This window comes from Aeromicrobium sp., assembly GCF_032084975.1.
Taxonomy (GTDB): domain Bacteria; phylum Actinomycetota; class Actinomycetes; order Propionibacteriales; family Nocardioidaceae; genus Aeromicrobium.
Genome location: NZ_DAMDLR010000023.1, coordinates 1 through 48,846 on the forward strand (window position 1 = coordinate 1; position 48,846 = coordinate 48,846).

General features: G+C 71.0%; 48 protein-coding genes. 10 read left to right on the forward strand and 38 right to left on the reverse strand.

What is annotated here, in order from left to right; all coding sequences use genetic code 11:
• The 11 genes from RT323_RS07890 to RT323_RS07940 all read right to left on the reverse strand — a co-directional run.
• Positions 1-672 (reverse strand): NADH-quinone oxidoreductase subunit J (locus RT323_RS07890; protein WP_396172150.1); only part of this gene is annotated, 672 nt, incomplete at its 3' end.
• Positions 669-1,223 (reverse strand): NADH-quinone oxidoreductase subunit NuoI, encoded by a 555-nt coding sequence (nuoI, locus tag RT323_RS07895; RefSeq protein ID WP_313406759.1) that lies wholly within the window; start codon positions 1,221-1,223, stop codon positions 669-671. The genes nuoI and RT323_RS07890, both read right to left, overlap by 4 nt.
• Positions 1,220-2,497, reverse strand: coding sequence for an NADH-quinone oxidoreductase subunit NuoH (gene nuoH, locus RT323_RS07900; protein WP_313406760.1), 1,278 nt, complete (start codon positions 2,495-2,497; stop codon positions 1,220-1,222). The genes nuoI and nuoH overlap by 4 nt, the downstream gene beginning before the upstream one ends.
• A complete protein-coding gene (locus tag RT323_RS07905) occupies positions 2,497-4,887 on the reverse strand; it encodes an NADH-quinone oxidoreductase subunit G (protein WP_313406762.1) in 2,391 nt (796 codons plus the stop codon). Before RT323_RS07905 ends, nuoH begins: the two co-directional genes overlap by 1 nt.
• A complete protein-coding gene (nuoF, locus tag RT323_RS07910) occupies positions 4,884-6,194 on the reverse strand; it encodes an NADH-quinone oxidoreductase subunit NuoF (RefSeq protein WP_313406765.1) in 1,311 nt (436 codons plus the stop codon). The genes RT323_RS07905 and nuoF overlap by 4 nt, the downstream gene beginning before the upstream one ends.
• Positions 6,187-6,987, reverse strand: coding sequence for an NADH-quinone oxidoreductase subunit NuoE (gene nuoE / locus RT323_RS07915; protein ID WP_313406768.1), 801 nt, complete (start codon positions 6,985-6,987; stop codon positions 6,187-6,189). Before nuoE ends, nuoF begins: the two co-directional genes overlap by 8 nt.
• 82 nt (positions 6,988-7,069) lie before the next feature.
• Positions 7,070-8,401, reverse strand: coding sequence for an NADH-quinone oxidoreductase subunit D (locus RT323_RS07920; protein WP_313406771.1), 1,332 nt, complete (start codon positions 8,399-8,401; stop codon positions 7,070-7,072).
• Positions 8,402-8,483: 82 nt separating this feature from the next.
• Positions 8,484-9,197 (reverse strand): NADH-quinone oxidoreductase subunit C, encoded by a 714-nt coding sequence (locus RT323_RS07925; RefSeq protein WP_313406774.1) that lies wholly within the window; start codon positions 9,195-9,197, stop codon positions 8,484-8,486.
• Positions 9,198-9,276: 79 nt separating this feature from the next.
• Complete coding sequence (locus RT323_RS07930) at positions 9,277-9,831, reverse strand: NADH-quinone oxidoreductase subunit B family protein (protein WP_313406777.1); 555 nt, start codon at positions 9,829-9,831, stop codon at positions 9,277-9,279.
• The gene (locus RT323_RS07935; RefSeq protein WP_313406780.1) at positions 9,831-10,190 is read right to left on the reverse strand and encodes an NADH-quinone oxidoreductase subunit A; all 360 of its coding nucleotides are present in this window, start codon (positions 10,188-10,190) and stop codon (positions 9,831-9,833) included. Before RT323_RS07935 ends, RT323_RS07930 begins: the two co-directional genes overlap by 1 nt.
• Before the next feature lie 141 nt (positions 10,191-10,331).
• Positions 10,332-11,024 carry a demethylmenaquinone methyltransferase gene (locus tag RT323_RS07940; protein ID WP_313406782.1) on the reverse strand — a complete coding sequence of 231 codons (693 nt, stop codon included), beginning with the start codon at positions 11,022-11,024 and terminating at the stop codon, positions 10,332-10,334.
• Between the two features lie 183 nt (positions 11,025-11,207).
• Between RT323_RS07940 and RT323_RS07945 the strand changes: the two genes are divergently transcribed.
• A complete protein-coding gene (locus RT323_RS07945; protein ID WP_313406784.1) occupies positions 11,208-12,455 on the forward strand; it encodes an isochorismate synthase in 1,248 nt (415 codons plus the stop codon).
• Positions 12,456-12,479: 24 nt separating this feature from the next.
• On the opposite strand, the gene RT323_RS07950 is transcribed toward RT323_RS07945, so the two are convergent.
• Positions 12,480-12,860 (reverse strand): DUF3037 domain-containing protein, encoded by a 381-nt coding sequence (locus RT323_RS07950; RefSeq protein WP_313406787.1) that lies wholly within the window; start codon positions 12,858-12,860, stop codon positions 12,480-12,482.
• Positions 12,857-13,618, reverse strand: coding sequence for a HipA family kinase (locus RT323_RS07955; protein ID WP_313406790.1), 762 nt, complete (start codon positions 13,616-13,618; stop codon positions 12,857-12,859). Before RT323_RS07955 ends, RT323_RS07950 begins: the two co-directional genes overlap by 4 nt.
• A 132-nt stretch (positions 13,619-13,750) precedes the next feature.
• Here RT323_RS07955 and RT323_RS07960 point away from each other — a divergent pair, with 132 nt between their 5' ends.
• The gene (locus tag RT323_RS07960; protein ID WP_313406793.1) at positions 13,751-14,920 is read left to right on the forward strand and encodes a winged helix DNA-binding domain-containing protein; all 1,170 of its coding nucleotides are present in this window, start codon (positions 13,751-13,753) and stop codon (positions 14,918-14,920) included.
• Here RT323_RS07960 and RT323_RS07965 read toward each other — a convergent pair.
• Positions 14,909-15,685: an SGNH/GDSL hydrolase family protein gene (locus tag RT323_RS07965; protein WP_313406795.1), complete on the reverse strand. Its 777-nt coding sequence runs from the start codon at positions 15,683-15,685 to the stop codon at positions 14,909-14,911. The two genes, RT323_RS07960 and RT323_RS07965, sit on opposite strands and share 12 nt — an antisense overlap.
• A 93-nt stretch (positions 15,686-15,778) precedes the next feature.
• Between RT323_RS07965 and RT323_RS07970 the strand changes: the two genes are divergently transcribed.
• Positions 15,779-17,002: a hypothetical protein gene (locus RT323_RS07970; RefSeq protein WP_313406798.1), complete on the forward strand. Its 1,224-nt coding sequence runs from the start codon at positions 15,779-15,781 to the stop codon at positions 17,000-17,002.
• A gap of 63 nt (positions 17,003-17,065) precedes the next feature.
• On the opposite strand, the gene RT323_RS07975 is transcribed toward RT323_RS07970, so the two are convergent.
• Genes RT323_RS07975 through RT323_RS07990 form a run of 4 tightly spaced genes read right to left on the reverse strand, consistent with a single transcriptional unit; the run spans position 17,066 to position 22,735 of the window.
• Positions 17,066-18,604 carry an aldehyde dehydrogenase family protein gene (locus tag RT323_RS07975; protein WP_313406801.1) on the reverse strand — a complete coding sequence of 513 codons (1,539 nt, stop codon included), beginning with the start codon at positions 18,602-18,604 and terminating at the stop codon, positions 17,066-17,068.
• A gap of 1 nt (position 18,605) precedes the next feature.
• Positions 18,606-20,186 carry a GMC family oxidoreductase N-terminal domain-containing protein gene (locus tag RT323_RS07980; protein WP_313406804.1) on the reverse strand — a complete coding sequence of 527 codons (1,581 nt, stop codon included), beginning with the start codon at positions 20,184-20,186 and terminating at the stop codon, positions 18,606-18,608.
• Between the two features lie 41 nt (positions 20,187-20,227).
• Positions 20,228-21,775 (reverse strand): thiamine pyrophosphate-binding protein, encoded by a 1,548-nt coding sequence (gene menD, locus RT323_RS07985; RefSeq protein ID WP_313406807.1) that lies wholly within the window; start codon positions 21,773-21,775, stop codon positions 20,228-20,230.
• A gap of 18 nt (positions 21,776-21,793) precedes the next feature.
• Positions 21,794-22,735, reverse strand: coding sequence for an o-succinylbenzoate synthase (locus tag RT323_RS07990; RefSeq protein WP_313406809.1), 942 nt, complete (start codon positions 22,733-22,735; stop codon positions 21,794-21,796).
• A gap of 100 nt (positions 22,736-22,835) precedes the next feature.
• On the opposite strand from RT323_RS07990, the gene RT323_RS07995 reads away from it, so the two are divergent.
• On the forward strand, positions 22,836-23,483 hold the full coding sequence (locus RT323_RS07995) for an SDR family oxidoreductase (RefSeq protein ID WP_313406811.1): 648 nt from the start codon (positions 22,836-22,838) through the stop codon (positions 23,481-23,483).
• Positions 23,484-23,557: 74 nt separating this feature from the next.
• Here the strand turns inward: RT323_RS07995 and RT323_RS08000 are convergent, their stop codons facing one another.
• Complete coding sequence (locus RT323_RS08000) at positions 23,558-24,550, reverse strand: AMP-binding protein (RefSeq protein ID WP_313406813.1); 993 nt, start codon at positions 24,548-24,550, stop codon at positions 23,558-23,560.
• A 70-nt stretch (positions 24,551-24,620) separates the two neighbouring features.
• Here RT323_RS08000 and RT323_RS08005 point away from each other — a divergent pair, with 70 nt between their 5' ends.
• A complete protein-coding gene (locus RT323_RS08005; RefSeq protein WP_313406816.1) occupies positions 24,621-25,508 on the forward strand; it encodes a 1,4-dihydroxy-2-naphthoate polyprenyltransferase in 888 nt (295 codons plus the stop codon).
• Here the strand turns inward: RT323_RS08005 and RT323_RS08010 are convergent.
• Both RT323_RS08010 and RT323_RS08015 read right to left on the reverse strand, forming a co-directional pair.
• Positions 25,492-26,577 (reverse strand): PLP-dependent cysteine synthase family protein, encoded by a 1,086-nt coding sequence (locus RT323_RS08010; RefSeq protein WP_313406818.1) that lies wholly within the window; start codon positions 26,575-26,577, stop codon positions 25,492-25,494. The genes RT323_RS08005 and RT323_RS08010 overlap by 17 nt on opposite strands.
• Complete coding sequence (locus RT323_RS08015) at positions 26,558-26,824, reverse strand: DUF4229 domain-containing protein (protein WP_313406821.1); 267 nt, start codon at positions 26,822-26,824, stop codon at positions 26,558-26,560. Before RT323_RS08015 ends, RT323_RS08010 begins: the two co-directional genes overlap by 20 nt.
• A 96-nt stretch (positions 26,825-26,920) precedes the next feature.
• On the opposite strand from RT323_RS08015, the gene RT323_RS08020 reads away from it, so the two are divergent.
• Positions 26,921-27,187, forward strand: a complete 267-nt coding sequence (locus tag RT323_RS08020) for a PLD nuclease N-terminal domain-containing protein (RefSeq protein WP_313406824.1) — start codon at positions 26,921-26,923, stop codon at positions 27,185-27,187.
• Positions 27,188-27,215: 28 nt separating this feature from the next.
• Here the strand turns inward: RT323_RS08020 and RT323_RS08025 are convergent, their stop codons facing one another.
• From RT323_RS08025 to hemL, 8 genes are read right to left on the reverse strand one after another with little or no spacing between them, the layout of a single operon-like run.
• Positions 27,216-28,271 carry an ABC transporter permease gene (locus RT323_RS08025; protein WP_313406873.1) on the reverse strand — a complete coding sequence of 352 codons (1,056 nt, stop codon included), beginning with the start codon at positions 28,269-28,271 and terminating at the stop codon, positions 27,216-27,218.
• Complete coding sequence (locus RT323_RS08030; protein WP_313406827.1) at positions 28,271-29,173, reverse strand: ABC transporter ATP-binding protein; 903 nt, start codon at positions 29,171-29,173, stop codon at positions 28,271-28,273. The genes RT323_RS08025 and RT323_RS08030 overlap by 1 nt, the downstream gene beginning before the upstream one ends.
• 22 nt (positions 29,174-29,195) lie before the next feature.
• On the reverse strand, positions 29,196-30,122 hold the full coding sequence (ccsB, locus tag RT323_RS08035) for a c-type cytochrome biogenesis protein CcsB (RefSeq protein ID WP_313406830.1): 927 nt from the start codon (positions 30,120-30,122) through the stop codon (positions 29,196-29,198).
• Positions 30,119-31,699 (reverse strand): cytochrome c biogenesis protein ResB, encoded by a 1,581-nt coding sequence (locus tag RT323_RS08040; RefSeq protein ID WP_313406832.1) that lies wholly within the window; start codon positions 31,697-31,699, stop codon positions 30,119-30,121. The genes ccsB and RT323_RS08040 overlap by 4 nt, the downstream gene beginning before the upstream one ends.
• Positions 31,696-32,457 carry a cytochrome c biogenesis protein CcdA gene (locus RT323_RS08045; RefSeq protein ID WP_313406835.1) on the reverse strand — a complete coding sequence of 254 codons (762 nt, stop codon included), beginning with the start codon at positions 32,455-32,457 and terminating at the stop codon, positions 31,696-31,698. Before RT323_RS08045 ends, RT323_RS08040 begins: the two co-directional genes overlap by 4 nt.
• Positions 32,454-33,041: a TlpA disulfide reductase family protein gene (locus tag RT323_RS08050; RefSeq protein ID WP_313406836.1), complete on the reverse strand. Its 588-nt coding sequence runs from the start codon at positions 33,039-33,041 to the stop codon at positions 32,454-32,456. Before RT323_RS08050 ends, RT323_RS08045 begins: the two co-directional genes overlap by 4 nt.
• Positions 33,038-33,688, reverse strand: a complete 651-nt coding sequence (locus tag RT323_RS08055) for a histidine phosphatase family protein (protein ID WP_313406839.1) — start codon at positions 33,686-33,688, stop codon at positions 33,038-33,040. Before RT323_RS08055 ends, RT323_RS08050 begins: the two co-directional genes overlap by 4 nt.
• Positions 33,689-33,706: 18 nt before the next feature.
• On the reverse strand, positions 33,707-35,035 hold the full coding sequence (hemL, locus tag RT323_RS08060; RefSeq protein ID WP_396172155.1) for a glutamate-1-semialdehyde 2,1-aminomutase: 1,329 nt from the start codon (positions 35,033-35,035) through the stop codon (positions 33,707-33,709).
• A gap of 83 nt (positions 35,036-35,118) precedes the next feature.
• On the opposite strand from hemL, the gene RT323_RS08065 reads away from it, so the two are divergent.
• Positions 35,119-36,360: a hypothetical protein gene (locus tag RT323_RS08065; protein ID WP_313406844.1), complete on the forward strand. Its 1,242-nt coding sequence runs from the start codon at positions 35,119-35,121 to the stop codon at positions 36,358-36,360.
• Between the two features lie 3 nt (positions 36,361-36,363).
• Here the strand turns inward: RT323_RS08065 and hemB are convergent, their stop codons facing one another.
• The 7 genes from hemB to RT323_RS08100 all read right to left on the reverse strand — a co-directional run bounded on the left by hemB (position 36,364) and on the right by RT323_RS08100 (position 44,022).
• Positions 36,364-37,326 (reverse strand): porphobilinogen synthase, encoded by a 963-nt coding sequence (hemB, locus tag RT323_RS08070; RefSeq protein WP_313406847.1) that lies wholly within the window; start codon positions 37,324-37,326, stop codon positions 36,364-36,366.
• A 126-nt stretch (positions 37,327-37,452) separates the two neighbouring features.
• Positions 37,453-39,096 (reverse strand): uroporphyrinogen-III synthase, encoded by a 1,644-nt coding sequence (locus RT323_RS08075; protein WP_396172158.1) that lies wholly within the window; start codon positions 39,094-39,096, stop codon positions 37,453-37,455.
• A gap of 29 nt (positions 39,097-39,125) precedes the next feature.
• On the reverse strand, positions 39,126-40,049 hold the full coding sequence (gene hemC / locus RT323_RS08080; protein ID WP_313406850.1) for a hydroxymethylbilane synthase: 924 nt from the start codon (positions 40,047-40,049) through the stop codon (positions 39,126-39,128).
• Positions 40,046-41,344 carry a glutamyl-tRNA reductase gene (locus tag RT323_RS08085; protein ID WP_313406852.1) on the reverse strand — a complete coding sequence of 433 codons (1,299 nt, stop codon included), beginning with the start codon at positions 41,342-41,344 and terminating at the stop codon, positions 40,046-40,048. The genes hemC and RT323_RS08085 overlap by 4 nt, the downstream gene beginning before the upstream one ends.
• A 55-nt stretch (positions 41,345-41,399) precedes the next feature.
• Positions 41,400-42,074 (reverse strand): redox-sensing transcriptional repressor Rex, encoded by a 675-nt coding sequence (locus RT323_RS08090; protein WP_313406855.1) that lies wholly within the window; start codon positions 42,072-42,074, stop codon positions 41,400-41,402.
• A gap of 126 nt (positions 42,075-42,200) precedes the next feature.
• Positions 42,201-42,461, reverse strand: coding sequence for a glutaredoxin family protein (locus RT323_RS08095; RefSeq protein ID WP_313406856.1), 261 nt, complete (start codon positions 42,459-42,461; stop codon positions 42,201-42,203).
• A gap of 10 nt (positions 42,462-42,471) precedes the next feature.
• The gene (locus RT323_RS08100) at positions 42,472-44,022 is read right to left on the reverse strand and encodes an AMP-binding protein (RefSeq protein ID WP_313406859.1); all 1,551 of its coding nucleotides are present in this window, start codon (positions 44,020-44,022) and stop codon (positions 42,472-42,474) included.
• Between the two features lie 53 nt (positions 44,023-44,075).
• On the opposite strand from RT323_RS08100, the gene RT323_RS08105 reads away from it, so the two are divergent.
• Positions 44,076-44,963, forward strand: a complete 888-nt coding sequence (locus RT323_RS08105; RefSeq protein ID WP_313406862.1) for an HAD-IB family hydrolase — start codon at positions 44,076-44,078, stop codon at positions 44,961-44,963.
• Here RT323_RS08105 and RT323_RS08110 read toward each other — a convergent pair.
• Positions 44,955-45,569 (reverse strand): TetR/AcrR family transcriptional regulator, encoded by a 615-nt coding sequence (locus RT323_RS08110; protein ID WP_313406865.1) that lies wholly within the window; start codon positions 45,567-45,569, stop codon positions 44,955-44,957. The two genes, RT323_RS08105 and RT323_RS08110, sit on opposite strands and share 9 nt — an antisense overlap.
• Positions 45,570-45,650: 81 nt before the next feature.
• Here RT323_RS08110 and RT323_RS08115 point away from each other — a divergent pair, with 81 nt between their 5' ends.
• Both RT323_RS08115 and RT323_RS08120 read left to right on the forward strand, forming a co-directional pair.
• Positions 45,651-47,981, forward strand: coding sequence for an MMPL family transporter (locus RT323_RS08115; RefSeq protein WP_313406867.1), 2,331 nt, complete (start codon positions 45,651-45,653; stop codon positions 47,979-47,981).
• 71 nt (positions 47,982-48,052) lie between these two features.
• On the forward strand, positions 48,053-48,424 hold the full coding sequence (locus tag RT323_RS08120) for a hypothetical protein (protein WP_313406869.1): 372 nt from the start codon (positions 48,053-48,055) through the stop codon (positions 48,422-48,424).
• Between the two features lie 81 nt (positions 48,425-48,505).
• Here RT323_RS08120 and RT323_RS08125 read toward each other — a convergent pair.
• On the reverse strand, positions 48,506-48,846 hold a 341-nt coding region (locus RT323_RS08125), incomplete at its 5' end, for a sigma factor-like helix-turn-helix DNA-binding protein (protein WP_313406871.1).

Below are 48,846 nucleotides of genomic sequence, written 5' to 3' on the forward strand. Positions count from 1 at the left end.
GACGGCTCCGGGGACCGAGGCGGGCAACGGCGTGCCGTCGGGCAGCAGGGCAGGGACGTCGACGGCGTTGTGGCGCGCGAAGACGCCGGGCGTCGGGGCGTTGCCCGGGTGGCGGCCGGACTCGGCGTAGTCCTGCATGCGGCGCGCCTGCAGGTCGGCCTGCGTCGGCAGGTCGACGAGCCGCTCGCGGTGCGCCAGCACCATGGCGCCCAGGACCGCGACGATCATCAGGGCGGCGGTGAACTCGAAGGCCAGGACGTACTCGGTGAACAGCAGCTCGGCCAGGCCGTGGATGTTGCCGTTCTCATTGGCCGCGCCGAGGCCGACGACCGCGGTCGAGACCGACTGCGCGACCGCCAGGGCCAGCACGCAGGCGAAAAGCAGGCCCACGATCGCGGCGGCGACGCGCTGGCCCTTGATCGTCTCGACGATGGACTCGGACGTCTCGACACCGACCATCATCACGACGAAAAGGAACAGCATCATGATCGCGCCGGTGTAGACGATGATCTGCACCGCGAACAGGAACGGAGCACCCTGCGCCGCGTACAGCATCGCGAGGCAGATCATCACGACGACGAGGCTGAGGGCCGCGTGCACCGCCTTGCGGGCGAGGATGAGCCCCATCGCCGCCACCACCATGATGGGAGCGAGGATCCAGAAGGCGGTCACGCTGTCGCCTCCGGGCCGCTCGTGGTCTCGACGATCGGCAGCGACTTGCCGCGGTAGTAGTCATGGTGGTCGTCGCTGATCATCTGCTCGTGCGGCGGCTCGACCATGCCGGGCAGCAGCGGCGCCAGCAGGTCGGACTTCTCGTAGATCAGGTCGGCGCGGTTGTCGTCGGCCAGCTCGTACTCGTTGGTCATCGTGAGCGCGCGCGTCGGGCACGCCTCGATGCACAGGCCGCACAGGATGCAGCGCAGGTAGTTGATCTGGTAGACGCGTCCGTAGCGCTCGCCGGGACTGAAGCGCTCGTCCTCGGTGTTGCTGGCACCCTCGACGTAGATCGCGTCGGCCGGGCAGGCCCACGCGCACAGCTCGCAGCCGACGCACTTCTCGAGGCCGTCGGGCCAGCGGTTGAGCTGGTGCCGGCCGTGGAAGCGCGGAGCCGTGGGCAGCTTCTCGAACGGGTACTTCTCGGTGACCGGCTTGCGGAACATCGTCCGGAACGTCACGCCGAATCCGGCGATCGGGTCCCAGAGGGTCTCCTTGATCGTGCTCATCGCTCTCCCCCATCCGTGGGCTGCGAGGTGGTGGTCGTGGTGGTGGCGGCCGCGGCCTCGCGCTGCGACGGCAGCGGCGGGACCGGGTAGCCGCCGGCGAACGCGTCGAACTCCAGGGGCTCGTCGGGCTCGATCTCGTCCTCGTCGTCCTTCGTGGGCAGCAGGAAGGTGACGATCAGGAAGATGCCCGCGATGCCCGCGGCGACGATCATCGCCGTCTGGTCGAGCATCCCCTCGAGCTGCGCCTTGCGGATGAACGCCAGGGCGACGATCCACCCCAGCGCGACCGGGATCAGCCACTTCCAGCCAAAGTGCATGAACTGGTCGTAGCGCATGCGCGGCAGCGTGCCGCGGAGCCAGACGAACAGGAAGATGAACGCGAGCGTCTTGCCGAAGAACCACAGGACGGGCCAGTAGCCCTCGTTCGCGCCCTCCCAGACCTGCGCGATCCCGAAGGGAGCGCGCCAGCCGCCGAGGAACATCGTGGTGGCCAGCGCCGAGACGGTGACCATGTTGATGTACTCGGCCAGGAAGAACATCGCGAACTTGAACGACGAGTACTCGGTGTGGAAGCCGCCGACCAGCTCGCCCTCGGCCTCGGGGAGGTCGAACGGCGCACGGTTGGTCTCGCCGACCATCGCGATGACGTAGATGATGAACGACGGCAACAGCGGGATGAAGAACCAGACGTCCTCCTGCGCCGCGACGATCTCGGACGTGGACATCGAGCCGGCGTAGATGAAGACCGCGATGAGCGACAGGCCCATGGCGACCTCGTAGCTGATCACCTGGGCGCTGGAGCGCAGGCCGCCGAGCAGGGCGTAGATCGAGCCGGAGGACCAGCCCGCCAACACGAGGCCGTACACGCCGATCGACGTCACCGCGAGGATGTAGAGAACCGCGACGGGCAGGTCGGTCAGCTGCAGCGGCGTCTCGTGGCCGAAGAAGTTGACGACGGGGCCGAACGGGATGACCGCCCACGCCAGGAACGCCGGGACCACCGCGATGATCGGCGCGACGTAGTAGACGATCTTGTCGGCGGCCTTGGGGAAGATCTCCTCCTTGAGGCCCAGCTTCACGCCGTCGGCGAGGCTCTGCAGCAGGCCGAACGGTCCGTTGACGTTGGGACCGATGCGGTGCTGCATCCGGGCCACGACACGGCGCTCGAACCAGATGTTGAACAGCGTGTAGAGCACCAGGAAGACGAAGATCAGCAGTGCCTTGACGGCGACCACCCACCCGGGATCGTTGCCGAACAGCTCGTCGAGACTCATCAGGCCTCCCCTCCCGACAGACTCACCCGGGCACCGAAGCCGACGCCGAGCGCGGCACCCAGGTGGACGCCGGAGTTCGTGGGGGCCCAGACGACGCCGTCGGGCATGAACGCCGCCTCGGCCACGAAGCTCGCCGAGCCCGAGGGGCCGGTGAGCGTGGCGCGGTGCCCCGGCTGGACGCCGAAGGCGGTCAGCGTCGCCTCGCTGGCGCGCAGGACGGGCTCGCGCGCGGTGAGTCGGTAGGCCTCGGCGCCGTCCTGCAGCCGGCCGTCGTCGACGAGCAGCTTCCAGGTGTCGAGGACGACCTCCTGGGCGACGGCCTTCGCCGCGACCGGCTTGCGGGGGCGGAACGAGGTCCGCTTGCCGTCCCACGGACCCAGGTCGTGCCACTCCGCGCGGGCCTCGTCGGTGGTGCGGACGTCGATCGGGCGGCCGAGCTCCTCGGCGATGCCGGCCAGGACGCGCACGTCGGTCAGCGCCGGCGACTCGAACAGGACCTTGTCGAAGGGACGCAGGCGACCCTCCCAGTTGATGAAGGTGCCGGCCTTCTCGACCGGGGGCGCCACGGGCAGGACCACGTCGGCCATCGCCGTGACGGCCGACTCGCGCACCTCGAGGCTGACCAGGAAGTCGACCGAGCGCAGCGCATCGCGCGCAGCGGCCGGATCGGCCAGGTCGTCGAGGTCGACGCCGCCGACCACGAGGGCACCGAGCTCGCCGCTGGCGGCCGCCGCGATGATCGCGTCCGTGTCGAGACCGGCGGTGTCGGGCAGGCTGGAGACCCCCCACGCCGCCGCGACGTCGGCCCTGGCCTCGGCCGAGGCCACCGGACGGCCGCCGGGCAGAAGCGAGGGCAGGCAACCGGCATCGAGCGCGCTGCGGTCGCCCGCGCGACGCGGCACCCAGGCCCACCGGGCTCCGGACTCGGTGGCCTTGGCCGCGACCGCGGACAGGGCGCCCGGGACCGTGGCGAGGCGCTCGCCGGCGAGGATCACCGTGTTCGGCCCGAGCTCCAGCTCGGCGAGCGCCGCGGCCTCCTGACCGGGAACCGTGGGCACCAGGGTGCCGTTCATCTTGGTGAGGCCTCGCGTCGTGTGGGTGCCGATCGCCATGAGCTGCACCCCCTGACGGCTGGCCTTGCGCAGGCGCAGGAAGAGCGTGCCGGCCTCGTCCTCGGGCTCGAGGCCCACGAGCACGACCGAGGCCGCGCGCTCGAGGTCCGCGAAGCTGACGTCGACCGGCGTGCCGGCGACCTTGGCCGCGAGGAACTCCGTCTCCTCCTGGGAGGTGGCGCGGGCGCGGAAGTCGATGTTGTTCGTGCCGAGCGCGATCCGGGCGAACTTCGCGTAGGCGTAGGCGTCCTCGACCGTGAGTCGACCGCCGGTCAGGACGGCCTTGCCCGCGGCGGCGGCCAGGCCGCGCGCCGCGACGGCGAGCGCGCCGGGCCACGACGTGGGCTCGAGCTCACCGGTCTGCGGGTTGCGCACCATGGGGACCGTGAGGCGGTCCTCCTGACGCGACCACGTGAACGCGAAGCGGTCCTTGTCGGTGATCCACTCCTCGTTGACCTCGGGGTCGTCGCCGGCGAGGCGGCGCATGACCTTGCCGCGGCGGTGGTCGACGCGGATCGCCGCGCCCGACGCGTCGTGCTCGGTGATCGAGGGGACGCTGATCAGGTCGAACGGACGCGAGCGGAACCGGTACTCGGCGCTCGTGAGCGCGCCCACCGGGCAGATCTGGATCGTGTTGCCGCTGAAGTACGAGCCGAACGGCGCGTTCTCGGCGATGCCGATCTGCTGGGAGGCGCCGCGCTCGAGCAGCGCGATGAACGGATCGCCGGCGATCTCGGACTGGAAGCGAGTGCAGCGCTGGCACAGGACGCACCGCTCGCGATCGAGCAGCACCTCCGAGGACAGCGGGACCGGCTTGGGGAACAGGCGCTTCGTCTCGATGAAACGCGACTCGGCCGCGCCGTGCGAGAGGGCCTGGTTCTGCAGCGGGCACTCGCCGCCCTTGTCGCAGACGGGGCAGTCGAGCGGGTGGTTGGCCAGCAGGAACTCGAGGATGCCCTCCTGGGCCTTCTCGGCGACCGGCGACGTGACCTGCGTCTTCACGACCATGCCGGCGCCGACCTCGAGCGTGCACGAGGCCTGCGGCTTGGGCATCGGGCGTCCGTTGCCGGCGTCCGGGACCTCGACGAGGCACTGGCGGCAGGCGCCCACCGGGGCCAGCAACGGGTGGTCGCAGAAGCGCGGGATGTCAGTGCCGATCAGCTCGGCGGCGCGGATCACCAACGTGCCCTTGGGCACGCTGACCTCGACGTCGTCGATCGTCAGGGTGACGAGCTCGACGGGCGTCGTGTCGGTGGCGTTCGGCTCGGTGACCGTCATCGGGCACCCTCCTTCGCGAACAGGGTGGACGCCGAGGGCGGGAACATCTCGCTGCTCGGCGTGGTCATGCCCGCCTCGAACTCCTCGCGGAAGTACTGGATGGCCGACGTGATGGGGCTGGTGGCACCGTCGCCGAGGGCGCAGAAGGCACGGCCCAGGATGTTGTCGCACAGGTCGAGCAGCAGCTCGATGTCACCGGGCTGGCCCTGTCCCGCGTCGAGGCGGCGCAGCGTCTGGGCGAGCCACCACGTGCCCTCTCGGCACGGGGTGCACTTGCCGCAGGACTCGTGCTTGTAGAACTCGGTCCAGCGCAGGACGCAGCGCACGACCGACGTGGTCTGGTCGAAGATCTGCAGGGCGCGCGTGCCCAGCATGGAGCCGACGCCGCTGACGCCCTCGAAGTCCAGGGGCACGTCGAGGTGCTCGGCGGTGAGCAGCGGGGTGGACGAGCCGCCCGGGGTCCAGAACTTGAGCTCGGAGCCGGGACGCATGCCGCCGCCCAGGTCGAGCAGCTCTCGCAGCGTGATGCCGAGCGGGGTCTCGTACTGGCCCGGCCGGGCGACGTGGCCCGAGAGGCTGAAGATGCCGTGGCCCTTGGACTTCTCGGTGCCCATCGAGGCGAACCAGTCCGCGCCACCGGCGATGATGCCCGGGACGGACGCGACCGACTCGACGTTGTTGACGACGGTGGGCGAGGCGTACAGGCCCGCGACGGCCGGGAACGGCGGTCGCAGCCGCGGCTGCCCGCGGCGACCCTCGAGGGAGTCGAGCAGCGCCGTCTCCTCGCCGCAGATGTACGCGCCGGCTCCGGCGTGGACGACCAGGTCGAGGTCGTAGCCGCTGCCGTGGATGTCGCGGCCCAGGTGGCCCGCCTCGTACGCCTCGCGCACGGCTGCGCGCAGGCGGCGGATGACGTGCAGGACCTCGCCGCGGACGTAGATGAACGCGGTGTGCGCGCGGATGGCGCGCGACGCGATGATGACGCCCTCGACCAGCACGTGCGGGTTGGCCATCATGAGCGGGATGTCCTTGCAGGTGCCCGGCTCGGACTCGTCGGCGTTGACCACGAGGTACTTCGGGTTCGGGTTGTCCTGCGGGATGAATCCCCACTTCATGCCCGTGGGGAAGCCGGCGCCGCCGCGACCGCGCAGGCCGGCGTCCTTGACCTCCTCGATGATCGCGTCGGGATCCATCGTGAGCGCCTTGTCGAGCCCGCGGTAGCCGCCGCGCGCCGTGTAGGCGTCGAGCGTCCAGGCGCGGTCGTCGGCCCAGTTGGCCGTGAGGACCGGGGTGAGCACGTCAGTCATCGGTGGCCTCCGTCTCCTCGCTGCGCACGTCCGTGGGGGACTGCTCGATCACGGTCTCGGACTCGGCCCGGCGGGTGTCGGCCTCGGCCGCCGCCTGTCCCTCGGACTCGCGCCCGGCCTCGGGGCCGGACGCGTCCAGCGGGGGCGCCTTCCAGCCACGCTCGTTGGCGATCTCGAGACCGGCCAGCGACGCTCCGGCCGCCGCGGGACCCTCGTCGACGAGGCCGTCCTCGAAGCCGCCGATGACCCGCTCGGCCTCGCGCCAGGACGTGATCGTCGCGCCGCGGGTGGACTGCACGGTCTCGCCGGCGCGGAGCTGGTCCACGACCTCGATGGCCGATTCGGGCGTCTGGTTGTCGAAGAACTCCCAGTTGACCATCATCACCGGCGCGAAGTCGCAGGCGGCGTTGCACTCGACCCGCTCGAGGGTGACCTGTCCGTCCTCGCTGGTCTCGTCGTTGCCGACGTCCAGGTGGCCGCTGAGCCGCTCGAAGATCTCGTCGCCGCCCATGACGGCGCACAGGGTGTTCGTGCAGACGCCGACGTGGTGCTTGCCCATCGGGCGGCGCTTGTACATCGTGTAGAAGGTCGCGACGGCGCTCACCTCGGCCTCGGTGAGGCCCAGGATGCGCCCGCAGACCTCGATCCCCTCGGCCGTGACGCGCCCCTGCTCGGACTGCACGAGGTGCAGCATCGGCAGCAGCGCACTGCGCGACTGCGGGTATCGCCCCGCCAGCTCGTGCAGCTCGGCGATCGTCGTCTCGGAAAGCCCCTCAGAGATTTGCTCGGTCACGATCGACCACTCCCGTCACCACTCGCAGCAACCATGGTTCTTGAACGGCGACCATGGTCGACGTTCGTGTCATCAGCAGGCATCAGCGATCCACTCCACCCATGACCGGGTCGATGGAGGCGACCGCGACGATGACGTCCGAGAGCATGCCGCCCTCGCTCATCGCCGAGACGCCCTGCAGGTTCACGAAGGACGGGTCACGGAAGTGCGCGCGGTAGGGGCGCGTGCCGCCGTCGGAGACCAGGTGGCACGCGATCTCGCCCTTGGGCGACTCGATCGCGAAGTACGCCTGGCCCGACGGGACGCGGAAGCCCTCGGTCACCAGCTTGAAGTGGTGGATCAGCGCCTCCATGGACTCGCCCATGATGTGCTTGATGTGCTCGGGCGAGTTGCCCTGGCCGTCGGCCCCGATCGACAGCTGCGCCGGCCACGCGATCTTCTTGTCCTCGATCATGACCGGCTGGCCGGCAGTGGACCCGAGTCGGTCGATGCACTGCTCGACGATGCGCAACGACTGCCACATCTCGTCCTGGCGGATCATGAAGCGGCCGTAGGCGTCGGGCTCGTCGCGCGTGACGACGTCGAAGTCGTACGTGTCGTAGCCCCAGTAGGGCTGCTTCACGCGCAGGTCCCAGTCCATGCCGGTCGAGCGCAGGATCGGTCCGGTGATGCCCAGCGCCATGACGCCGGACAGGTCGAGCCGGCCGACCTTCTGCAGCCGGCCCTTGAAGATCGGGTTGGCGTTGCAGAGCGCGGCGTACTCGGGGAGCCGCTTCTTCAGCAGGGCCACCAGGTCGCGCAGCTGCTCGACGGCACCGTCGGGCAGGTCCTGAGCCAGGCCGCCCGGCCGGAAGTACGCGTGGTTCATGCGCAGGCCCGTGATGAGCTCGAACGCCTTGAGGATCTCCTCGCGGTCGCGGAACCCGCAGGTCATGACGGTCAGCGCGCCGATCTCCATGCCGCCGGTCGCGATCGCGATCAGGTGGCTGGAGATGCGGTTGAGCTCGAGCATCAGGACGCGGATGACCTGCGTGCGCTCGGAGATCTGGTCCTCGATGTCCAGCAGGCGCTCGATCGCGCCCACGTAGACCGCCTCGTTGGAGAACGGGGCGACGTAGTCCATGCGGGTGCAGAACGTGACGCCCTGGGTCCAGTTGCGGAACTCCATGTTCTTCTCGATGCCGGTGTGCAGGTAGCCGATGCCGGCGCGGGCATCGTGGACCTGCTCGCCGTCGATCTCGAGGATCAGGCGCAGCACGCCGTGCGTGGACGGGTGTTGCGGGCCCATGTTGATGACGAGGCGATCGCCCTCGAGCGAGTCGGCCTGGATCGTGTCCCAGTCGCCGCCGGTGACGTTGAAGACCTGGCCCGAGGTCGACTCGGAGGTGCCTGCATACGGGTCGGTGGTCACCATCAGGAGTAGCTCCTTCCCCGCGAGCGGAGCGAGCCAGAAGGCAGAGTGTCCCTGACGATCGCTTGGGTCGTTGTCGTGCGCATCATGAGTAGCTCCGGCGGTTGTCAGGCGCGGGGATGAATCCGCCCTTGAACTCGACGTCGACGCCGCCCAGCGGGTGGTCCTTGCGCTGGGGGTGGCCGGCCCAGTCGTCGGGCATCAGGATGCGCGTGAGGTGCGGGTGGCCGTCGAAGACCAGGCCGAACATGTCCCACGTCTCGCGCTCGTGCCAGTCGGCCGTCGGGTAGACGCTGACGACGCTGGGAACGTGCGGGTCGGTGTCGGGACACGTGACCTCGAGGCGGATCCGGCGGTTGTGCGTCATCGACAGCAGGTGGTAGACGGCGTGCAGCTCGCGGCCGGCGTCGCCGGGGTAGTGCACGCCGCTGACGCCGCTGAAGAACTCGAAGCGCAGGCCGGCGTCGTCACGCAGGTGCCGTGCCGCCTGCAGCAGCAGCTCGCGGCGGATGAAGAACGTGATCTCGCCGCGATGGACGACGACCTTCTCGATCGCGTCGGCCAGGCCCTCGCCCGCGGCGAGCCGCTCGGCGACTTCGTCGAACCAGCCGCCGTACGGAGCTGTGCTGGCTCCGGGCATGACGACCGGGCGGCGCAGGCCGCCGAAGCCGCTGGTGTCACCCGTGCCGTGCACGCCGAAGGAGCCCTCGCGGACCTCGACGACCTCGAGCTCGGTGGCGTCGCCCTTGAGCAGGTCCACCCGCGTCTCGTGCGAGCCGTCCTGGGTCTCGTCGCTCATCGCGGCACCGCCTTGAAAAAAGAACCGTAGGACGATGCCGCGATTCGGGGCATCGAATCGTTCGCTCGCTGGCGCTCGCTCATCGCAGGAGTCCCGTCTGTGCGGCGGTGGGCAGGGCGGCCAGTGCGGCCGCCTCCTGCTCCTTGATCTCGGCGTTGCGATCGGCACCCAGCTGCGTGTGCTGGATCTGGTCGCGCAGCTTGAAGATCGCGTCGATCAGCATCTCGGGACGCGGCGGGCAGCCCGGCAGGTACATGTCGACCGGCACGACGTGGTCGACGCCCTGGACGATCGCGTAGTTGTTGAACATGCCACCCGAGCTGGCGCACACGCCCATCGCGAGCACCCACTTGGGACCGGGCATCTGGTCGTAGATCTGGCGCAGGACGGGAGCCATCTTTTGGCTCACACGACCGGCGACGATCATCAGGTCGGCCTGGCGCGGGGAAGGCCGGAAGACCTCCATGCCGAAGCGACCCGAGTCGTAGCGCGGTGCGCCGAACGTCATCATCTCGATGGCGCAGCAGGCGAGGCCGAACGTGGCCGGCCAGAACGACGCCTTGCGGAAGTAGCCGGCCAAGCCCTCGACCGTCGAGAGCAGGACGCCACTGGGGAGTTTTTCCTCGAGGCCCATCAGGTCCAGTCCATTCCCCCGCGCCGCCACTCATAGACGTACGCGATCGTGATGTTGAGCAGGAAGAGCATGACCGCGAAGAACGCGAACCAGCTGAGCTCGTCGAAAGCGACGGCGAACGGGAGCAGGAACACGATCTCGATGTCGAAGACGATGAACATCATCGCCGTGAAGAAGTACTTGATCGTCACCTTGCCGCCGCCCTCGGGCAGCGGGCTGGGCTCGATGCCCGACTCGTAGCGGTCGAGCTTGGCGCGGTTGTAGCGCGATGGTCCCGTGAAGGGCGCGATGCCGACGCTGAACAGTGCGAACGCGAACGCCAGCCCACCCAGCACCAGAATCGGGATGTACTCGTTCACGGCACCTCCAGCCACCCTCGAGAGAACTTTGTGAAGATCTTCACACGCACAACTGACATCACTCTAAAACCCCCACGGGGAACTGTGTGAGTAAGGGCACACTAAGTGTCGGCGCGGCCGGGACCGCCGAGAAACGAGCCGTCAGGCGGGGCGTTCGGCGCTGTGCAGCGCCACGATCCCGCCGGTGAGGTTGTGCCACGAGACGGGGCCCCAGCCGGCCTCGGTCATCCGCACGGCCAGCCCACGCTGATCGGGCCACGAGCGGATCGACTCGGCGAGGTACACGTACGACTCGGGGTTGGACGACGTGCGGCGCGCGATCGACGGCAGCGCGCGCATCAGGTAGTTGGAGTAGACGGTCTCGAACGGCTTCCACGTCGGGGTCGAGAACTCGCACACGACGATCCTGCCTCCTGGGCGGGTCACGCGGAGCAGTTCGCGCAGGCCCTGGAGCGGATCGTGGATGTTGCGCAGCCCGAACGAGATCGTGACGGCGTCGAAGACCCCGTCCGCGAACGGCAGGTGCATGCCGTCGCCCGCGGTGAAGCTCAGCCCCGGGAACTGGCGCTTGCCGACCTCGAGCATCCCGATCGAGAAGTCGCACGGGACGACGAAGGCGCCCGCGTCGGCGAACGGCGCGCTCGACGTGCCCGTGCCGGCCGCGAGGTCGAGGATGCGCTCGCCACGCTGCGGAGCGATCGTCTCGACGACCTTCGTGCGCCAACGGCGGTCCTGGCCCATCGAGAGGATGTCGTTCGTCAGGTCGTACCGCTCGGCCACCGTGTCGAACATCCGCGCGACGTCACGGGGGTCCTTGTCCAGCCCTGCTCTCATCTGGCCACCTTCTCACGGCACCTCCGACACGGGGCTCGCGTGGTCTGGCAGTTTCCCCGGTTAAGTGGGTTTCCTGGCACTTCTCGAGGATCGCAACCCTCGAGAAGTGCCAGCTTTCCTACTTAACCGGGGAAACCGACAGCCCGCCCAGCCCCTTGATGACCGCCCAGTAAGGTGGATCGGGTGAGCACGCTGGCGACCGATGGGCAGGCCGAACCCCTCGTCGTTCGCTCCCGCGAGATCCCCGATCCGGGCGACCTGCTGGCGCTGCTGCCCGCCACACCCGACGCCGTTGCGTGGGTCCACGGCGGCGACGGACTCGTCGGCTGGGGTCGCGCCGCGACGTTCAACCCCGACGGCGGCGACCGGTTCGACGGCGCCGACGACTGGTGGGCCGGGATCGTCGACTCGGCCGTCGTGCGCGACGAGCCGGGCCTGCCGGGTAGCGGCCTGGTCGCCTTCGGCAGCTTCACGTTCGCCGACGCCCCCGGCTCGACGCTCGTCGTGCCCGAGGTCGTGGTGGGACGCCGCGACGGCCGCAGCTGGGTCACCACGATTGGTCGATCACTGAGCCCCTCCCCCGCCCTGTCCCCGTCCACGCCCGAGTCGCCCGCCGGCTCCCGCTTCGTCGACGACGCCACCCGCCGCTCGACCTGGTCGGACACCGTCGACCGCGCCGTGCGGCGGATCCAGTCCGGCGACCTCGACAAGGTCGTCCTGGCCCGCTCGGTCGAGGCCGAGTTCGACGCGCCCCTGGACGTCCGCTCCCCGCTGGGCCGGCTCGCCGCGGGCTATCCCAGCTGCTGGACCTTCCACGTCGACGGCTTCTTCGGGTCCACCCCCGAGATGCTCGTGCGCCTGCAGGGCGGACTGGTCACCTCGCGCGTGCTGGCCGGCACGATCCGCCGGACCGGTGACGACGCACGCGACCTGGGACTCGCCGCGTCGCTCGCGCGCTCCAGCAAGGACCTCGAGGAGCACGAGTACGCGGTGCGGTCGGTGGCCGACGCGCTGGCTCCGCACTGCACCGGCATGAACGTGCCCGAATCGCCGTTCGTGCTGCACCTGCCCAACGTGATGCACCTGGCCACGGACGTGACGGGCGTGCTGAGCGAGGACGCCGGCGTCCTGTCACTCGTCGCCTCGCTGCACCCGTCCGCCGCCGTCGGAGGCACGCCGACCGCCGAGGCCGTCCGCCTCATCGCCGAGATCGAGGACCTCGACCGTGGGCGCTACGCCGGCCCGGTCGGTTGGATCGGCGCCTCGGGCGACGGCGAGTGGGGCATCGGCCTGCGGTCGGCCCAGCTGTGCGCCGACGGCCGCACGGCGCGCATGTACGCCGGCTGCGGCATCGTGGCGGACTCCTCCCCCGCCGACGAGCTGGCCGAGGCCGACGCCAAGCTCATCCCGGTTCGCGACGCCCTGCGCTGAGGGCGCGTCCGCCTTCTCGCGGACTCAGCCCACGAGCTGCGACCTCAGCCGCGCCAGCGCCGCCGCGGGGTCCTCGGCGACTCCGCCGTGGACCGGTCCGGGCTGGACGACGGTCGACTTGGGCGCCTTGAGGAAGCCAAACCGCTGGGTCAGCGAGCGGGTCGAGGCCGTGCCGCCGCGCTCGTCACCGGCGCACACGCCACTCACGAACTCCAGCGCGGCACAGACGCGGTCCAGGTCCAGACCCGGCGCGAACGCCGCGAGCCGCTGACGGTCGACGTCCCACTCGACGGCCAGGAACTCGGCCTCCTGGCAGTAGAGGAGGACGCCGACATTGACGAACTCCTCGCGGTCGGGTCGAGGCACGCATCGCAGGACGACGTACTGGTAGGCCAGGGCACTCATGCGTCCACCTCCGGGAGCCACGTCGTACTGCCCAACCGTGCGTCGAGGAAGTCGACGTACGCCTCGCGCAGGGCCTGTGGCGTCGTGTCGGGCGTCGAGGCCAGCCACTCGTCGGGAACCTCGGCCACGACCTCCTCGAAGACCCCTCGCGTGAGGACCCGGCGCGCCCGGGCGTCCGCGTCCGCCACCTGGGCGAGGTGCGGGCGGAGCACGTGGTCGGAGGGGTCCCAGGGCTGGACCGCGAAGCGGGCGGGATCGGTGACCGCGTTGCTCCACGCGTGGTGGAAGTAGAGCGACGCTCCGTGGTCGATGACCCAGACGTCGCCGTGCCACACCAGCAGGTTCGGGTTGCGCCAGCTGCGGTCCACGTTCGCGGTGAAGGCGTCGAGCCACAGGATCATGCCGTGGTCGGTGGCGCCGGCTGCGACGTCACCGTCGAACCCGAAGGACCCGGGCAGGAAGTCGACCCCGAGGTTGAGCCCGATGCTGGCGACCAGCAGGTCCTGCACCTCCTCGTCGGCCTCGTAGCGGGCGATGTCGCGGTCGAGCTCGAGGGCCACGAGGCGCGGCGTGCGCAGCCCCAGTCGCGTGGCGAGGCCGCTCACGATGACCTCGGCGACCAGGACGCGCACGCCTTGGCCGGCTCCGGAGAACTTGCAGACGTACGTGCCCAGGTCGTCGGCCTCCACCACGCCGGGCAGGCTGCCGCCCTCGCGCAACGGGGTGACGTACCTGATCACCTTCGTCCGGTCGATCACTCGACCTCCCCCAGCATCGCCGGGTCGACCATCGTCTCGTCAGCCATGCGCCCATCATGGCGGACGGCACCGACGTGCTCCGCCATGGCGACCGACACGGGTTCCGTCCGTGCCGGTCGCTAGCGTCGGCACATGCGCATGGACGTGGAGGAGCGACGACGCAGGCTCGGGGTCCGGCACGCGCTGGCGGTGCCCGTGCCCACGACGGAGGAGGTCACCCGCTCGCTCGTCGCGCTGCACAGCACCGATCCCGCCTCGATGGTGCTCAGCGCACTCGCCCGGCTCGAGCACCCCAGCATCGAGGCGGTCGAGGACGCGCTCTACGCCGAGCGGTCGATCGTGCGGGTCCTGGCCATGCGCCGCACGGTGTTCGCGGTGCCGTCCGACGAGGCAGCCGACTTCCTGGCGACCGTCCAGCACTCCGTCGCCGGGCCCGAGTACCGCAAGCTGCTCGCCATGGTGGCCGCCTCGGGGATCGAGGACGCGGATGCGTGGCTGGCCGCGGCCCACGCCGCTGCGCTGGCGGCCTTCGAGCGACTCGAGGACTTCAGCAGCGCCGAGCTCCAGGCCATCGACCCACTGCTCGCGACGCGGATCGAGATCGGCGCCGGCACGAAGTACGCCACGCGCCAGTCGATCGCCAGCCGGTTGCTCACGGTGATGTCGGTCGAGGGCAGTGCCGTGCGGACCCGCCCCGAAGGAAGCTGGACCTCCACCCGGTTCCGGTGGTCGTCGATGCGGCGCTGGTTGCCCGACTCGGCCGACCTGCCCGACGCCGCCGAGGCACGAACGGCCGTCGCGCGACGGTGGCTCGCGCGGTTCGGCCCGGCGCGTGCCGAGGACCTCCAGTGGTGGACCGGCTGGACCAAAGGACACACGGCCGCGGCGCTCGCCCCGCTCGCCACCGTCGAGGTCGAGCTCGAGCCGGGCGCCGGCCTGGTCCTGGCGGACGACCTCGAGCCGACCCCCGAGCCCGCGCCGTGGGTGGCACTCCTGCCGGCGCTCGACCCGACGACGATGGGCTGGAAGCACCGCGACTGGTACCTCGGCCTCCACGGCGACCGTCTCTTCGACACCACCGGAAACGCCGGTCCGACGATCTGGCACGACGGGCGCATCGTGGGCGGCTGGGCGATCCGAGACGATGGCACGGTCGCCGTCCGGGTGCTCGCGGACGTCGGCCGGGCGGCCCTCGAGGCGATCGAGGCCCGGGCGGACCACGTCGAGAAGCTCCTGGGCGGGGCCGTCGTCAAGGCGCGTGGCCGCCGCTGGACTCCCCTCGAGAAGGAGCTACGTGCGTGAGCTCCCCAGCGTCGTCAGCTCGCGGTAGCGCGGGTCCAGCCCATCGCCGCTCGAGCGGCCCGTCACGCGGCGCTTGATCCACGGGCCGAGGTACTCGACGGCCCACTGGACCTGCGCACGGACCTTCTCGACGAACGTCATCGGCGCCGGGTCGGCCAGGACGAGTGGCTCGAGGTCGTGCTGCACGCCCAGCGCGTCGAGCACGGCGATCGCCATGCGCTGGTGACCGGCCGGCGACATGTGCATCCGGTCGGTGTCCCACAGGCGGGGGTCGCGGTAGTCGGTGATGTGCCAGTAGTCGACGAGCGTCGCGCCGTGACGGGCGGCGATCTCGCGCACGGCCAGGCTGTAGCGCTCGAAGCGCGCCCGCACGAGCGAGTAGATCCGCGCGCCCCCGGGGTCGGCGGGTGTGAACGTCACGACCCGGGCGCCCGAGGCGACGAGCCGCCCGATCACGCGGTCGTACTCGGCCAGGATCGCGTCGAGGTCGACCTTCGGCCGCATGATGTCGTTCGCGCCGGCGTAGATCGTGACGAGATCCGGCTCGAGCGCGAGCGCGGGCTCGACCTGCTCCGCGACGATCGGTCCCAGCTTGCGTCCGCGGATCGCGAGGTTCGCGTACGTCAGGCCACCGCCCTGGGAGCGGTCGAGAGCCGCCGCGAAGCGGTCGGCCCAGCCACGGACCCCGTTGGGCAGGCTCGGATCGTCGTCGCCGACGCCCTCGGTGAAGGAGTCTCCCAAGGCCACATAACGCTGGTAGGTCACCGGACGAGATTACGCCCGCGTCTCAAACCGGACGCGACCCGGCTCACCACCGGCGTGGGGCACTCAAGGCTCCCGCACGGATTGGAGAATCCCATGAAATCCCCCAGCACCACCCTCACCCGATCACTCGCCCTCGGGACGACGGCCGTCCTGGTCGCGGGCCTCGTGTCGGCCAGCCCGGCGGCGGCCGACAACGTCGACGTCAGTCCCCAGCGCACCGTCAAGGGAGAACTGTCCGGACCCGTCGGCCTCGAGGACGACGCGGCCGGCAACATCTACGTCGCCTCGCAGAACAACAACGCGATCGTCGTCCACGCGAAGAACGCCTCGGGCCCCTCGTCCCCGCTGCGGCGCATCAGTGGCGCCGCGACCATGCTGTCGACTCCCCGTGACGTCGCACTCGACGGCAACGGCTTCCTGTACGTCGCCCAGTCCGACGGCACGGTCCGGGTGTTCGCGCCCGGCGCCAACGGGAACGTCGCCCCGATCAAGTCGTTCGGCACGGGTCCCGGCGCGGCCTACGGCATCGACGTCAGCGGTGGCGAGATCTACGTCCGGAAGAACACGGCCTACCACGTCTACGCACCGTCCGCCACGGGCACGCCGGCGCCGACCGAGCGAACCGTCGGCGGCCTCGGCGCCGGCATGTCGATCGCCGTCTCCGGCTCGAAGGTCTGGACGACCAGCGCGACGCAGCTGCGCGCCTACTCGACCTCGGCGGACGGCGTGGCGACACCGTTGCAGGTCGTGACGGGGGCGGTGCCTGCGACCGAGATCAACGGCATCGACACCGACGCCAACGGGCGGGTGCACGTCACGAGCCTGATCCCGGGGACGGTGCGGGTGTTCGCACCCAACGCCGACGGCGCTGCGGCGCCCCTGAAAGTGCTCGGCGGCCCCGCCACCGGGTTCGGCTGGCCGACCGGCATCGCGGTCCTGAACTCGGGTGCGTTCGCCGTCGCCGACTACCTGGGCGCTTCGTACTCGGTCTTCGGCAGCCTCTTCTCGAAGCCGGCCACCGCCAAGAAGCCCGGCAAGGTGCGGGCGCTGAAGGTCGGTGGTGCGGCTCGTGCGAAGAACCGCAAGGTGCGCTGGGTGGCGCCGAAGTCCAACGGCGGTGCGGGGATCAAGTCCTACCGGCTCGTCGTGCGGAAGGGCAACCGCACGCTGGTGGTGCGCAACCTCGGCCCCAACCGGCGCTCGCTCGTGCTGAAGCGCTCGCAGCTGCGCAACGGCATCAACACCGTCCGCGTCCAGGCCAAGAACGCCAAGGGCTTCGGACCGGTCGCGAAGAAGAGCTTTCGCGTCCGGAAGTGAGCCAGACGCCACGGGCCCAGCGAGGTGATCCCTCGCCGGGCCCGTGGCCTGTCCTGCGGCTGACTACCTGCGTTTGGGCAGCTTCGGCAGCGTGGCCGATCCGCCGTGCATCACCGTGAGAAGCTGCTGGAACCGGCTCTCGGTCGTGCCGTCGCGCTTCAGCGACTGCAGCATCAGCGGGGCCTTCATCCGCTGGCGCGTGATCGCCTTGGAATAGGTGAACTCGCGCAGTCCGTCCGGACCGTGGATGCGGCCGAAGCCGGAGTCGCCGACGCCACCGAAGGGCAGGCCGGGGATCGCCGCGAACGAGATGACCGAGTTGATCGAGGTCATGCCCGACCGGACCCGGCTGGCCACGGACATGGCGTTCTTCTTGCCGAAGAAGGCGCCCGCCAGGCCGTACTTCGTGGCGTTGGTCAGCTCGACCGCCTCCTCCATGTCCCTGACCGGGTTGACGACCAGCGTGGGACCGAACGTCTCCTCGGTCACCGCGAGGGAGTCCTCGGGCACGTGCGTGATGATCGTGGGCTGCACGTACTGGTCGCCCACCGAGTCGAGGCCGCCGAGCACGGCCTTGCCGCCCTTGGCGATCGCGTCCTCGATGTGGCTGCGGATGATCGGCAGCTGCTTGGGCATCGTCGAGGGCCCGTAGACGCCGCCGTCGTCGTACCCGGGACGGATGCCCTCGGCCTGCTTGAGCAGCTCGGCCATGAACGGGTCGAAGACGCGCTCGTGCACGTAGACGCGCTCGGTGCCGATGCAGGTCTGGCCCGCGTTCGACATGCCCGCCCACAGCGCCGCCTCGGCCGCGTCCTTCAGGTCGGCGTCCTCGTCGACGATCAACGAGTCCTTGCCGCCGGCCTCGATCACGACGGGAGTGAGCCGCTCGGCGCACGCGGCCATGACCTTCTTGCCGGTCGCGGACGAGCCGGTGAACGCGATCTTGTCGACCTCGGCCGTGCACAGGTGGTTGCCGGTCTCGCCCAGGCCCGTCACGAGGTTGAGGACGGGACGGCCGTGGACGACCTCGGTGAACGTGTCGACCAGGAAGCGCCCGACCCCCGGCGTGTACTCGCTGGGCTTGAACACGACGGTGTTGCCGGCCGCGAGCGAGTAGGCGATCGAGCCGACCGGCGTGAAGACCGGGTAGTTCCACGGACCGATGACGCCGACGACGCCGAGCGGGTGGTACTCGACATAGGCCGCCTGGTTGGACATGAGCAGGCCCGGGCCCACCTTCTGGCGGCCCAGGATCTTGCCGGCGTGCTTGGCGGCCCACGCGATGTGATCGATCGCCAGGCCGGCCTCGAGCATCGCGTCACCGTGCGGCTTGCCGCCCTCGCGGTGCATCAGGTCCGCGAGCTGCTGCAGCCGGCGCGTCAGGACGCTGCGCCACTGCAGCAGGTACTCCTTGCGGCCGTCGAAGCCCAGCTCCTGCCACCAGCGCGAGGCCTCGCGCGCGGCGGCGACCGCGGCGTCGACCTGGGCCTTGTCGTCGATGGGGTGCGTGCCCACGACGTCGCCCGTCGCGGGGTTGATCGAGTCGAACGACGGCTGGGGGCCCTCGGGCGACTGGACGTCGGGTTCGATCGTGGCGGTCATGTCAGGCTCCTCGGATGAGATCGGCGGCCTTCTCGGCGATCATGATGGTGGGCGCGTTGGTGTTGCCGCGCGGAACCCGCGGCATGACGGAGGCATCGACCACGCGCAGCCCCTCGACCCCGTGGACCCTCAGCTCGGGATCGACGACGCTGCCCTCCACGGTACCCATGGCACACGTCGAGGTGGGGTGGTAGAGCGTCTGGCCCAGGCGCGAGATCACGTCGAGGATCTGGTCGTCGGTGGGGTTGCGGACCGCGGGCTCCCACGGCTCGTCGAGGAGCCGCGCGAGCGGGCCCTGCCAGATCATGTCCAGCATGCGGCGGTAGCCGCCGAGCATCGCGTCGAGGTCGGCCCGGTCGTCGAAGTACGCGGGATCGATCTCGGGGTGCCACGTGGGATCGGTCGAGCGCAGCCGGATCTGGCCGCGGCTCTGCACGTTCACGAGCGTGGGCGCGATCGTGACGGAGCGGCGCACGGGCTCGTGCAGCCCGTTGTCGTAGAACCCGCTGGGTGCCGCGTGGATCTGGATGTCCGGCAGGTCGAGGTCGTCGCGCGACGTGTAGAAGGCGCCGCCCTCACCGATGTTGGAGACCAGGGGGCCCGTGCGGGTGGCCTGCCAGCGCAGCATGTTCTTGACCGTGACGGCGTCCGCCAGGTCGGTCGTGTTGCGCGTGTAGACGAGGGTGCCCGCGACCGGGTGGTCCTGCAGGTTCTGGCCCACGCCGGGCGAGTCGACCAGGACGTCGATGCCGACCTCGCGCAGGTGCGCGCCCGGTCCGACGCCCGAGAGCATGAGCAGCTGAGGGCTGTTGATCGATCCGCCGGACAGCAGGACCTCGGCCCCGGCGCGCGCGATGTGCTCCTGGCCGTGGCGGCGGTAGGCGACGCCCGTGGCGCGTCCATCCTTGATCAGGATCCGGGTGACCAGCGAGTCCGTGCGCACGGTCAGGTTGGGTCGCTGCATCGCCGGGCGGATGTAGGCGTCGGCCACGGACCAGCGCTCTCCTCGGCGGTTCGTGACCTGGTAGATGCCCGCGCCCTCCTGCTGGGCGCCGTTGAAGTCGTCGTTGCGCTTGAGTCCCGCGGCGACGGCCGACTCGACGAAGGCCTCGGTCAGCTCGTGGGTGAACCGGCGGTCCTCGACCAGGAGCGGACCCTGTGTGCCGTGGTACGGGCCGCCCAGTCTGCGGTTGGCCTCCGACTTGATGAAGTACGGCAGGACGTCGTCGTACCCCCACCCCATCGCCCCGTACGCGTCGCGCCACTCGTCGTAGTCGGCGGCATTGCCGCGGATGTAGATCATCGCGTTGATCGAGGAGCTGCCGCCCAGGGTCTTGCCCCGCGGCCAGTAGGCGCGGCGGCCCCCGAGGTGCTTCTGCGCGCTGGTCTCGTAATTCCAGTCCCAGCGCGTCTTGAACAGCTGGCTGAAGCCGGCCGGGATCTTGATCATCTCGTCGTCGTCGGGTGCACCCGCCTCGAGCAGCAGGACCTTCCGGTCACGATCCTCGGTCAGCCGGGCCGCCAACACACCGCCCGCGCTCCCGCCCCCGATGACGATGTAGTCGAACGCCTCGTCGGCCATGTGAACTCCTGCCCGCGCGCCCCTGTGACGCTGGCCACACACTAGACGGCGGCGAGTCCCGAGACAACCGATTGCAGTGCACGCCGCCCCGCACGCTGGACCCGCACCTCGAGCACCTCGATGCCGACGGGCGACCGCGACAGGTAGGCGCTCAGCTGGTCGACCTCGACGAGCCGGTGGCGCACGCCGTGGGCGGCGCACAGCGCGTCGATCGCCGTGCGGGTGGGCGTGCCGAACACCCGCTCGAACGCGTTGGAGTACTCGGGCGCACCCTGCTCGAGGGTGTGGAAGATGCCGCCGCCGTCGTCGTTGAGCACGACGATCGACAGGTCGGGGCGCGGCTCGATCGGGCCGATCAGCAGGCCGTTCGCGCCGTGCAGGAAGGTCAGGTCGCCCATCAGCGCGATCGCTCGGCCGTAGTGGCCCAGCGCCGCGCCGATCGCGGTCGACACGGTGCCGTCGATGCCCGCCAGTCCGCGGTTGGCCAGGACTCGCGGACCGGGCTGGCGCACCGGGGCGACCAGGTCGACGTCGCGGATGGTGTTGGAGGAGCCGAGCACGAGCAGGCCTCGGCCCGCCGCTTCCCAGACGTCCTTCGCGATCGTCAGCTGCTCGGCGTCGAGCAGGGCGTTCTGGATGCGGTCGCCGGCCTGGATCCAGCTGCGGACCCAGTCCTGGTCCGGCGTGCCGCCACGCACCGCGAGGTGGTCGGCGAGCGTGACGTTGGCGCCCGGGACGCCCGGGAAGGTCGAGGCGTCGCCGACGTGGATGATCGGCAGGTTCGTGCGCGTGAGCAGGTTCGTGACCGGGCGCGAGAGTGTCGGATGCCCGGCCGAGACGATGCGGTCGATGCGCTCGATCATCCGGCTGGCGAGCACGACCCGGCCACACGCCACGGACGTCGGCGCACCACGCAGGCCGGACGACGGCTCGGCGATGATCGGCCAGCCCGCCTGGTTCGCGACGGCCGCGAGCGCCGGGTCGGCCCCGTCGCCGGCCACCACGATCGTGCGAGAGCCGCCCTCGACGGTGTGGAAGCGACCCGCGGCCGGCTTGCTCATCGACCAGGAGTTCTGCGGGAAGTCCCACACGGTCGACTCGACGAGCGGCTCGTCGAGCTCGATGTTCAGGTGGATCGGACCGGTCCCCTCGCGGACCGCCCCGGCCAGCCCGGTGATCCGGTCGGTCTGCACGATCCCGGGGAAGATGCCCGGCTGCACCGTCGTCTGGTTGGCGCCCGTGCCCCGCAGTCGCGCCGGCCGGTCGGCCGTGACGGCGAGCACCGGGATGTCGGAGTGCAGCGCCTCGAGCAGCGCGGGATGCAGGTTCGCGACCGCCGTGCCCGAGGTGGTGACGACGGGGGTGAGGCGGCCGGACGCCTTCGCCAGGCCGAGCGCGAGGAACCCGGCCTCGCGCTCGTCGACGCGCACGTGCAGGCGGATGAGCCCCTGCTCGTCGGCCGCGTGCAGGGCCAGCGCGATCGGGCCCGACCGGGAGCCGGGCGACAGGACGGCCTCGGTGACCTCCTGGGCGAGCAGCGCCGTCACGAGCCGTCGGGCGATGTCGACGGCTCGCAACGGCTCACTCATGGTGCCCCCCGGCGTCGTTCACAAGCTCTCCTGGACGTGCTTCAGGCGCGCCTGCCAGCGCTCGTCGACCTCGTCGGACGCGGCGACCTTGGCGTAGGCCTGCTCGTCGAGCTCGGGCCGGGTGACCGGCAGGCAGCCACCCACGGGCTTGAGCGGGTGCACGACGACGTCGGCGGTGAGCAGGTGGGCCGTGCCGATGCCGCACGCGTACTGCAGCTCGGGCAGCGCGGCGGCGAGTGCGACGCTGGCGGCGAGCCCGATCGAGGTCTCGACCGCGCTGGAGACGGTGACCGGCATGCCGATCTGCTCGGCGATGCGCAGGCACGCGCGGACGCCACCGAGGGGCTGGACCTTGAGGATCGCGATGTCGGCGGCGTCGAGGTCGCGGACGCGAAACGGGTCGGCAGCCCGCCGGATCGACTCGTCCGCCGCGATGGGCACGTCGACCTTGCGGCGGACGAGGGCGAGGTCCTCGACCGTCGCGCACGGCTGCTCGACGTACTCGAGTCCACCGGCGACCTGGTCGAGCTTCTTGATCGCCTTGATCGCGTCCTTGACGCTCCAGGCGCCGTTCGCGTCGATGCGGATCAGGACGTGCGGCAGGGCGTCGCGGATCGCGGCGACGCGCTCGACGTCGTGCTCGAGCGTCTCGCCCGCTTCGGCGACCTTGAGCTTGATCGTGGCGCAGCCGCTCTCGGCGGCGATGCGGACCGCGTCGGCGCCGCCACCGACGGCCGGCACGATGCCGTTGATCGGGACGCGGTCGCGCACCGGCTCGGGCCACGGCTTGGTGGCCGCCTCCATCGCGGCCTGCAGCCACGGCAGGGACGCGACGTGGTCGTACTCCGGGAACGGGCTGAACTCAGCCCAGCCCGCCGGCCCCTCGGCCAGCATCCCTTGACGATTCTCCAGACCGCGGAAGCGCGTGCGCATGGGAATCGAATACGTGCGGAAGTCCACGCCACGAGAGTATCCATGGTCTGCGGCACACGTTCCACTTCCTCCTGTCTCGTGACGCACGAGACGAGCGGGGCTCAGGGATCGTGCCTACGGTGGACGCATGTCCGACATCGCCATCGTCGGCGGCCACGGAAAGGTCGCCCGACTCCTCATTCCCCTGCTCACCGAACGCGGCGACCTGCCGGTCGCGCTGATCCGTGACCCCGACCAGGCGGCGGACCTGCCCGGCGCGGCCACCCGGCCCCTCGACATCGAGGCGGCATCGGTCGACGACTTCGCGACCGCGTTCACCGACTGCGACGCCGTCGTGTTCGCGGCGGGCGGCGGCGCGGACGGCAACGTCGAGCGCAAGCGCACCGTCGACCTCGAGGGCTCGCTGAAGTCGATCGAGGCCGCGCAGCAGCTGGGCATCCGCCGTTTCGTCCAGGTCTCCGCCATGGGCATCGACGAGGACCCCGACCCCGACGCGGGTGAGTCGTGGGTCGCCTACGTGAAGGCCAAGCGGGAAGCTGACGAGGCCCTGCGCGCGAGCTCGCTCGACTGGACGATCATCCGGCCCGGCGCCCTCACCGACGAGGACGGGACCGGCCGGGTCAAGGCGGCCGAGGACACCGGCTACGGCGAGATCCCCCGCGCCGACGTCGCCGCGGTCCTAGCCGCCGTGCTCGCCGACGACTCCACCATCGGTCGCACGATCGAGGTCATCGGCGGCGACACCCCCGTCGCCGACGCGCTCGGCTCGCAGTGACGGTTTCCCCGGTTAAGTAGGTTCTCTCGCACTTCTCGAGTGTTGCGATCCTCGAGAAGTGACAGGAAACCCACTTAACCGGGGAAACTTCCACCCGCCAGCGCGACGCGGTCCGGCTTGCCGTTGGGCAGCAGCGGCAGAGCCTCGAGGACGTGGACGGCGCGCGGGGTCCACGCGCGCGGATGGCCCGCCGCCTCGATCGCGGCGGCAGCGCCCTCGCGGTCGAGGTCACCGACCACGAAGGCCACTACTCGCTCACCCCACTCCGGGTCGGGCTGGGCCACGACCACCAGGTCGAGGACGCCGGGCTCGTCGCGCAGCGTCGACTCGACCGCGGCGAGCGGGACGTTCACACCGCCGCTGACGGCCACCTGGTCGGCCCGGCCGAGGACGCTCAGGGTGCCGCCGTCGATCCGGCCCAGGTCGTTCGTGACCAGCCAGTCCCCCATCCCGTCGGCCAGCACGGCTCCCGAGATGGCCACCCGCCCGTCGTCCTCGATCCGCACCCGCACGCCGTCGAGGGGCACACCGTCGTAGACGCATCCGCCGCACGTCTCGGTCATCCCGTACGTCCGCACGATGTGGACGCCCGCGTCGGCCGCGCGCCGGAGGACTGCTCGCGGCGCGGCCGCTCCCCCGAGCAGCACGGCATCGAGCGACGCCAGCACGTCGGCCCGCCCTGCCTCCACCAGCCGGAAGAGCTGCGTCGGCACGAGCGAGGCGTACCGCCGCGGCGACGTCATCGCGGTGACGGCCGACGCGAGGTCGGGATGGTCGTCGAGGAAGACCGGCTCGGTGCCCGCCACGATCGACCGCACCAGCACCTGCAGGCCGCCGACTCCCGTCGCGGGCAGGGCCGACAGCCACTGGGCCGGCCCGCCGAGGCGCGCGAGGGCGGCGTGCGCCGAAGCCAGCACCGCCGCGTGGGACAGGCGGATCGACTTCGGCTCGCCCGTGCTGCCCGAGGTCCGCATGACGAGGGGATCGCCACCGTCGAGCACCCACGGCCTCAGCAGCTCCATGACCTCACGGGGCGAGCCGGCGACGGGGGCGAGCGAGGCGGTCATCCGTCCACGGTAGACGGGCTCGGCGGGAACCAGACGCACCGCCTCGCAGCGCCACTCCTAGACTCGCGGGGTGGACAACCCGACCGGCCTGCGCCTGTGGATCGAGGGCGCGCGGTTGCGCACCCTGCCCGCCGCCATCGCTCCCGTCGCGGTCGGCACCGGTGCCGCCGCGTTCGACGACGGCGCCATCTGGTGGAAGGCGCTGCTGGCCCTGGGGGTCTCGTTGGCGCTGCAGGTCGGCGTCAACTACGCCAACGACTACTCCGACGGCATCAAGGGCACCGACGAGGACCGGGTCGGGCCACTGCGGCTGGTCGGCTCCGGTCTCGTGGCACCGGCCAGGGTCAAGGCGGCAGCGTTGGCCTTCCTCGGCCTCGGCGCGCTCTTCGGACTCGCCCTGGCAGCCACGTCCAGCTGGTGGCTCGTGCTGGTCGGGGCCGTCGCGATCCTCGCCGCGTGGGGCTACACCGGCGGCTCCAGGCCGTACGGCTACCGAGCCCTGGGCGAGGTGAGCGTCTTCGTGTTCTTCGGCCTCGTCGCGGTGCTCGGCACGACCTTCACCCAGCTGGGCGGGATCAACGGGGTGAGCGTCGCCGGAGCGATCGGCGTCGGCTCCCTGGCCTGCGCGATCCTCGTGGCCAACAACCTGCGCGACATCCCCACCGACTCCGTCACGGGCAAGCGCACGCTGGCAGTCGTCATGGGGGATGCGCGGACGCGCCTGCTCTACGTCGTGCTCATGGTCGTGGCGTTCGTGCTGGTGGTCGCGTGGTGCGTCACGCAGACGCCGTGGGCGGTGCTGGCGCTGATCGGTCTTCCGCCGGCGCTGCGCGCCACCGCGGTCGTGCGCGGGGGCGGCGCCGGCCCCCAGCTGATCCCGGTCCTGAAGGACACGGGCGTGGCCGAGCTGCTCTACGCCATCGGCCTGACGGCAGCGTTCGTCATCGCGACGGTGTGAACGTCCCCGTCCGCGTGAAGTCGGCCAGCCGCGCCAGGTACGGCGTCGGGTCGAGGTCGTGCTCGGCCACCCAGCGGTCGTCGAAGTAGGTGTGCGCGTAGCGGTCGCCACCGTCGCACAGGAGCGTCACGATCGAGCCGGTCTCGCCGCGCTCGACCATCTGCGCCGCCAGCGCGAGGACCGCCCACATGTTCGTGCCCGTCGAGCCGCCGACCGGTCGCCCGATGAGGTCCGACGTCCAGCGCATCGCCGCGATGGACGCGGCGTCGGGGACCCGCACCATGTCGTCGACCACGCCGCCCACGAAGGACGGCTCGACGCGCGGCCGGCCGATGCCCTCGATCCGGGGCGCGTGCTCGGTCGTGACGTCGGAGCTGTCCTGGTCCCAGCCGTCCAGGAACGCCGAGCCTTCCGGGTCGGCCACCAGCACGCGCGTGGCGAAGCGCCGGTAGCGGACGAAGCGGCCGATCGTGGCCGACGTGCCGCCCGTGCCGGCGCTGACGACGACCCACGCGGGCACGGGGTGCCGCTCGGCGGACAGCTGGGCGAAGATCGACTCGGCGATGTTGTTGTTGCCACGCCAGTCCGTGGCGCGCTCGGCGAAGGTGAACTGGTCCATGTAGTGGCCGTCGCACTCGTCGGCCAGGCGCTGCGCCTCGGAGTACATCCGGCGCGGCTCGTCCACGAAGTGACAGCGACCGCCGTACCACTGGATCAGCGCGATCTTCTCCGCGCTCGTGCTGCGGGGCATCACCGCGACGAACGGCAGGCCCAGCAACCGCGCGAAGTAGGCCTCGGACACGGCGGTCGAGCCACTGGACGCCTCGACGATCGTGGATCCCTGGTGGATCCAGCCGTTGCACAGCGCGTACAGGAACAGCGAGCGCGCCAGCCGGTGCTTGAGGCTGCCCGTGGGGTGGACGGACTCGTCCTTGAGGTAGATGTCGACGCCCGGGAACGGCAGCTCGAGGGCGTGCAGGTGGGTGTCCGCGCTGCGGTTCGCGTCTGCCTCGACCCGGCGGACCGCCTCGGCCAGCCAGTCGCGATCGTCAATCGACGTCTTCGGCACGCCGCGACTCCTCGATCCGGTCGTTCAGGGACCGCGCGCGGTCCTGCAGGCTGAGCGCGACCCGATCGCGCAGGCGCCCCAGGGCGAAGACGGAGATGACGCCCGAGACCAGGAGCGCGACGAGCAGTACCCACAGGTCGACCACGGACGTGCCCTCGAAGACCAGGCGGGAAGCGCCCCACAGCACCGCCCACGTGACCACGAAGACACCGAGCCGAGCGAGCGTGTACGTCCAGAAGGCCTTCATGCGGCCATTTTAGGGGCTCGATCCCGCCTGTCGTCCGCCCGGTGACGCCGCGGGCTTCACCGCTCGCGACTGGCCCGGGGTCGGTACGCTCTGCCCATGGGCAAGGTCTTCTTGGTGCTGGTCGCTGTGGTCCTCGTGGTCTACAGCCTCTACGACCTGCTCGCCACACCGCGCGAGCGCGTGCAGCACCTTCCCAAGTGGGGCTGGGCGCTGCTCATCGTGCTGGCCCCGTACGCCGGCGCCCTGCTGTGGATCGTCTTCGGCATCGCCAAGGGCCGTCCCGCCGGCGGTCCGCCGCCGCCGCGCCGTCCGCGCGGCCCCCTCGGCCCCGACGACGACCCGGACTTCCTGCGCGGACTCTGAGCGCCGGGGACCGCGAGGCGTCAGCGCCTCACGCGTCCCAGCGGAACAGGCGTGCCGCCACGAGTGAGCACACGGCCGCGAAGCCGAGCAGGATCGCCATGGGCTGCCACACGGCCTCAAGGCCCTGACCACGCACCATCACGTCCATCATCCCGTCGTTGAGGTGCCGCAGCGGCAGCAGCCGGCTGATGCCCTGCAACCAGCCGGGTGCCCCGTCGAGCGGGAAGAACGACCCCGACAGGAACGCCATCGGCAGGACGATGAAGTTGGCCAGCCCGACCGCGCCCTCCTCCGTGCGACAGATCGATCCGGCCAGCAGGCCGATGGACAAGAACGCGAGCGTGCCAGTCAGGACGAGCACGATCGCGAGCGGCCACGCCCCGGTCAGCTGGAGCCCGAAGGCGCCGACGGCGAGCCCGATGAAGATCGCCGTCTGGCCGAGCGCCACCGAGAGGCTGACGCCGACCCGCGCCAGGACGACCGACGACGTGGGCACCGGCGCGAGTCGCAGTCGGCGCAGCAGCCCGGTGCGTCGCCAGTTGACGAGGTTCACCGCGGCCCCGAATGTCGCGCTCATCGCGATGGCCCAGCCGAGCAGGCCGGGCGTCACGTACTGGATCGTCTTCAGGGACTCGTCCTCGACCCGCTGCGACGCGAGGCTGTAGGTGGGCTCGGTTCCCGTGACCGCGAGATTCGCCGAGTCGACGATGCCCTGGAACGTGGCGAAGACCCGGGCCGCCGTCACCTGGTCGGCCTGCGAGTAGTGGACGACCAGCCGGTCGCCGTCCTCGACGACGACCGCCGCGAGGTCGCCGTCGCGCACCTGCTGGATCGCTCCCGCCTCGTCGGTCACCTTCTCGATCTCCAGGCTCTGCTCGAGCGCCTCCCGCGCTGGAGCGGGCATCCGGTCGAGTGCCGCGACGTCGCCGACCTGGGCGATGTCGATCTTCGAGGCGCCCTGGTCGGTCAGCAGGCCACCGAACAGCACGAGGAACATGAGCGGGAACAGCACGGCCCAGAACAGCGTCATCCGGTCGCGCAGGAACCCCAGGAACATGGCGCGCGACAGCGAGCGCAGCGGCATCACGAGCGGTACTCCCGTCCGGTGAGCTGCAGGAAGACGTCCTCCAGCGAGGCGCCCGAGGCGCTCAGTCCATGCAGGGCGTCACGGCGGGCCAGCTCGGCGAGCACCTCGGCGGGACGCCGGGTCGAGAGCTCGATGCGGTCCGGATACACCGTGACCTCGTCGACGCCGCCCACCTCACGGGCAGCACCCTCGTCGATCGCCTCCGGCGCCAGCGTGATCCGTGTGGGGGCGTCCAGCCCGCGCACCAGCGCCGCGGGCGAGTCGAGCTCGAGCAGCCGGCCGTGGTCGATGATCGCGACCCGGTCACAGAGCACCTCGGCCTCCTCCATGTAGTGCGTCGTCAGCACGACCGTGCGTCCCGAGCCGCTGAGGCCCTGCAGGAAGTCCCACAGGTTGCGCCGGGCCTGCGGGTCGAGCGCCGAGGACGGCTCGTCGAGGAACACGATCTCGGGGTCGTGCACGAGCGCGCAGGCGATCGAGAGGCGCTGCGCCTGGCCGCCCGAGAGCTTCTCCACCCGCGAGTCGGCCTTGTCCTCGAGTCCGACCTCGGCCAGCAGGGCGTCGGCGCGCTCGGCGGGCGCGTCGTACAGCGACGCGAACGTGACGAGCTGCTCACGCGCCGTCAGCCGCTCGAAGAACGCCGAGGACTGCAGCTGCACGCCGATGCGTCGTTGCAGCCGCGGGTCACGCCGCCACGGGTCGTGGCCGTCGATCGAGACCGAGCCCGCGTCGGGCTTGCGCAGCCCCTCGATCATCTCGAGGGCGGTGGTCTTGCCCGCGCCGTTGGGACCCAACAGCCCGAAGAACTCCCCCGGCTCGATCGTGAAGGTCAGGTCGTCGACGGCGCGCAGGTCGCCGTAGGACTTGGTGAGGCCGACGACCTCGATGCGTGCACCCATGGGTGCGACGCTAGCGAACCGCTCAGGCGTAGCTGTGCTGACCCGAGACGAACAGGTTGACGATGTAGTAGCTGATGATGAACGTCACGAACCCGGCCAGCGCGAGGTAGGAGGCGCGGCGGCCCTTCCAGCCGGCGGTGACCCGCGCGTGCAGATAGCCCGCGTAGACGACCCACGTGATCAGGGCCCAGACCTCCTTGGGGTCCCAGCCCCAGTAGCGGCCCCACGCGAGGTGGGCCCAGATCGGGCCCGAGATGAGGGCGCCGAACGTCCACATCGGGAAGCCGAACGCGTTCACCCGGAAGGCGACGCGGTCGATGCGCGCGGACTCGGGGAACCGGCTCAGGACGGGACCGACGGTGCCGTTGCGCTCGGCGCGCTCCTTGACCAGGTACAGCGCAGCGGCGGCCGCACCCACCATGAACAGGGCGGCGGCGACCATGATCGAGCTGACGTGGATGTACTTCCAGAACGTGTTGAGCGCGGGCACGAGCGGCCCGGCGGGCGTGTAGCTGGAGATCGAGAGCGACAGGATGAACAGGCTGACGGCCAGCACGAGGCCGCCCATCCACTGGATCCGCGAGCGCCACACCAGGAAGAGGTAGACCGACAGCGCGATGGCCGTGCCGGTCACGCCGAACTCGTACATGTTGCCGAACGGGGCCCGCTGCGTCGCGAACCCACGCGTGACGGAGGCGCCGATCAGCAGCGCCGTGCCCAGGCCCGTCAGCGAGACGCCCACGCCGCTGAAGCGGTCGGCGACGCTCGGGTCGGCCGGGTCGCCGGCCACCGGGGCGGCGTCGACACCCACGGCCACGGACGTCCGGGCGGACGCCTCACGTCGGGCGGCGATCCACTCGGCGACGTGGCAGAAGAACGCCACCCACAGCACGACGAATCCACCGCCGGTCAGGTAGTTCGAGATCTGCGCCAGCTGGTCCGTGGTCATGGACGCTCCCTGCTTTCCTTGCCGTCTTCCAGTCCCGCGCGAAGCCGCGAGAGGAACTCGTCGAGATCGGCGGGCAGGTCGTCGCGCGGAACGCGATCGAGCGCGGCGACCTCCACCACGGTACGCGATCCGTCCCGGCGTGCGCGGATCCAGGTGCGCCGGGGCCGCACCAGCAGCGAGGTCGTCAGGCCGAGGATGCCCAGGCCCACGCCGAACAGCGGCAGCCACACGACGGGCGTGTGTCCGATCTGGAACCGGGCGAACTGGCGGAGCTCGACGAACTCGATCGTGCCGCCGCCGGGCAGGTCCTGGCTCTCACCGGGGCCGAGATCGACACGGAAGTTGCCGTCGCCGTCCTTGACCTGGGTCATGTTGGTGGTGTCGAGCGAGTAGACCGACTGGGCGACACCGTCATTGACGCCCAGGTCACCGACCCACATGTTCATGCCGATACGGGGGTTCAGCGCGCCGGGGAAGACCGAGACGGACGGCTTGGCGGGATCGGGGGAGAACGACGTCGGCAGGAAGAACCCCTGGAAGCCGATCTGCTCGCCGTCGGGGTCCGTCACCTTCATGACGCCGGTCGAGGTGTACGTGGGGTCCGCCGGCAGGAACGGGACGGCGCCGTCGAACACGACCTCGCCGGACTTGTCGGTGAACCGCAGGACCGGTGCGTAGCCCTGACCCACGAGGAACACGTCCTCGCTGCCCACCGAGAGCGGGTGGTTGACCTCGATCTCGTAGTCGCCGTCGTCCTCGGACCCTGCCTCGCGGTACGTGCCGGTGGCGCGGAACAGCTTGGGAGCCCCGCGCTGCGTTCCCTCGACGTAGAAGCGGGTCAGCACGTCCCCGAGCTCGATCGACCAGGGTTCGAGGTCGGTCTCGGCGTCGAACAGCGATCCCGAGGAGAACTCGTCGTACTGCGACAGGGTGTTGCTGAAGCCGCCGCCCTCGACGACGACCACGTTGCCGCGGTAGCCCCACAGGGCCCCGACCGCGACGCCGACGAGCGCGACGACGATGCAGATGTGGAAGACGAGGTTGCCCAGCTCGCGCAGGTAGCCCTTCTCGGACCGGAGCTCGGCGGTGTCGCCGTCCTCGACGACGTCGATCCGGGCGCGTCCGAGCGCGCCCCGGCCGGCGGCGACGACCTCGTCGACCGAGGCCGTGGTCTCGAACTGCGCGGAGGCGGGCAGCCGCGCGAAGTTGCGCGGCGCCCGCGGCGGGCGTGCCTTCAACGCCTGCGCGTAGACGCGCACGCGCGGCAGGATGCAGCCCACGAGCGAGACCATCAGCAGCAGGTAGATCGCACTGAACCAGACCGACGAGAAGACGCTGAACATCCCGATCTTCTCCAGCGCGGGCGCCAGCTTCGGGTGGTCGAGGTAATAGGCCTGGACCGCCTGCGCGTCGACGCCACGCTGGGGGATGAACGACCCCGGCACGGCCGCGACGGCCAGCAGCAACAGCAGCAGCAGGGCGGTGCGCATGGAGGTCAGCTGGCGCCACGCCCAGCGCAGGAACTCGATGGGCGCCAGCTCGGAGGCGCGATCGCCCTTCGTGCCGCGGGGGCTCACAGGGGCACCTCGAATCCACCGATCCAGTGCTGCAGCGATATGACCATGTCCTGCCACCAGCCCGTGATCAGCAGGACGCCCGTGACCACGAGGAGGGCTCCTCCGACGGCCGAGACCGCCCGCTGGTGCCGGCGGACCCAGCCCGTGAGGCGCAGGAACCGGCTGACGAACAGCGCGGCCAGCACGAAGGGCAGGCCGAGCCCGAGGCAGTAGACGAGGGTCAGCAGGGCGCCGCGTCCAGCCGTGGCCTCGTTGGCGGACAACGCCAGGACGGCGGTCAGGGTGGGGCCGATGCACGGGGTCCAGCCGACGCCGAACACGACGCCCAGCAGGGGCGCCGCCAGCAGGCCGACGCTGCGGACGCCGTGGGCGCGCACGTCTCGCTGCAGCAGTGGCACCCAGCCGACGAAGGCGATGCCCATGACGATCAGCAGGACGCCCGCGACGATCGAGATCTCGCGCTGGTACGGCAGCAGCTCCTGGCCGGCCGCGCCGAACAGGGCTCCCCCGGCGACGAAGACCGCGCTGAAGCCCAGCACGAACAGCAGGGCGCCCGCGACGATGCGACCGCGCCGGGCGCTCTCGAGCTCGGTGACCGCGACCCCCGAGACGTACGACAGGTACCCGGGCAGCAGCGGCACGACGCAAGGGCTGAAGAACGAGATCAGGCCCGCGAGCAGGGCGACGGGCACCGTGAGGACGAGGTTGCCCGACGAGGCCGTGTCGAGGAACCAATCGGTGACGTCGCTCCCGATCACTGGGTGCTCTTCTTGGTCTGGTCGACCAGACCGCGCAACGTGGCGTCGGTGACCTCACCCATGACCCGGGCGGCGACGTTGCCCTTCGCGTCGATGACCCACGTCGTGGGGATGGCCATCGAGGGCAGCGAGTCGGCGAACGCGGCCTGGTTGCGGCCCGCGGAGTCGTCGATGCTCGGGTAGGTGATGCCGGCCTTGGCGTTGAAGGCCCTCGCCCGGGCCGGGTCGTCCTTCGTCACGAGGCCGACGAACTGCACGTTCTGGTCGGCCAGTGCCGCCGAGGCCGCCTTGAGCTCCGGCGCCTCCTTGCGGCACGGGGGACACCACGAGCCCCACAGGTTGACCACGAGGACCTGGCCCTCGAAGTCCTGCGTGCTGATCTCGTTGCCGTCCAGGTCGGTGCCCGAGAGGACGGGGGCCGGCTTGCGCTTGCCCGGGTCCACGAACGTGATCTCACCGTCGCCGGCAATGAAGCCGTCGTCGCCCGTGTCCTCGATCCCGCCCGCGCAGGCCGAGAGGACGAGCGCCATGAGCGCCACCACCGCGAGCCGCGCCGGGCTCGTCGCTCGCCGCCGCTTGCTCATGCCCCGCCGACGAACTTGTTGCGCAGGGCGTCCGGGATGAGGTGGCCGGCCGGCTCGCTGTAGACCATGCCGACGAAGCGGTCGTCCTCGAACGTCAGCGTGGTGAGGCTGGCGAGGCTGCACTGGCGGTTGCGCGGGTCGTGCGCGAAGCGGCCCTTCTCGTAGGACTTGCGCGCGATCCACACCGGCAGCTGGTGCGACACGATCAGGGCCTCGTGGCCGCGGGCGGCCTCGCGCGCGTCGTCGATCGCCGGCAGCATGCGGCCGGCGATGTGCGCGTACGCCTCGCCCCAGGACGGGCGGAACGGATTCCACAACCACGGCCAGAAGCGCGGATTCAGGAAGGCCTTGGGACCGACGCCGACGGTGCGGCCCTCGAACTTGTTGCCCGCCTCGATGACCCGCTCGTCGGTGTGGATGTCGAGCTTGAGGATGTCGGCGACCGGGCGCGCGGTCTGCTGGGCACGCTCGAGCGGCGACGACACCAGGTGCGTGATGTCGTGGTGCTTCAGCGACTCGGCGACCGTCGCGGCCATCTCCTGGCCCAGGTCCGACAGGTTGTAGCCGGCGAGCCGTCCGTACAGCACCCCACCGGGGTTGTGGACCTCGCCGTGGCGCATCAGGTGGACGATCGTGCGGGTGCTCATCTGGGTTCCTTCGGTCTGTCAGCGGGCCGCTGCCGCAGCCGCCCGGGCCGCGCCGGGCAGGGCCTCGGCCAGTCTAGAGAGTGGTGCGGAGTCGAGGTCGGGATCGTGGGCCGCCGACACGAACCATGCCTCGTAGGCGCTGGGCGGCAGGTACACCCCTGCCTCGAGCATGGCGTGGAAGAAGGCGGTGTAGGCGACCGTGTCCTGCGACTGCGCGCCGGCGAAGTCGGTGACCGGGTCGGTCACGCCCCAGAAGACGCTGAACATCGTGCCGGCCGTCTGGACGACGTGCGGGACACCGGCGTCGGCCAGCGCCTCGGTGACCATCCCCTGCACCTGGCGCGAGGTCGCGGCGAGTCGCTCGTAGACGTCGGGAGTCGCCAGCCGCAGGGTGGTCAGGCCCGCCGTCGAGGCGACGGGATTGCCTGAGAGCGTGCCGGCTTGATAGACGGGTCCGACCGGCGCGAGCAGGTCCATGACGTCTGCGCGGCCGCCGAACGCGGCAGCGGGGAAGCCGCCGCCCATGACCTTGCCGAACGTCACGAGGTCGGGTTGCCAGCCCTCGACCCGGCCGTCGAGCTCCCAGTGCCCACTGCGCGCGGCGCGGAACCCGGTCATCACCTCGTCGCTGATGAACAGGGCGCCGTGCTCGGCGCACGTGCGGGCGAGGTGGGCGTTGAACCCGGGAGCGGGCGGGACGACGCCCATGTTGCCCGCGGCCGCCTCCGTGATGACGCACGCGATCTGGTCGCCGTACTCGGCGAAGGCCGCGTCGACGGCGGCCGGGTCGTTGTAGGGCAGCACGATGGTGTCGGCGGTGACGTGGGCGGGGACGCCGGGGGTCCCCGGGATGCCCAGCGTCACGACGCCCGAGCCCGCCTCGGCCAGCAGCGCGTCGACGTGGCCGTGGTAGCAGCCACTGAACTTGACGATGCGGTCACGGCCGGTGAATCCCCGGGCCAGGCGGATCGCCGACATCGTGGCCTCGGTGCCCGACGAGACCATGCGGACCCGCTCGACCGATGTCCGGCCCACGATCTCCTCGGCCAGCAGGACCTCCGGCTCGGCCGGCGTGCCGAAGCTGGTGCCGCGCGCGGCGGCGGCGGTGACGGCCTCGATCACCTCGGGATGCGCGTGCCCCAGCAGCATCGGCCCCCACGACCCGACCAGGTCGACGTAGCGGTTGCCGTCGGCGTCCGTCAGCCAGGCGCCCGACCCCGAGGCCATGAAGCGCGGGGTGCCGCCCACGGCGCGGAACGCGCGGACGGGCGAGTTGACCCCGCCCGGCGACACCTGCTGGGCCCGGGCGAACAGGCCCTCGGAGAACGGGATCGGCGAGACAGGCATGTGATCCATTGTGAACGAGTCCGCGGACAGTGGGTCACCGGCCACGGGTCTGCCTGTCTGCGGCAGCACTAGACTCACGCACGATGCCATCGAACGAGACAGAGCCGCCGATCGGATCGCGTGGCGTCCTGCTGCACGTGGGTCCTCACAAGACCGGCACGTCCGCGCTGCAAGGCGGGCTGGCGGCGTCTCACGACGTCCTGCTGCGTCACGGGGTCACCGTCGTCGGCACGACCGCCGAGCAGCATCACGCGGCCCGGGCGGTGACCCGGCACTCCAGCACCCGCGGCATGAAGCGGATCGACGACCGACACTGGACCGATCTGGCCGCCTCCGTCCAGCAGGTCCGGGGCCGCGCCGTGATCAGCAGCGAGCTCTTCGACGTCGCGACCGACGACGTGATCTCGCGCATCGTCGACGACCTGGGCCCCGATCGCCTGCAGGTCGCGGTCACGGCCGTCCCACTGTCGTCGCTGATGCCCTCGGCGTGGCAGCAGCGGATCCGCAGCGGCTTCACCGTCCCCCTGGACGACTGGCTCCGCGAGACGCTCGACGCCCATGGCCGGGACGAACCGGCACGGTTCTGGCGGCGCCACCGGCTCGATCACGTGCTCACCCGCTGGGCCGCGGCCATCGGCCCCGATCGTGTTCACCTCGTCATCGGCGACAAGGAGCGCAAGCGTCAGATCCTCGAGATGTTCGAGCAGCTCCTGGGCGTCCCCGACGGCACGATCGTGAACCCGGCGTGGAGCACGAACCGGTCCATGCGCCGCAGTGAGGCCGAGCTCGTCCGCCGCGTCAACACCCTCGCGGAGACGGCGAAGTGGAGCGCTGCGACCCATGCGAGGTTCCTGCGCATGGGCGCCAGCCACGAGCTCACCCTGCGCCACCGCCCCGGGCCCGAGGACCCGCCGATCAGCCTGCCCGCCTGGGCGCACGGCCAGGTCCACGACATCGCGGCCTCGATCGTCGAGGGCATCGAACGGTCGGGCGTCCACGTCATGGGCGACCTCGACACCTTGCTGGCCGCGCCGGCGCAGGTCGAGGATCCGCAGACCCCCGGCACCATCTCGATCGAGGCCGCCGCTCACGCCGTGATCGGGGCCGCTCGAGGCGGCGGGGCGGGAATCCTGCGCGAGAAGCACGTGGAGCCGGCTGACCTGCGGAAGTATCCGGGAGTCTCGAGCGCCACGACCGACCTGTTGAAGGACGAGCTGCGCCGCCGCGGCGACCTTCCCGAGCTCACGCAGTTGCCGTCGGACCAGTTGACGGCCGAGCTGCGCCGCCGCGCCAAGCGCCGCCTCCGCCGCGTGCTGGGTCGCTGAGCGTCAGAGTCGGCGGGCGACCTCGGCCGCCCAGTAGGTCAGGATGATGTCGGCGCCGGCGCGCTTGATGCTCACCAGCGACTCGTCGATCGCGCGGTCGCGGTCGATCCAGCCGTTCGCGGCGGCGGCCTCGACCATCGCGTACTCGCCGGACACCTGGTACGCGGCAACGGGCAGGTCCACGGCGGCGCGCACGTCCGCGATGACGTCGAGGTAGGACATCGCCGGCTTGACCATGACGATGTCGGCGCCCTGCTCGACGTCGAGCAGCGTCTCGCGCATCGACTCGCGCCGGTTGGCCGGGTCCTGCTGGTAGGTCCGGCGGTCACCCTGCAGCGACGAGTCGACCGCCTCACGGAACGGGCCGTAGAACGCCGAGGCGTACTTGGCCGCGTACGCCAGCACCACGACGTCGAGATGGCCCTCGTCGTCCAGTGCCTCGCGGATGACGTCGACCTGGCCGTCCATCATGCCGCTGGGGCCGACGACGTGGGCGCCGGCCTCGGCCTGCGCCACACCCATGCGGGCATAGATCTCGAGAGTGGCGTCGTTGTCCACCGCGCCGCGCTCGTCGAGCACGCCGCAGTGGCCGTGGTCGGTGAACTCGTCCAGGCACAGGTCGCTCATCACGAGCAGGTCGTCACCGACCTCGGCCCGTGCATCCGCGATGGCGAGGTTGAGGATGCCCTCGGGGTCGAGCGCGCCCGAGCCCTGCGGGTCCTTGTGCAGCGGGACACCGAACAGCATCACCCCGCCGAGGCCCAGCTCGACGGCCTCCGCGTAGGCGCGGCGGGCCGAGTCACGCGTGTGCTGGACGACGCCCGGCATGCTCGCGATCGGGCGTGGCTCGTCGAGGCCCTCGGCCACGAACATCGGCAGGACCAGCTGGGACGGCACGAGATGGGTCTCGCGCACGAGCCGGCGCATGGCCGCGGACGACCGCAGCCGGCGGGGACGCTCGATCATGCTTGCCTCCTTGGGGCGAAGTTTCCCCGGTTAAGCGGGGAATCCCTCACTTCACGAGGATCGCAACCCTCGTGAAGTGACAGGAAACCCACTTAACCGGGGAAACCGACAGCCAACGAACCGAGCTCAGGCCTTGCGGCGTGAGGACGGCTTCTTCTGCGACGGGCGCAGGACCGGCTCGCCGGCCTCGACGAACGTGGCTCGGCGCTGCTCGCCGAAGGTGGCCAGCGCGTCGGCCAGCTCCTCGGCGGACGGCCGCTCGGCCATGACGTCGACGCGCAGGCCGTGCTCCTCGGCCGTCTTCGCCGTCGCCGGGCCGATGCAGGCGATGATCGTCGTCGCGTGCGGCTTGCCGGCGATGCCGACGAGGTTGCGCACCGTCGAGCTCGAGGTGAACAGCACCGCGTCGAACTTGCCCGACTTGATCGCCTCACGCGTCGGCGCCGGCGGCGGGGCCGCCCGGACGGTGCGGTAGGCCGTGACGTCGTCGACCTCCCAGCCCAGCTCGACCAGGCCGGCCGCGAGGGTCTCGGTGGCGATGTCGGCGCGCGGCAGGAACACCCGGTTGATCGGGTCGAGCAGCTCGTCGTACGGCGGCCAGTCCTCGACCAGGCCACGACCGGACTGCTCGCCCGAGGGGACCAGGTCGGGGCGGATGCCCCACGTCTCGATGGCCTCGGCGGTCTTCTCGCCGACCGCGGCGATCTTGAGCCCGCTGAACGCGCGAGCGTCGAGTCCGTACTCGTCGAACTTCTCACGGACGGCCTTCACCGCGTTGACGCTGGTGAACGCGATCCACTCGTAGCGACCCTCGACGAGACCGCGCACGGCCTTGTCCATCTGCTGCGGGTTGCGCGGCGGCTCGACCGAGATCGTCGGGACCTCCTCGGACACGGCGCCGTACATCCGCAGGCGTGCCGCGAGCGACTCCGACTGCTCCTTCGTGCGGGGCACGAGCACGCGCCAGCCGTAGAGCGGCTTCGTCTCGAACCACGACAGGGCGTCGCGCTGGGCGACGACCTCGCCGACCACGACGATGGCCGGGGGCGCCATCTGGGCGGCCGACGCGTCGGCGGCGATGTCGGCCAGCGTGGACACGACCGTCTCCTGACGCGTCGTGGTGCCCAGTCGGGTCATCGCGACCGGCGTCTCGGCGGCGCGGCCGTTGGCCATCAGGCCCTCGGCGACCTCGCCGATGCGGTTGACGGCCGAGAGCAGGACGAGCGTCTCGTGACGCGCGGCCTCGCTCCAGTCGATCGTCGCGTCGCCGACGCTGACGACCTTGAACTCGCGGTGCTGCTTGTCCGTCAACGGGACGCCGGCGTAGGCCGGGACCGCGGACACCGACGAGACGCCGGGGACGACCTCGAAGGAGATGCCCGCCTTGGCGCAGGCCATCGCCTCCTCGGGTCCGGTCGCGTAGGTGAACGGGTCGCCGACCATGAGGCGGACGACGTGCGCACCACCCTTGGCGTGCTTGACGACGAGCTTGCCGCGCGCGGCGTGCGTGAGGATCTCGCCGGCGGCGTTGTTGCCGCCGTCGACGACCTCGGCGCCGTTCGTGACGAGCGCCTGTTGCTCAGGCGTCTCGACGATGACGACGTCGGCCTGGGCGAGCAGCTCGGTCGCACGGACCGTGAGCAGACTGGCATCGCCGGGACCTGCGCCGACGAAGCTCACCCGACCGAGGGCGGGAGTCGGGGACGCTGCGGCGGGGGCGGTGGAGGTGGGAATCGCTGAGGTGGTGGTCACGCTCTTCCTTGCTTTCATCTGGTGCAGAGTCTCGTGGGGATCGATCGTCACGGTGCTGTCACCGATCCCATGATCCGATCGGCGCCGTCGGACAACAGCTCCTCGGCCAGCCGACGCCCGAGGGCGGCGGCGTCACCGGGAGCACCGGAGGCGGATCGCCTGATGGTGGGTGCGCCGGAGATGTCTCCGACGACCGCGCGCAGCCAGAGTTCGTCGCCGTCGTCCCCCCAGACGACGTCGGCGAGGGCTCCGACGGGCGCGCTGCACCCGGCCTCAAGGGTGTTGAGGAGGGTGCGCTCGGCCGTGACGGCGACCCGGGTGTCCGGGTCGTCGAGCACGCCGAGCAGTCGAGCGGTCGCGTCATCATCGACGCGGCACTCGCACGCGAGGGCTCCCTGGCCGGGAGCGGGCAGCATCTGGATCGGGTCGAGGACCTCGGTGGCCTCGTCCGCGCGACCCAGGCGGAGCAGTCCGGCGCGGGCCAGCACGATGGCGTCGAGCTCGCCGCTGGTGACCTTCCGGATGCGGGTGTCGACGTTGCCGCGCAGCTCGGCGATCTCGATGCCGAGACCGAGCGCGTTGAGCTGGCTGACCCGCCGGGGGCTGCCGGTGCCCACGCGAGCGCCACGGGGCAGCTCGCCCAGGGTGAGTCCGTCGCGGGCGATCAGCACGTCGCGGGGGTCCTCGCGGCGCGGCACGGCGCCCAGCAGCAAGCCGGGCGCGGGCATGGTGGGCAGGTCCTTGAGGGAGTGGACCGCGATGTCGACGGTGCCGGCCTGCAGTGCTTCGCGCACCGCCGCGACGAACACGCCGGTGCCGCCGATCTGGGCCAGCGGAGCATCGGAACGGTCGCCGAACGTCGCGATCTCGACCAGCTCGAAGTCGATGCCGTGGGCGGCGCGCAACTGCTCGCCGACCCACGTGGACTGCGTGGTGGCCAGGGCGCTGGCACGGGTGCCGATGCGGATCACGAGGCGTCACCTCCGGGGTCGGTGACGGCGCTGACGGCTGCCGGATCGAGCCGGAACAGGTGTGCCAACGCGTCGGCGTACGTGAGGTTCTCGGGGCCCTCGACGAGCTCCTTGACCCGCACGGTGGGCTGGTGGATCAGCTTCTCGGCAACGCGGCGCATCGCGCGGCGGACCTCGTCGAGCGTGGCGCCGTCGAGGCCGGACAGGCGCGACTCGAGGCGAGCCGTCTCGGAGCTGACGACCTCGGTGGCCATGCTGCGCAGCGCGACGACCGTGGGCGTGACCTTGGCCTGCTGGCGGGCGGCCAGGAACGTGCCGACCTCGGACTCGACGATCTCTCGGACCTGGATGACGTCCGCCGCGACCGAGTCGGCGGCGGCGCGTGCGGCCAGCACCTCGAGGTCGATGACGCTGACGTGCGCCAGGTCGCGCACCTCGGGGGCGACGTCGCGAGGCAGGGCCAGGTCGATCACGGTGAGCGGACGGTCGCCGGCCGTGGCCCGGCCGATGCGGTCGGCATCGAACACGACGCCGGTGGCGCCGGTGGACGTGATGAGCACGTCGGCGGCCGCCAGCTCGACGTCGAGCGACTCCCAGCGGACGGCGCTGACGCCGAAGCCGGCGACCAGCTCGAAGGCGCGCTGGTAGGTGCGGTTGGCGACCCAGATCCGCGCCGGCTCGATGCCGCGCTCGATCAGGGTGCGCACGGCGAGCAGGCTCATCGTGCCGGCGCCGGCGATCAGGAATCGGGCCCCGGGCGCGTCGATCGCGCCGTTGGCGGCGTCGAGCGCAGCGGTGACGATCGACGGCGCGAGCTGGTCGATGTCGGTCTCGGCGTGGCCCCGCTTGCCGATGCGCAAGGCCTGCTGGAACAGGGCGTTCAGGCTGGTGCCGACGGTGGACTCGGCCTGGCCGCGGTGCAGCGCGTCGCGCACCTGGCCCAGGATCTGGCTCTCGCCCAGGATCATCGAGTCCAGGCCCGCGGCGACGCGGAAGAGATGGGCGACCGCGGCCTCGTCGTAGTGGACGTACACGTGCGGCAGGATCGCGTCGCGGTCCGTGCCCGAGCGATCGGCGAGCAGCTGCGCCAGGTCCTCGACCGAGCCGTGGAACCGGTCGGCCTCGACGTACACCTCGACGCGGTTGCAGGTCGAGATCACGGCCGACTCGCTGATGGCGGGGACGTCGAGCGCCTGGTGGGACAGCTTGACGGCCGCATCCGTGTCGAGTGAGACCTGCTCGAGCAGGTCCACCGGGGCGGACTTGTGGGACAGGCCCACGACGAGAACGCTCATGACTGCACCTCCGTCTGGGAAGGGCGCAAGGTCGTCGCGGTGATACGTGCGGTCCTCATGAGCCGACCACCACCTCGGCGGTCGTGTCGACCTGGCGGCGATGCGCGTGGTAGCCCAGGATCTGCAGCTCGGCCGCGACGTCGACCTGGCGCAGGTCGACCTCGGCGGGCACCTTGAGCGCGGTCGGGGCGAAGTTCAGGATGCTGGCGATGCCGGCGGCGACCAGCTCGTCGGCGACGCCCTGGGCGGCGCTCGGCGGGGTTGCGATGATGCCCAGCGAGATCTGCCCCGAGGCGATCACGTCGGCGAGGCGGTCGATCGACTGGACCTCGTGCCCGCCCACGACGGTGCCCACCAGGGCGGGGTCGGCGTCCACGATGGCCGCGACCTTGACGCCGCGAGCGCTGAAGCCCTCGTAGGCGGCCAGCGCGGTGCCGAGGTGGCCGGCGCCGACGATGACGACGTCCCACGGCTGGGTCTGGCCGACGACCGTGGCGATGTGACCGGCGAGGAAGCGCACGTCGTACCCGACGCCGCGAGTCCCATAGGAGCCCAGGTGCGACAGGTCCTTGCGCACGATCGCGGAGTTGACACCGGCCGCGGTGGCCAGGTGCTCGGACGAGCAGACGCCGGTCCCCTGCTCTGCGAGTTCGTCGAGAGCACGCAGGTAGAGCGGGAGCCGAGCGACGGTGGCGTCGGGGATCCCAGCCGGGCTGCGAAGAATGGTCACGATGCTCCTGCGCCGCGGAATGACGGGAATTTCTGGCCGCAGCGCGTGTCCACTCTACGAGTTTGGGAAGCCGTTCACAAAATCGTCACTTTTCGGCAACCCCCGCCGGGCGTGTCGACCGGGGCGTCAGCCGCGGGCCAGCGCCGCACGCAGCCGGGCGGGGTCGACGCGCCAGAAGTCGTGCTGCCGGCCGTCGACGAAGGTGACCGGCACCTGGTCGGTGAACGCCTGCCTCAGCTCGGGATCGGCGTCGATGTCGACGCGCGCCCAGTCGTCGCCGGTCTCTGCCACGACCTGCGCCACGACCTGCTCCGCGGCCTCGCACAGGTGGCATCCCTCGCGGGAGTAGACGACGACGCGCGCGTCGCCGGCGTGCGGGACGCTCATGCTCGCTCGCTCATGACAGCTCGGCCTTCGCGAGAGCGCGAAGGCGCCCCTTCGCGACCTTGCCCGTGGGCGAGTGCGGCAGTGCCGCGACCACCAGGATCCGGGTCGGCACCTTGAACCGGGCCAGTCGCTCGGCCGCCAGGTCGCGGACCGCGGCCTCGACGGGGGCGGGATCGGTCTCGGGGTCCTCGGGCACGACGAACGCCACGACGGCCTCGCCCGTGTGGTCGTCCGGCACGCCGATCACGGCCACCGCGGCGACGCCGCGAGCGTCCACGATGGCCTCCTCGACCTCGGACGGGTAGACGTTGAACCCCGAGACGATGACCGTCTCGCGCAGGCGGTCGACCAGCATGAGGTTGTCGTGCTCGTCGCGCAGGCCCACGTCGCCCGTGGCCCACCAGCCGTCCTCGTCCGGGCCGTCGGCGCCGTCGGGCCAGTAGCCCGAGAACAGGTTGGCGCCGCGGACCCAGATCTGGGCCGGGTCCCCCGGTGCGGCCTGCTGGCCGAGGAAGTCGCGCAGCTCCAGCTCCACGCCGGGCAGGGGGCGGCCGACCGATCCGGGCGGCGGAAGCTCGCCGGGAGCCCGCCCGTCGGCGACCGTCGTGGTCAGCACGGGCGCGGTCTCGGTCAGGCCGTAGCCCTGCTCGACCCCGTGGCCGGAGAGGTCGTGGAACGTCCGCGCCAGCTCGGGGTCGAGGGCCGAGGCCCCCGAGACGATGATGCGCACGCCCGCGAGCGCCTCGCGCAGCCCGTCGACGCCGACCCACGCCGAGATGACCGGCGGGGCGACCGGGACGTTGGTGACCTCGCGCGCGGAGATGACGGTGAGCAGCGCGGCGGCGTCGAACTCCTCGATCAGCACGACGGTCGCGCCGACGCGGACCGACAGCGACAGGACGCAGTTGAGGCCGTAGACGTGGAACATCGGCAGCAGCCCCAGCACCACGTCGTCGGGCGTGATGACCGGCGGCGACTCCAGCTGCAGGAGCTGGTCGAGATCAGCGGTGAGCGCCCGGTGGGTCAGCATCACACCGCGGGGCAGGCCGGTCGCACCGGACGTGAAGAGGACGACGGCCAGGGACTCCGGGTCGAGCGGTGCGACCGGAGCGCTGTCGACGGCCTGGTCGAGGAGGGCCCCGAACCGCAGCTCGCCCTCCTCGGGCGCGGCGCGATGGACCACGATGAGCGAGTCGCCCGTGTCGGCAGCGCGCACCTGCGTGATCGACTGGGCGTCACCCACGACGATCTTGGGCGCGCAGGCCGCGACCATGCGCGAGATCTCGCGCGGGGTGGCACGTGGATTGATCGGCACGGCGACCATGCCGCCGCGCAGCACCCCGTAGTAGGCGACGGCGAGATCGATGCCGTTGGACATCACGAGCGCGACGCGCTGACCAGCCAGGACCCCGCGACCGAGAAGTGTCTGGGCGACCCGGTCGGCCCACTGGTCGAACTCGGCCCACGTCACCTCACGGTCCGAACGCGGTTCGACCAGAGCGATTCCCTCGGGGTCACGACGCGCGATGTCGCGCAGATCGTCACTCACGTTGACGGCCATGGCGTCGAGTCAACCACACGGTCCGACCGCGTTCCGTCGTTACAGTGAACCCCATGTCGCCGCGCCCGCCCGCAGAGTTGCCGCACAACCTGCAGTCCCGGTCGATCCTCGCGGGCCAGGCGGCCGCTGCGGCTGCCGAGGTCGAGCAGGCGCTGGCCCAGCCACCCGACCCCACTGCTGCCGCGTTCTTCGACGTCGACAACACGATCATGCAGGGGGCCTCGATCTTCCTGCTCGCCCGCGGGCTGCACCGGCGGAAGTTCTTCTCGACGCGCGACATCGCGCGGGCCGCCTGGCAGCAGGCGTATTTCAAGTACGTGGGTGTCGAGGACGCCGACCACATCGAGCAGGCGCGCACGGCCGCGCTGCAGTTCATCGCCGGCCACGAGGTCAGCGAGCTCGAGGAGATCGGCGAGGAGGTCTTCGACGAGTACATGGCCGAACGGATCTGGCCGGGCACTCGCGCCCTGGCGCAATGGCACCTCGATCGTGGCCAGCGGGTCTGGCTCATGACGGCAGCCCCGGTCGAGATCGCGCAGGTCATCGCGCGGCGGCTCGGCCTGACCGGCGCCCTCGGCACCGTCCCCGAGCACGTCGACGGCGTGTACACCGGCCGGCTCGTCGGCGAGATGCTGCACGGCGGGAGCAAGGCCATCGCGGTGCGGGCCCTGGCCGAGTCCGAGGGACTCGACCTCGAGCGCTGCTACGCCTACTCCGACTCCTCCAACGACATCCCCATGCTCTCGCTCGTCGGGCACCCCTGCGCCGTCAACCCGGACGGGACCCTGCGATCGCACGCGAAGGCCAACGGCTGGCTGATCCGCGACTACCGCACGGGGCGCAAGGTGGCGTCAGTCGGCGCGAAGGCGGCTGTGGCCGGCGCGGTCGCGGGTGCCGCGTGGTGGATTGGCCACCGACTGCGCCGCCGTCGGTCAGTCTGAGATCGGCGGCTGACGGCGCTCCGGGGGAACCGCGAGCTGGTCGTAGTCCTCGTCGGTCAACGACGGCAGCGGACCTGCTCCGTCCGTGGACAGCGCGGGCAGGAGCATCGCCAGGTAGCGGCGTCGCACCGTGGCCGAGGAGACCGGTGCGTTCAGGCCCAGCACGAACATCCGCAGCAGCCAGTAGATGTCGACCGGCTCGAGGTCGGGACGCAGGACGCCGTCCTGCTGACCGCGACGCAGGAGGTCGACGAAGGGATCGGCGAGGTCGCTGAGCGCCTCGTCCGTGACGTGGCTGAGGCCGACCTCCCCCAGGACGGGCGTGTAGCGGCTGATGACCTCGACGAACCGCGCGGCGACCTCGAGCAACTCGGCGTCCTCGGCCTGAGCGCCCTCGACGAGCGGCATGAGCTCGTCGGCGAAGATCCGGCCGAAGGCGGCGCTCTCGAGCGCCGCTCGGTTCGGGAAGTGGCGGTAGACGGTGGCGACGCCGACGCCGGCCCGGCCGGCGATCTCCTCCATGGAGGGAGCGGCCTGGTCGCGCCAGAGCTCGCGGACCGCCTCGATGATCCGCTCGGCGTTCGCGCGTGAATCACGTCGTGACATACGTCTCCCGCTCCCGTCTGGTCTCGTTTCGCCCTCCATCCTACGATGTGAGAGTCAACTATCACTTCGTGAGGAACACCTGTGTCGACTCTCCTGTACCGCTGGGGCAAGACCGCCTTCGCGCACCCCTTCCGCTTCCTGGGCGCCTGGCTCGTCCTGCTCGTCGTGATCGTCGGCTCGATCGCCGTGAACGCCCCGAAGCTGAGCAGCGAGGTCACGATCAACGGCGTCCCCGCGCAGAACGTGATCGAGCAGCTCCAGGACGAGATGCCCGCCGCTGCCGGCGGTGCGGGCCAGATCGTCTACGAGGCGCCCGAAGGTGGCACCTTCTTCGACGAGCAGCTCTCGGCCCCGCTCGCGCAGTCCATGGCGGCGATCTACGAGGACGAGTACGTCGTCAACCCGATGGAGCTCGTCGGCACTGCCCAGGACCAGGCCGCCGCGCAGCAGCAGGTCGCCGGGCAGGTGAAGGCCGCGGAGCAGGCGCTGGCCGCCGCGCGCGCGGGTCAGCCGCTGGACCAGCCGGTCCCCCTCGTCGTGCAGGGCGAGCTCGTGCCGGGTGTCACCATCGCTCCTTCCGGCGATGTCGCCATGGCGCAGTTCCAGTTCACGAAGCAGACCACCGACCTGCCCGCCGGCGTCATCGAGGAGCTGGTGGACGCCGCCGAGGCGCCGGTGGACGCCGCCGACATCGAGGTCCTGCCGGGCGCGGCCCTGCAGGAGCTGCCCGAGGTGGTCGGCATCGGCGAGGCCATCGGCATCGTCGTCGCCGCCGTCGTCCTGTTCCTCGTGCTGGGCTCCGTCGTGGCCGCCGGGCTGCCGCTGCTGACCGCCCTGCTCGGCGTCGGCGTCGGCGTGGGCGGCGCCTACGCGCTGGGGCACTTCTACGACCTCGGATCGATGAGCGTCGTGCTGGGCCTCATGCTCGGACTCGCAGTCGGCATCGACTACGCACTGTTCATCGTCAACCGCCAGCGCCGCCTCATCATGCGTGAGCGACTGAGCGCCCACGAGGCCACCGGCCGCGCCGTGGGCACCGCCGGCAGCGCCGTGTTCTTCGCCGGCACCACCGTCGTCATCGCGCTGGCCGCCCTCGTCGTGATCGGCATCAGCCTGCTGACGACGATGGCCATCATCGCCGCCGCGACCGTCGCGGTCGCCGTGGCCGTCGCGCTCACGGCGCTCCCGGCCCTGCTCGGCCTCGTCGGCGAGCGCATCGTCTCGAAGAAGGCCCGCGAGAAGTTCCAGGAGCGCGAGTCGCGGGGCGTCGACCACGCCACCGCGCGCCGCTGGGCCACCTTCCTGTCGAAGAACCGCTTCATCGCCGCCGGAGCCGTCGTCGTCGCGACGCTCGCCATGGCGATCCCCGCCCTGGACATGCGCATGGGCCTGCCGTCCGGCGAGAACTACAACTCGGGCACGGACCAGCGCGAGAGCTACACGGCCGTCAGCGATGCCTTCGGGGAGGGTCTCAACGGGCCCCTGCTCGTCGTCCTGTCGTCGCAGTCGGACCAGCCCGTCGACGAGCGCGCCGCGGGCGCGGTCGTGGCGGAGCTCGGCGAGGTCGACAACGTCGCCTCGGCGACCGCGTCCGGCATGAGCGAGGACGGCCGCACCGTGCTGGTCTCGGTCGTCCCGACCGAGGGCCCGACCGACCCCTCCACCGAGACGCTCGTGCACGACCTGCGCGACCTGTCCAGCGGCTTCGCCGAGAAGTACGACGTCGACCTCGGCGTCACCGGCCAGACCGCCATGGGCATCGACATCGCCGAGAAGATGAGCGAGGTCATGCCGATCTACCTCGGTATCGTCATCGTGCTGTCGCTCATCGTGCTCACGATCGTGTTCCGCTCGATCATCGTGCCGCTCAAGGCGACAGCCGGCTTCCTGCTGACGATCCTGGCCACCCTGGGCGCCACCACCGCGGTGTTCCAGTGGGGCTGGCTCAACAGCCTGTTCGGCCTGGACTCCACCGGACCGGTGATGGCGCTGCTGCCGATCCTCGTGACGGGCATCGCGTACGGCCTGGCCATGGACTACCAGGTGTTCCTGGTCTCCTCGATGCGCGAGTCGTGGGTCCACGGCAAGTCCGGCCGTGAGTCCGTGATCGACGGCTTCGCCCACTCGAGCCGCGTCGTCGTGGCCGCGGCGATCATCATGACGGCCGTGTTCGCGGGCTTCATCTTCAACGGTGACCCGATGATCAAGCAGATCGGCTTCGCCCTGGCCATCGCGATCGCCATCGACGCGTTCCTGGTCCGGATGACGTTGGTGCCGGCGCTCATGGCGATGTTCGGCGACCGCGCCTGGCGCCTGCCGGCCTGGCTCGACCGCCTGCTGCCCGACCTCGACATCGAGGGCGACCAGCTGCTCAAGCGCCTCGCCGCCAAGGAGTCCCGAGACGCGATGTAACGCGGGCGCTCTCCTGTGACATGTGAAGGGTGTCAGCAGTCATGGACTGCCCGCTCATCCAAGGAGATCGCATGAACAGCAGCGCTCGCATCAGCGCCGTCGTGGCCGGACTGGCCCTGACACTCGGCCCCATCACCGCCCCGGCCCAGGCCGATCCGCCGGCGACGACACCGTGCGCGAACCAGTCCGCCCAGGTCGAGCGCGCCGAGGCCCAGCTGGAGAAGGTCACCGCCGTGTTCCTCAAGCAGCAGGCCAAGGTCAGGAAGACCGCCAAGAAGGTCCGCCAGGCCGACACCGCGGCCGAGAAGCGTGTCACGAAGAAGAAGCACAAGGCCGCCAAGGAGCGCCGCAACGAGGTCAAGAAGAACAAGCGCGCCCAGGTGCAGCGCGTCGCCAAGGCACAGGAGCGCCTGGCGAAGTGCCTGGCCAACCAGCCGAGCTGATCGCGAGAGCGCGTCAGCTCGCCTCCGAGGGAGGCAACGGGTCGGTCCTCCCGCATGGGGGTGGACCGGCCCGTTTCGTCGTCAGACCCCTGCGATCTGGCCCGGAAGCGGGCCGACCGACGGCCGGGTCGCCTGCCGCCTGAGCCGTCGCAGCCCCCGGTGCCGCGCCACGCGAAGCGCCACCGGCGTCACGCCGACCACCTCGGCTGCCGTCGCGATGTCCATCCCCAGCCCGTCCACCAGTCCGACCGCAGCCCGCTCGCGCGCCGGCAGGTAAGCCAACGCGGCGCGCAGCCAGGCCCGCTGGGCGACGGCGACGCCATGATCGGGCACCGTCGTGCCGAGGTCGAGCACGTCGGTCGGGCGGGTGTCGCGCCGTTGCGCGGTCCGTCGCGAGTTGGCGCTGATCCGCCGCGCGATCG

Coding starts and splice junctions, on each gene's coding strand:
- nuoI (WP_313406759.1), bottom strand. CDS start 1,223: ATGAGCACGATCAAGGAGACCCTCTGGGACCCGATCGCCGGATTCGGC.
- nuoH (WP_313406760.1), bottom strand. CDS start 2,497: ATGAGTCTCGACGAGCTGTTCGGCAACGATCCCGGGTGGGTGGTCGCC.
- RT323_RS07905 (WP_313406762.1), bottom strand. CDS start 4,887: ATGACGGTCACCGAGCCGAACGCCACCGACACGACGCCCGTCGAGCTC.
- nuoF (WP_313406765.1), bottom strand. CDS start 6,194: ATGACTGACGTGCTCACCCCGGTCCTCACGGCCAACTGGGCCGACGAC.
- RT323_RS07920 (WP_313406771.1), bottom strand. CDS start 8,401: ATGGTGACCACCGACCCGTATGCAGGCACCTCCGAGTCGACCTCGGGC.
- RT323_RS07925 (WP_313406774.1), bottom strand. CDS start 9,197: ATGAGCGACGAGACCCAGGACGGCTCGCACGAGACGCGGGTGGACCTG.
- RT323_RS07930 (WP_313406777.1), bottom strand. CDS start 9,831: ATGGGCCTCGAGGAAAAACTCCCCAGTGGCGTCCTGCTCTCGACGGTC.
- RT323_RS07940 (WP_313406782.1), bottom strand. CDS start 11,024: ATGAGAGCAGGGCTGGACAAGGACCCCCGTGACGTCGCGCGGATGTTC.
- RT323_RS07950 (WP_313406787.1), bottom strand. CDS start 12,860: ATGAGTGCCCTGGCCTACCAGTACGTCGTCCTGCGATGCGTGCCTCGA.
- RT323_RS07960 (WP_313406793.1), top strand. CDS start 13,751: ATGCGCATGGACGTGGAGGAGCGACGACGCAGGCTCGGGGTCCGGCAC.
- RT323_RS07970 (WP_313406798.1), top strand. CDS start 15,779: ATGAAATCCCCCAGCACCACCCTCACCCGATCACTCGCCCTCGGGACG.
- RT323_RS07975 (WP_313406801.1), bottom strand. CDS start 18,604: ATGACCGCCACGATCGAACCCGACGTCCAGTCGCCCGAGGGCCCCCAG.
- RT323_RS07980 (WP_313406804.1), bottom strand. CDS start 20,186: ATGGCCGACGAGGCGTTCGACTACATCGTCATCGGGGGCGGGAGCGCG.
- menD (WP_313406807.1), bottom strand. CDS start 21,775: ATGAGTGAGCCGTTGCGAGCCGTCGACATCGCCCGACGGCTCGTGACG.
- RT323_RS07995 (WP_313406811.1), top strand. CDS start 22,836: ATGTCCGACATCGCCATCGTCGGCGGCCACGGAAAGGTCGCCCGACTC.
- RT323_RS08000 (WP_313406813.1), bottom strand. CDS start 24,550: ATGACCGCCTCGCTCGCCCCCGTCGCCGGCTCGCCCCGTGAGGTCATG.
- RT323_RS08015 (WP_313406821.1), bottom strand. CDS start 26,824: ATGAAGGCCTTCTGGACGTACACGCTCGCTCGGCTCGGTGTCTTCGTG.
- RT323_RS08020 (WP_313406824.1), top strand. CDS start 26,921: ATGGGCAAGGTCTTCTTGGTGCTGGTCGCTGTGGTCCTCGTGGTCTAC.
- RT323_RS08025 (WP_313406873.1), bottom strand. CDS start 28,271: ATGCCGCTGCGCTCGCTGTCGCGCGCCATGTTCCTGGGGTTCCTGCGC.
- RT323_RS08030 (WP_313406827.1), bottom strand. CDS start 29,173: ATGGGTGCACGCATCGAGGTCGTCGGCCTCACCAAGTCCTACGGCGAC.
- ccsB (WP_313406830.1), bottom strand. CDS start 30,122: ATGACCACGGACCAGCTGGCGCAGATCTCGAACTACCTGACCGGCGGT.
- RT323_RS08050 (WP_313406836.1), bottom strand. CDS start 33,041: ATGAGCAAGCGGCGGCGAGCGACGAGCCCGGCGCGGCTCGCGGTGGTG.
- RT323_RS08055 (WP_313406839.1), bottom strand. CDS start 33,688: ATGAGCACCCGCACGATCGTCCACCTGATGCGCCACGGCGAGGTCCAC.
- hemL (WP_396172155.1), bottom strand. CDS start 35,035: ATGCCTGTCTCGCCGATCCCGTTCTCCGAGGGCCTGTTCGCCCGGGCC.
- RT323_RS08065 (WP_313406844.1), top strand. CDS start 35,119: ATGCCATCGAACGAGACAGAGCCGCCGATCGGATCGCGTGGCGTCCTG.
- hemB (WP_313406847.1), bottom strand. CDS start 37,326: ATGATCGAGCGTCCCCGCCGGCTGCGGTCGTCCGCGGCCATGCGCCGG.
- RT323_RS08075 (WP_396172158.1), bottom strand. CDS start 39,096: ATGAAAGCAAGGAAGAGCGTGACCACCACCTCAGCGATTCCCACCTCC.
- RT323_RS08085 (WP_313406852.1), bottom strand. CDS start 41,344: ATGAGCGTTCTCGTCGTGGGCCTGTCCCACAAGTCCGCCCCGGTGGAC.
- RT323_RS08095 (WP_313406856.1), bottom strand. CDS start 42,461: ATGAGCGTCCCGCACGCCGGCGACGCGCGCGTCGTCGTCTACTCCCGC.
- RT323_RS08100 (WP_313406859.1), bottom strand. CDS start 44,022: ATGGCCGTCAACGTGAGTGACGATCTGCGCGACATCGCGCGTCGTGAC.
- RT323_RS08105 (WP_313406862.1), top strand. CDS start 44,076: ATGTCGCCGCGCCCGCCCGCAGAGTTGCCGCACAACCTGCAGTCCCGG.
- RT323_RS08110 (WP_313406865.1), bottom strand. CDS start 45,569: ATGTCACGACGTGATTCACGCGCGAACGCCGAGCGGATCATCGAGGCG.
- RT323_RS08120 (WP_313406869.1), top strand. CDS start 48,053: ATGAACAGCAGCGCTCGCATCAGCGCCGTCGTGGCCGGACTGGCCCTG.